We start from the raw sequence: 57,671 nt of genomic DNA on the forward strand, positions 1-57,671 counted from the left end.
TCCCCCAGTTCATCATTCATAACTCATAATTCATCATTGATTTTCCCCTAGCCCTGATAGTAATGGTTACCCCGCAGCACGCGCGGAGAGCCTTCGGCTTCGTTCAGGGTGAGAGCAAAGGCGTGAGGAGTATGAATGGATAGTAGGATTAAGCTCCTGAATATTGACTAAACTACTTTCTCATTACTCACAGATTATTAGATATATGAGCCCCTACTTAGTAAACTTTAAAATCAAAGATCAAAATTTTTATTTAAATTTCACTGGGTGTTGAAAAAATAGTATATTAGAAAAGCGTAATCCGAAAAGCTATAATAGAGTAGGAACTACCAAAACTAAATAACTATGAAAAATCTAGTAAAGATTTCAAGAGAGAGTTTAAAATCACTTAAAGGAAGCGGAGGCCCTGGTTGTCCAGACGATCCGGCATTTGGAATGTGCTATCCTCCGGGATGGCCTAATGGAATTTGTCTGAGCAAATATCAATGCTGTATGAGGCTGGGCGGCCCTATAGAATTTTGTAAGGAAGAATATGGAAATTAACATTCCTATCATTTAAAGGTATATATAAAAGCACGGCTATCTCAAACAGAAATAGCCGTGTTTATTTTTATAAATGTATTGATGATCAGACTTGAATTACCCCTAAATTGAATTTCTCAGTAATAGGAGCATGATTAGCCGCTTCAATTCCCATAGAAATCCATTTTCTTGTGTCTACAGGGTTGATGATGGCATCTGTCCATAATCTGGCTGCTGCATAAGTAGATTCCGTTTGTTTCTGGTATTTTTTTGAAATTGTATCCAGGATTTCGTTGTGTTCTTCTTCAGAAATTTCTTTTCCTTGTTTCTTTAACGTAGATTCCTGGATCTGAGCAAGTACTTTTGCCGCCTGCGCTCCTCCCATTACAGCCAGATCAGCCCAAGGCCATGCAACAATTAATCTAGGATCATAAGCTTTACCACACATAGCATAGTTTCCTGCTCCGTAAGAGTTCCCTGTAATGATGGTAAATTTAGGAACTACAGAATTGGAAACGGCATTTACCATTTTAGCTCCGTCTTTAATGATTCCTCCATGTTCAGATTTTGAGCCTACCATGAATCCGGTAACATCCTGTAAGAAGATTAAAGGTATTTTTCTTTGATTACAGTTGGCAATGAATCGGGTTGCTTTATCAGCAGAATCTGAGTAAATAACTCCACCAAACTGCATTTCTCCTTTACCGCTTTTTACCAATTTTCTCTGATTGGCTACAATACCTACAGACCAGCCATCCACTCTGGCTGTTGCGCAGATGATACTTTTACCGTAATCAGGTTTATATTCTTCGTATTCGGAATTGTCTACAATACATTTAATGATTTCGTAGGTATCATATTGCTCAGCTCTGGAAACCGGCATAATTCCGAAGATATTTTCAGGGTTTTCTTTTGGTGGAAAACTTTCAATTCTGTCAAAGCCGGCTTTTTCAGTACTTCCGATAGATTTCATTATGTTCTTGATTCTGTTCAAAGCATCTTTATCATCTTTAGCTTTATAATCTGTTACACCTGAAATAGAGCAGTGAGTAGTAGCGCCCCCCAATGTTTCATTATCAATACTTTCACCGATAGCTGCTTTTACAAGATAGCTTCCTGCAAGGAAAATAGAGCCTGTTTTATCTACAATCATGGCTTCGTCACTCATAATAGGCAGATAAGCTCCTCCAGCCACACAACTTCCCATAACAGCAGAAATCTGGATAATGCCCATGGAACTCATTTTAGCATTATTTCTGAAAATTCGTCCAAAATGCTCTTTATCCGGGAAAATCTCATCCTGCATAGGAAGATAAACACCTGCAGAGTCTACCAGATAGATGATTGGTAACTTGTTTTCCATGGCAATTTCCTGCGCTCTCAGGTTTTTCTTTCCTGTGATAGGAAACCATGCACCTGCTTTTACAGAAGCATCATTTGCAACGATGATACATTGTCTTCCGGAAACGTAGCCAATAACAACTACAACTCCTCCACTTGGACATCCTCCATGCTCTTTATACATTTCATAGCCTGCAAATGCTCCTACTTCTATGGAATCTGAATCTTTATCGAGAAGATAATCTATTCTTTCTCTTGCTGTCATTTTTCCTTCATCACGAAGCTTCTGAAGCCTCTTCTCACCACCTCCTTTTTTGATCTCAGTGAGTAAGCGATTTATTTCAGATAATTTTAATCTGTTCTGATCTTCTCGTTTATTGAATTCGATGTCCATAAAATTTTCAATTTTTTACGCTTAAAGATACTATTTTTATGAGGAATACAAACAGGAAGTAAAACAGGTGTTTAATAGTTTGGTTTCTAGTAAATTGTGAAATTTTTAACTAAAAAATATTTTTAAATAATTTATATTTTTTCTAACTTTACACTAGAGTAACAGAGGTGATATTCTCTGCAAAATACTCTAAGTTCCTAGTTTATTTTTTTAATAGTTTATTATTTGAAGGCCCTGAAAGTTTAACAAATTTTCAGGGTTTTTTTATTGCTGTTTGTGTGATAGCTAGTAATACTTTCTATATTCTACAATATTCAGGTCAATAAGATGATTCTTGGCTTTTTTATATTTTTTAGCAGGAATAAAACCTAATTTTTCCGGAATTTTTCTGCTGGCTATATTTTCTTCATCTACAGGATATAAAATATACTTAAAAGTGAAAGTCTTTTCCAGGAATTCTATGATAGCTGTTATGATTTCAGTTCCCAGTCCTTTTCCCTGAGAACTTTTTTTTAACCATAGGCCAAGCTCAACAGATTCTTCTGTTATATTATGAATACCACAACACCCAGTAAAACTACTATCGGAGTCCAAGGCAACCATTACCAGATCTGTGTTTTGTGCCAGAGTTCTTTTTGATTCATTAACAAAGGTGATTATATCCTGTCTGTTGCCTTGCGGGTCAAAAGGCATGTATCTGGTAACTTCAGTTGTAAAATGTTCTAAAATATCATCTATGTATAAGTCTTTAACAGGCTTTAAGGTTAGACGTTTTGTTTTGATTTCAATATTTGGGCTTAATATCATATTGTAATTTTGATTTTTTTATTAAATGAATAGAAAAGGTCTTGTATTAGGTGAAAAACTATTAAAAACTTTATTTATCATCTTTTTGTTAATGTAAATTTATATTTTTTTATAAGATTTATAAAAGCGTATTTGTAAATTTGCACGTTAAAAATTCTAAGGAGATAGGTTATGCATAAATTGGCGCTTTTCAGGTTGCACTTAATTGTATTTTTGTGGGGATTCACCGCAATTTTGGGAAAATTGATTCATGCCAATGCACAGATTCTTGTATTTTACAGGATGCTCTTTGCTTCCATTTTTCTTTTTGTATTCATCAGGGTTTTTAAAAAGGACAGTATAAAAGTTTCCAGAAAAATATTTTTTCAGCTGGCAGCAATAGGTTTTGCAATGGCGCTCCATTGGTATTGCTTTTTCTATTCTATTAAAGTTTCCAATGTTTCTATTGCATTAAGCTGTCTTTCCTTATCTACCCTTTTTGCCTCGATTCTGGAGCCTATTATTTTCAAAAGGAAGATTGATATATCAGAAGTGGTAATGGGAACAGTCATCGTTGCCTGTATATTGTTGATCTTTAAAACAGAGTTTCATTTTAAAGAAGGTATTATTTACGGAATCCTGTGTGCTGTATTCGGGACTATTTTTTCTGTTTTTAATGGTAAAATGTTTGGCAAAACGAGTTCAGGAAACATCATTTTTTATGAAATTTTCTGTGGTTGGTTTATTTTAATGATATTTTATTTGCTTTCGGGGCAAATTTTTCAGATGAATGAAATAAACTACCGGGATTTGGCGTTAATATGCTTGTTAGCTAGTGTTTTCACTGCTTTTCCTATGTTAGAATCAGTGAATTTAATGAAGTATATATCACCTTTCACTTTAATTTTAACAGTTAATTTAGAACCTGTCTACGGAATTATACTAGCTTTTTTTATCTTTGGGGAATCAGAACATATGAGCCCTATATTTTATATTGCTTCAGGAGTTATGATACTGGCAATCATAGTAAATGGATTAATTAAAGCCAGAAAAACTAAAAACTTAAACTAAGCATCAAATTTATATGATGAAAAAATATCTTTTACTTGCATTTTCACTGCTGTTTGGGCTTTCTCAATCTCAGATTATCAGGAAATATTCCAATGAATTTTTAAATATCGGAGCAGGAGCTAGAGGACTTGCGATGGGTGGGGCAGTAATCACTAATCAGGATGACGTCTACGCTCCAATGTGGAACCCAGCAGGTTTAATGTCTGTTGAAAGAGACTGGCAAGGTGCCGCGATGCACGCAGAATACTTTGAGTCTATCGCAAAATATGACTATCTGGCGTATGCAAAAGTACTTGAAGAAGGTGTTTTTGGGGTTTCAGTAGTAAGACTTGGTGTAGACAATATTTTGAATACAACCCAGATGATTGACTCTGAAGGGAACATTGATTATGATAAAATCACCAAATTCTCTCAATCCGATTACGCAGCCATTCTTTCTTATGCTTTCAGACCTGGAGGAAATCCAAAACTTGACGTTGGGGTAAATGCTAAAATTGTCTACAGAAATGTTGGTAAATTTGCAAATGGTTATGGTTTCGGTTTTGATGTGGGGGCTATTTATAAAGCGGATAACGGATGGAAATTTGGAGGTATGGTAAGAGATATCACAACTACCGTGAACTTTTGGAGTGTGAATCAGAAAGAGCTTTCAACGGTTGTTAACGGAGAAGAATTCAACCCGGCACCGAAAGACAAACTGGAACTTACAATGCCTAAGCTGAATGTAGGGGCCAGTAAATTATTTGAAATCAATAGTAGTGTTTATGTGCTGCCGGAAGCAGGTATTAACGTAGATTTTGCTAAAACCGCTTCATTAATTTCAACAGACTTTGCAAGTATAAGTCCTTATGCAGGAGCTGAATTGGGATATCAGAAAATGATTTTTGTGAGATTGGGGATCAACAGATTTCAATCAATTACAGATATAGAAGATCTTAAGAGAAAAGTTTCTTTCCAGCCGAGTGCGGGTCTTGGGATCAGGTACAGAGGGCTTACACTGGATTATGCAATTACGAATTCAGGGATAGGCGGATCTAATTTCTATTCCAATTTCTTCTCATTGAAACTGGATATGGGAGCATTCAGAAACGATTAAAATTATAGAAATGAAAAAGTTATCAACGTTGATGTTGGCGGTATGTTCAACAATTGTTTTTGCACAAAAAGTTTCAGACTACAAATATGTTTCAGTTCCTGAAAAATTTGAAACATTTAAGGAGGATTATGATTTAAAAAACTTTTTCACCAAAGCTTTAACAGGGAAAAAGTATGTAGTACTTCCTATTATTAAAGATAACTGGCCTGCTGATGCTAAAATGAACTATTGTAATGTGGTTACAGCAGATATTTTGAATGAAAAAAGTTTATTTAAAAATAAATTGATTATACAGTTTAAAGACTGTAATAATAACTTGATCCTGGAATCCAAAGGAAGCTCAAATATCAAAGAACTTGAAGAGGGGGCGCAGGATGCTTTGAAGCAGGCTGTAACAAAAATACCAATTTCCAATCCTGTAGCACTATTGCCCGCATCCACTAATGGTCAGAGTACATCTCCTGAACCTGTTGTAACTGTTGCCTCTACAGCAGCTCCGGAAGCGAATAGCTACACAAATGGGAAACTGGATGTTCAGAAAATACAGATTGATGCTAATCAGTTTATCTTAGCAAAGTCCGGCAGTTCCGTACCATTTGCCGTTTTCAAAACAACTTCTAAGAATTCAGTTTTTATTGTAAAACTGGCCGATGGAAATACTACCATAGGATATTTTGAAAATGGAAGCATTGTGATGGATATTCCACAGGCTGACGGAAGATATTCCAAAGAAGTTTTTACCGCAAAATAATTGAAAATAAATAGTAAACATAAAAGGCTCTTGAAAAAGAGCCTTTTATAATATATATGCTGATGTGTTTTTCATTTTTTGACTGGACTTTCTACAAGAAATGAATACTATACAGATATAAGAAGTAAGCCAACATCTGTAATGGTAAATGAAAATGTAGAAAGGTTTATAAAATGAGAAAAATTTGCATAACATTATCGTTATTAGTTGATAATACTAATTTATGAAAAAAATACAAATAATATTATTTTTTGATAAAATATTTATTTATTTGTGTTTTTTGTTAACAAATCGTCTTTACGATAAGGGAAGTGTTGATTTTTGTCACTTAGTGATGAAATAGTAAACGGATGTGAAATTTTATAAAAAATAATTATAAAACTACGTCAGATCATCAATTGGCATTAAAAAACTCCCAAATCACTTTAGCCTTACTTTTCCCTAAAATTTCTTCCAAAGTTTCCATATTGGCTTCTTTGATGCGTTTTACAGACTTTAGTTTAGACAGAAGCAGCTCAATAGTTTTTTCTCCAACACCGGGAATTTCTTCCAGTTCAGATTTTATAGTAGAATTTTTTCTTCTTGTTCTGTGATGCTTTACCCCAAATCGATGGGCCTCATCACGTACACGCTGTAAAATTTTTAAAGTTTCGGATTTTTTATCCAGATATAAAGGAATAGGATCTTCGGGGAAGAAAATCTCTTCCAGTCTTTTGGCGATACCTACAATGGTAATTTTTCCGTAAAGTCCCAATAATCTAAGGCTTTTTACTGCAGAAGACAGTTGCCCCTTCCCTCCGTCAATCAGAATCAGTTGGGGAAGATCTTCCCCTTCATCAACCATCCTTTTGTAACGTCGGTAGATCACTTCTTCCATAGTGGCAAAATCGTTAGGGCCTTCCACTGTTTTAGGATGGAAAATTCTGTAATCTGCTTTACTCGGTCTGCCATCTTTGAAAACAACACATGCTGAAACAGGATTAGTTCCCTGGATGTTTGAGTTATCAAAACCTTCAATATGTCTTGGTTCTACAGGCATTCTCAGAAGTTTCTGCATTTCGGCCATGATTCTGTTGGTATGCCTTTCAGGATCTACAATCTGAACCTGTTTCAGTTTTTCCAGACGATATTCTTTAGCATTTTTTTCAGAAAGCTCTACGATTCTTTTCTTGTCACCCACTTTAGGAACAATCAGTTTTACATTAGGAATCTCTACAGATAAGTGGAAAGGTAACAGGACTTCTTTGGAATCCGAAGAAAACTTCTGACGGATCTCAATCAATGCCTCCTCCATAATATCTTCATCTGTTTCTTCAAGAATTTTTTTAATTTCAGTAGTAAAACTCTGGATGATATTTCCATTTCTGATTTTAAAGAAATTGACATAAGCTGCCGTTTCATCACTGGTCATTCCGAAGACATCCACATCATCAATATTAGGATTGACTACCGTGTTTTTAGCCTGATAATCCTCCAGAATATCCAGTCTTTCCTTAATGATCTGAGCTTGCTCAAACTGAAGATTGGAAGCCAGTTTCATCATCTGATTCACCAGGTAATCCTTAGCTTTCCGGAAATCTCCTTTGATAATTCCACGGATTGCATCTATCTTTTCATCATATTCTTCCTTGCTTTCAAGATCTTCACACGGGCCTTCACAGTTTTTGATATGATACTCCAGGCATACTTTATATTTTCCTTCGGCAATCTTAGCCGGAGAAAGATTCAGGTTACAGGTTCTGAGCTTGTAAATATGCTTGATAGTGTCCAGTAAAATCTTTGCGGGACGCACTTTTGCATAAGGACCATAATATTCGGATCCATCTTTAATTACATTTCTGGTCAGAAAGATTCTTGGGAAATCTTCATTCTTGATGCAGATCCACGGATAGGTTTTATCATCCTTTAGCATGACATTATAGAACGGCTGATGTTCCTTAATCAGATTATTTTCTAATAAAAGTGCATCATATTCACTGTTTACAATTGTCGTTTCCAATCGCTGGATTTTACCGACCATTATTTTGATCCTGTATCCGGAAAGGTTTTTGTTGAAATAGGAGAGAACCCTTTTTTTGAGATTTTTAGCTTTCCCAACATACAAAAGCTGTTCGTTTTTATCATAATAACGATAAACGCCGGGTTCGGATGGTAAGGTTTTGAGCTGTAGTTCTAAAGAAGGATTCATATAACAAAATTAAGGAAACTTTCCCTATTTAAAAAAGAAAAACCTGCAGATGAGTCCGCAGGTTTTATTTTATTGTTGCAAATATTTTATCCGTTTGCCATTGCTGTGTATTCACTTACAAGAAAACTGAAGTAATCCCATTCCACAGAGTTTTTAGGATATTTTTTCATAAACTCGGAATTGTCACCAAATAGAAAATCGTAGTTCTCTTCAAAATCATCTTTATGAAGCCACATCACTTTGTCGCCTTTCTTTACATAATAAGATTTGATAACCCCGCCTCCAAGTTGTGGGGAGCCCATTACAGAAAAACCTGTTGTTTCTTTAGCTCTAGGATCGTGATATACTGAAATAATATCATCAAAACCAGGATTGATAACCTGCATTAGAAATTCCTTATCATCTTTTTTGTTCTTTAAGGAAACAGTCTGGTTTACAAAATAAATTCTGTCGTTATTCGTATTTTTAGTCAGCTTCTTAGTTCCAAAGTTTCTGATATTCCCCATGTATCTGGCCACTTTAGCAATTTTTTCAGCATTGCTTGGGTATACATACATTTCATTGATCTGATCAGCATTGAAAGTAGCATTCTTTTTTGTTATACTGTCTTTGATCGCTACTTCATAGATCTGTCCTTTTTTGGTTTCAATCTTATTGCAGAAACCTTTGTAAGTAGTTCCGTCTTTTAGGATGATTGTAGATGTTTTCTTAGGAGATGGCGTATTAAAACCTTCATTGAAAAGGTAAGTCTCCATTTTTTTGATGTCCTCTTTAGAATATTTTACTTTCTGGGCGAAAGTTGTTGTGCTTGCTACACATAAAGCAAGGAGTAGAGTTTTCAGTCTCATGTATTATTGTTTTTAATTTCGGGGCTAAAAATAGTAAAATAATTTCCTTGTTGATATAAAAATATAGAAGATTGAAATTTAGCTTTTCCAATTATTGTTAAATGCGTAATTTTAAGAAAATTTTTTAGAAATGATATACGGGGTAGATGTTTTTACTTTCCATGATGTTCTGGAAATCTGTAAAAAGCCAAATAAAGCCAAGCTTAATAAAGCCGCAAAAGAACAAATCTTAAAATCTCAGAAAAACGTACAGAAAATAGTAGAGTCTGACAGATGTGTGTATGGAATCAATACAGGGTTCGGACCTTTATGTGATACTAAAATATCGGCAGACGAAACAGCTCAGTTACAATATAATCTGATCATCTCTCACGCAGTAGGAGTAGGAAAGCCAATTGATAAAGAACTTTCCAAAATTATGATGATTGCTAAAGTTCATGCGCTTTCAAAAGGCTTTTCCGGAGTTTCTCTGGAAGTGATCGAAAGGATGATTTTGATGCTTGAAAAAGATATCATTCCGGTAGTTCCTGAACAGGGCTCTGTAGGAGCTTCAGGTGACCTTGCTCCTTTGGCCCATCTGGTTTTGCCTTTATTAGGTTTAGGACAGGTTTGGGAAGGAAATCAGATTTCTGATACCATGGAAGTTCTGAAGAAACATGACCTTGAAGCATTGGCTTTAGGCCCAAAAGAAGGATTAGGACTGATCAACGGAACACAGTTTATCCTTGCTCATGCGATCAAAGGACTTGAAAAATTCGAGTATTTATTAGATCTTGCAGATATGACGGCTGCAATGAGTATTGAAGCATACAGAGGTTCTGCGAGCCCATTCAAAAAAGAGCTGCATGAGATAAGACCTTTTGAAGGAAGTAAAAAAGTAGCGGCAAGAATGCTTAAATTCTTAAAAGGATCAGAAAATATGAAGGCTCACGAAGATTGTGAGAGAGTTCAGGATCCTTATTCCATGAGATGTGTACCACAGGTTCACGGAGCCAGCAGAAATGCTTTTGAGCATCTTAGAAGTATGGCGGAAACAGAACTGAATTCCGTAACGGACAACCCGATTGTATTAAGTGCTGAAGAATCTATTTCCGGGGGTAACTTCCACGGACAACTGATGGCTTTGCCTTTAGATTATGCTACATTGGCGGCTGCAGAATTGGGAAATATTTCTGACAGAAGAAGTTACTTATTATTAGAAGGAAAATACGGATTACCAAGATTATTGACGGAAAGCTCAGGTTTAAACTCAGGATTTATGATTCCTCAGTATACTTCAGCTGCTTTGGTTACAGAAAATAAAACATTATGTTTCCCGGCATCGGCAGATTCTATTCCTACAAGTTTAGGTCAGGAAGACCACGTTTCTATGGGAAGTATTTCCGGAAGAAAATTCAATCAGGTTCTTGGAAACCTTGTGAATATTCTATCTGTTGAGTTGATGTTTGCTGCTCAGGGATTGGAATTCAGAAGACCGTCAAAATGCGCTAAAGTAATTGAAGAGAACTTTACAATTCTTCGTTCTAAAGTTGCTAAACTTGAAGATGATAGACTGATTGGTAAAGATATGCTGGCGATAGCGGAATTAATTAACGAAAGAAAATTTGTTGTTAATTAATCTAAAATACAATAAAAGCTTCCGAAAGGGAGCTTTTTTGTTTTCACAAATCTTTAAATTCTTCAATCTTTTAATCAAACAAAATGCACATACTCAGAACAGATTCCACCAATACAGACTTTCAAAAATTAGTAAAATCTCTTGACGCTACTTTAGCAGAACATAATGGTGAGGAAGATGACTTTTTTGCTCAGTTTAATAAAATCGATACGATTAAAAACTGTATTGTAGTCTATATTGATACTATTCCGGCAGCTTGCGGAGCGTTCAAACCTTTTTCCGAAGATACAGTAGAAATAAAAAGGATGTTTACCAATCCGGAATTCAGAAAAAAAGGGCTGGGTTCAGCTATTGTAAAAGAACTCGAAAACTGGGCATCCGAATTGAATTTTAAAAAAGCAGTATTGGAGACTTCTCAAGACCTTAAAAGTGCAATCTCTGTGTATGAAAAAAGTGGTTTTTACAGAATACCCAACTATGGGCAATACGTTGGAATAGAGCAAAGTGTCTGCTACGAGAAAGTATTGTAATTTAATATTCATGTAATGGTAAATTCAAACTTTTTAAGTTTTTAATTCCCGTTAAAGTGTTATATTGTGGATCCAACCAAAATTATAACATATGAAAAAAACTGTATTCCTACTGGCAATATTTTTTGCCTTACACTCGTGTTCCAGAGAAGAACTTCAGAACGAAAACGTAAAAACAGAAATGGCTCAGAAAGATCCGTTGACGGCAAAGCAGATCAATGAACGGATCAATCAGTCCATCAAAACGGATGGTGCTTTCAATTGGAAAAATGAGTCAGATCACTTTGTGTGGAGTGCTATTTTCCGCGGAAACAGAATGGTATCTATCGGATTCGGCTCTTCTAAAGATGATTTCGACAGAAGTAAATCCCCAAACAACAGCGATATGGAAAAGGAGATACTTTCTGTCATCAAAAAATATGAAGGGAAAGATGAAAGAGGTTTTCTTCTTCTTTCAGACCAATATCTTAATCAGATGGATGTTGTGATTGAAAAAGAAGAAACAATCACCGCCCTTCGACAAATGAAAACAATTCGATATCTGGAGCCTGCAGACTATCATTATTTTGAATTCGAGGACCAATCTGCTGCAAAATCCTCTGGGAGCGGTTCATCAGGATGTGGTTTTTCATCATCAACATTAAGTACTGCAGATTACACCTCTACAGCACCAAGCGCAAAAATTCCATGGGCTTTCACTAAGCACAGCATTCCTGAAGCTTGGAGCTACAGTACAGGAGCAGGCGTTACCATCGGACTTATTGATACAGGGGTTTCTCCGGAACAGACTTTGTTGGGAGGAAGCTTTAACAATGGAGCTTCTTCAGGAAGAACAATCAGTAAACTCGGAGTTTATAATTCTGACGGATCCGGAGATCAGTGCGGGCACGGAACAAAAATGGCTTCCGTGATGACAGCTCCGAGAAATAATGCAGGATTGCCTGTAGGAGTTGCTTACAATGCAAATCTGATCGCTTACAGAGCTGCAGAAAATGTTGTGCTGGAAACTTCCAGTGAGCAGACTGCTGTAAAAACGGCTTTTACAGAATTGGGTAACAATACCAGTGTAAAAATCATTTCAATGTCAATGGGACATATTTTCTCTGTCGGGAAAATTGAGGATGGTGTTAAATATGCTTATTCTAAAGGAAAACTGATCTTCTGTGCAGGAGGTACTTCTACCAGCTTCACTAATTTTGTTGGAGTGATTTTCCCGGCTTCGATGTCAGAAACACAGGCGATAACAGGGGTGAAAGAAAATACTTCTAATCAGAAATGTGATGTTTGCCACTCCGGAAGTCAGATTGATTTTACCTTCCAGATGGAGAGACCTTCAGGAAATACGGTTCCGGTTTTGAGCTATTATAACGGACAGGCAGATTATGTAGGAGGTTCTTCAGTTGCTACAGCTGCTACGGCAGGAATTGCAGCCTTAGTTTGGGCTAAAAATCCATCATGGACAAGAGAGCAGGTTCTTAATAAAATGAGACAGTCTGCAACCTATTATCCAAATGTTAATTCAAACTACGGCTACGGAAACATCAATGTTTTAAAAGCAGTACAGTAAATTATACTACCATTATAAAAAGAAAAGGAAATATCTCATTTGAGGTATTTCCTTTTTATTTTTAATATCCGGTTATGATTATCCGATCCTTACACTCGTCATACTCAGTGAGCCTCCTATCAGTTCATCATTAAATAAAGTTAGCTCTTCAGACTGATCTTTTAATCCTAAAGTATACAATAAAGGAAGATAATGATCAGGTGTAGGAACTGCATATTGTAAGAAAGTTCCCTGTTTCTGATAATCGATAATATTCTGAAAATTTCCATCCAAAAGCCAGTTATTGGTTTTTTCTCTAGCTTCTATTGCCCAGTCCCAGCCGGCACCTACTGTATTAATATTTTTCCAGTCGATAAGCCTTAAGTTATGAACAATATTTCCGCTTCCTATGATCAGAATACCCTTTTCACGCAGCTTATTCAGTCTTTTGGAAAGATCATAATGATATTGCGGTGGTTTTGTATGGTCTATACTCAGCTGAATTACAGGAATATCTGCATCAGGATACATATGTTTTATTACAGACCATGCACCATGATCCAGCCCCCAGCTATGGTCTTCTTCCACATCAACCGGCAGAAGAAGTTCTGCTGCTTCTTTTGCTAATTCCGGACTTCCCGGAGCAGGATACTGTACATCAAAAAGCGCTTTTGGGAATCCATAAAAATCATGGATGGTTTTAGGCATATCCATAGCGGTTACAAAAGTTCCGTCGGTATACCAATGGGCAGAAATACAAAGAATTGCATTAGGTTTCGGAATCTCAGAAGCTGCTTTTCGGAAACCCTGTACAAATTGGTTTTCTTCAATGGCGTTCATAGGTGAACCATGTCCAAGAAATAAAACGGGCATTCTCTGTGTATTTTTAAAACTATTGCTTATGTTTTGAAGATCGTTGAGGTTCATAAATTAAATATTGAAGAGTCTAAAAAAATAAAAGGTTCAAGGCTTTTAGACAAATCCCTGAACCTTTTATATTATGTGTTATAAACTATGCTTGTTTTACAAACTGTAATTCACCAGCTATTTTTACATCATCACTTACCATTACACCTCCTGCTTCAAGAGCTGCATTCCAGTTTAATCCAAAATCTTTTCTGTTGATTTTTCCTTCAAAAGAGAAACCTGCTTTTGTATTTCCCCATGGGTCTACATTAATTCCTCCGAAGTCTACATCAAGAGTTACAGGTTTTGTAATTCCGTTGATTGTAAGATTTCCAACAATTGAATTATTTAATGCCTGAGATTCAAAAGTGATAGTAGGGTGTACTTCAGCATTGAAAAATTCTGCAGACTTTAAGTGATTGTCTCTGTCTGTATTGTTTGTGAATACAGAATCTGTTTGAATTGTAGCTGTAGTTTTTGCATTTGCAAAAAATTCATCATCAGAGTCAATTTCAGCAGTGAAAGTTCTGAAGCTTCCTTTTACGTTAGAGATCATCATGTGTTTTACTTTGAAAGTAATTTCACTATGCGTTGGGTCTAAGATCCATTTTGTTGCCATTGTATTTTGTATTTTTTGTTTGTTATTAATGATGCAAATTTAGGATAGGGAGCATATACAAGTCATTGATATAGGATAAGAAATGTATTTTTCTACTATCAATCGTCAATTTTGCTTCGCAAGTGAATGGTGAATTTATTCCAACATTAAATTGACAAGCAAGGCGGATTGACGATTCACTATTCACCTCTTAATCCCCTTTAAATTCTACTATTAAGTTAAGAAATAATTTCTTATTAGTGTATAAATTCCATTTTATGAATGTTTTAATTTAACATTTCTTAACGGTTGGTTTTTATTTCTTATTTTTGGTGGATTCAATTTTATACAATGAAATTACATAAATTTTCTTTATTGATGCTGGTTTTAGGCAGTTCAGCATTTGCCCAGACCCAGAAATTTACGATGGCTGAGGCTGTAAATGGGATGAGAACAAACCTTGCGGTGAAAAATATTTCCCAATTTTCATGGGCTGCAGACGGAAAGTCATACATTCAGGCTGTGAAAGGCGGTTATCTGATTACAGATTTAAAAACCAATAAACAGGATACCCTAATCTCGTTAAGTCAACTGAATAGAAACTTATCCGGTGAGAAGTTGAAAACTGTTCCGGCAATCAAATTTACAGGAAACTCCAACGGATACTTTACCACTGGCGGGAAAATGTCTTGGATTGAAAAATCCGGAAATGACTGGAAAGTAAAAAATACAGCTTCTGTAGATCAGGATGCCGCGAATGTGAAAATGTTTGGGGATGGCCAGACTTTTGCCTTCACAGCAAAGAACAATTTATTTGTAAACAGGAACGGAAAGACCATTGCGGTAACCAATGAGTCTAATGAAAATATCATCAGCGGACAGGCTGTTCACAGAAATGAATTCGGAATTGATACCGGAATTTTCCCTGCTCCAAACTCTGAGAGCGTGGCGTTCTATAAAATGGATCAGAGCATGGTGGCAGATTACCCAATCATTGACTGGTCTGTAACGCCTGCTGTTAATCATAATATCAAATACCCGATGGCTGGTCAGACTTCTCATCAGGTGACATTAGGGGTTTTCAATATTAAAACTCAATCTACGACTTTCTTAAAAGTTGAAGGAGAAAAAGATCAATATTTAACAGCTGTTACCTGGAGTCCGGATTCTAAGTACATTTTTGTAGGAGTTCTGAACAGAGGCCAGAATCATATGAAAATGAATCAATATGATGCGACTACAGGAGAGTTGGTAAAAACATTATTTGAAGAAACAGACAGTAAATATGTAGAACCGCAGCATCCGCTTACTTTCTTTCCGAACTCCAATACAGATTTTATCTGGCAGAGTCAGAGAACGGGATACAATCATCTGTTCCATTACAGTCTGGAAAAAGGACTGGTTGCACAAATCACAAAAGGTGACTGGCTGGTAACAGATATTTTAGGATTCAATGAAAAGAAAAAGGAAATCTATTTCACTTCTACGAAAGAGACTCCTTTAGAAAGACATTTATACAGAATCAACTGGACGAACTTCAAAATGCAGAGGCTGGACAGTGCGGAAGGGATGCATGCAGGAACTTTGAGCAGTGACGGAAACTACCTTTATGACGCTTACAGCAATGCCAGTTCACCGAGAGTTGCTAATATTATTAATACGGCCAATTTAAAATCTACTAATATCCTTACTTCTGAAAATCCATTAAAGAATTATCAGAGACCAGAAATTAAAAATGTAGAATTAAAGGCAGATGACGGAACTATTTTGTATGGAAAAATCATCCTTCCAACAAATTTTGATCCGAATAAAAAATATCCTACCATTGTTTATTTGTATAACGGACCGCACTTACAGCTGATCACAAACAGTTTCCCTGCTTCCGGAAACCTTTGGTATGAATATATGGCTCAGAACGGGTATATCATCTTCACAATGGACGGAAGAGGTTCTTCTAACCGTGGAATGAAATTTGAGCAGGCAGTATTCAGAAATCTGGGAACTACAGAAATGAATGATCAGATGAAAGGGGTAGAATACTTAAAGTCTCTTCCTTATGTAGATGGTGACAAAATGGGAATCCATGGATGGAGCTTCGGAGGATTTATGACGACAAGTTTTATGCTTCGTAAGCCGGATGTATTCAAAGTAGGAGTAGCAGGAGGACCGGTAATCGACTGGAGTATGTATGAAATCATGTATGGAGAAAGATATATGGATACCCCACAGGAAAATCCACAGGGATATGCCGCTGCTAATCTTTTGGATAAAGTTCAGAACCTGAAAGGGAAATTACTGATGATTCACGGGGCGCAGGATGATGTAGTAGTATGGCAGCATTCTATCAAATTCATCAAGTCTGCGGTTGATAACGGAGTTCAGCTAGACTACTTTACGTATCCGGGACATCCGCATAATGTGATAGGTAAAGACAGAGTTCACCTGATGCAGAAGATTACAGATTATTTTGATTTATATCTGAAGAAATAATAATACAAGTCCAGTCTAATTTTAGGCTGGATTTTTTTTGATAAATAGGGTAGTTGGAAAACGCAAAGGCGCAAAGAATTTTATTATCATGCTGTTTTAAGGCACAAGAAAATCAAAGATTTTCAGCAAGGATTTTTTATAGTATTAGGATTATGAAATTTTATTGCAAATAAAATCCTGGCGCCTTAAAGCATCTGTTTTTCAAAAATCGCGCCTTTGCGTTTTCCAACAAAAGGTATCTATTTGTTTAAGCCTCCGATCTTACCAAACATCAATGTTTTTGATTTTTCATAGCTGTAATTTTGTATTACTAAAATCAATAATATGGAATTAGGAATAGGAATGTTCGGGGATTTGGCTTTTGACCAATCCACCGGAAAATATAGAGATGCGGGAATTAAGATTCGTGAAATACTGGATCAGGTAAAATTGATGGATGAGGTGGGAATTGATGTGTTTGCTATGGGAGAACATCATCGTGCAGATTATGCCGTTTCCTCTCCGGAAATGGTATTGGCAGCGGCAGCAAGTGTTACAAAAAATATAAAACTGGCCAGCGGGGTTACGGTTTTAAGTTCTTCGGAGCCGGTAAAAGTATATGAAGACTTTTCAACATTGGATCTTATTTCAGATGGCAGAGCAGAGATATTTGTGGGACGTGGAAGTTTCATTGAATCATTTCCTTTATATGGATATTCTTTGGATGATTATGAACAGCTATTTGACGAAAAGTTAGAATTATTACTGAAAATCAATTCCGAGGAAAATGTAAGCTGGTCAGGAAAACTTCGTGCCCCAATGCATAATCAAACCGTGTATCCAAGAGCAAAAAATGAGGGAAAACTTTCAATCTGGAGAGCAGTTGGAGGAACTCCTCAATCTGTTTTAAGCGCGGCACAATTGGGAATGCCTTTAGTGGTAGCTATCATTGGAGGAATGCCAATTCAGTTTAGAAATCTGATCGAATTCTATAAGCAGGAATACCAAAAAGCAGGGCATGATGTTGCTAAGATGCAGATTGCTGTTCATTCCCATACTTTTGTGAGTGATGATCAAAAAGTAGCGGATGGGTATTTTCACAATTATAAATCCCAGATGGATAGGATTGGGGCTTCAAGAGGCTGGGCTCCTTATACAAAGGCGCAGTATGATGGTGGAAGAAGTAAAGATGGTGCCTTATTTATCGGAAGTCCGGCAGAAGTAGCAGACAAAATTGCTTATATGAAGGAAATTTTCGGAATTACCAGATTTATCGGACACATGGATGTGGGAGATCCTGCCCATGAAGTGATGATGAAGTCTATTGAATTGTTTGGAAATGAAGTGAAGCCAGTCATTAAAGACTTATAAAATAAAAGAGACTGTCTCAGAAGTGTCATTCTGACGAAGGAAGAATTTCATAGATAACCAAGTATATGAGATTCTTCACTACATTTCATTTCGTTCAGAATGACAAAAGCCAAATTATTTGACTTTTGAGATAGCCTCTTTCTATAGAAATCACAAAAATTATATTTTCTGATAATATGCTATTGCAATCTGTGGATGAAATGGAAGCATGAATGTTTCCCATCCATTATCCTGATTCACTTCCTGGCTGAGAAGATATTTGTTGTCTATGATATCAATTAGCAAAAGCTCAGATGAAAAAAAGGTAAGCCCTATTTTATGTTTTGAAGAATCTTCCAGATGAGAAGAAATCAGATCCAGCTTAAAATTGGCAAAAGGAAAAAACGTACTTCCTAATACATCAGGTAAGCTTCTGATCACTCCACCCAATTGTGAAACATAGTTGCTGGCGGCACCACTTAATAAAAAAGGAATTTGTTTGGCGCCCGGATTTTTCTGAAGCAGCTCCCAATAGTTCTTCACGGGATTTTCTTTGTCATCAAAAACCTGATGTTGAATTTTATATTCAAAATAGGTATCATCAAAAACATACCGATCCCAAATCATTTCAGAACTGTGATCAATAACAATACGAAAAGCAAGTTTTATTTTTTTCATTGGTTATCGTTTGATGTATAAAAGGTATTTTTAGTTTTAAACTTCCATAAAAAGGATCAAAGCATTTTCACTTAATGCTTCAAATTCCAATTCTTCCAGTTCCCAGAGAAGAATTGCATCCCGATTTTCCATCAGTCTGTTTTGAAACTCAAATGCTCCATTAATAACCATTCCGAAAATAGATTTATCTGATTCCTTCAATGCATAATATCCTTCAGCCCGGCTATTGTATAGACCAATGAAATTGGGGTGTCGTATTGTTTTTGAAATTTGAAAAGTATTGTTTTTAAGAGTGAAATCTAACTCGTTTTTGGAAAACTTCTGAGGGCATTCTTCTTTTTTAAATTCAAAAACTAAAAGGTCTGACCTGTCATGATGCACCAGATTTTTGATGACAATATCTTTTCCTGATTGAGTATTCACAGTAAGTGACATTCCTGCTGAAATCGGTTCATAAAAATCAGTAATAATAATCTCTCCATACAAAGGAAGGATAAGAAGTGTTCTTTCTCCATCAAAATTGAATCTCACTTCTCCTTCAATATCCAGTAGGATTTCCTTTAGACTAACCAAAGTATGGGTTTTCTCTTCATCTTTCAGAATTTCTGTAATTACACTTTTTTCATTTTCCTGCCAGATTCTGAAATCATTTTTGAAAATTTTTGAAGGGGTCTGAACTAACATATCTGTATGATTTAATATCTCCACTTTGCACAGACTGATCATTGCTTTTGAGGATAGGTAACACTAGAATAATTCACATCTTTACCAGACCTGTGCTTTGTGGAAATGGCTAATAACTAATATTAAAGAACTTCTCAGCGTTTATGCCGAAACTTTTATAGTATGAGTAAGCGCAAAACCTCCGCTTATATTTCCGGTAATACTAGACATTTCATTAGACGTTCCGTCACTGAATACGTTATCATTGGCATTGTATGTATATCCGTTCATTCCTTTGTAACCAGTGCTTGCCGCTACTTGTACTACCGCACTGTTACTTCCCTCAGGAAATGCAATCTGGGTGACCAATAAAGATTGTCCTGCAGAATTATAAACATGAACGTGAATATGAGTAGCTCTTCCGTTATACCAGCCCGGGAAAATAGAAGTAAAGTTTACCTGGCCATTGGCATCTGTAGTCTGTCTTCCTCTTAAAAAATGAACGGAAGTATAGTTGGCAGACTGCATTCCTGTTCCTCCATATTCGGAATAATTTCCGTCTTTATCACAATGCCAGATGTCTACAAAGGCACCCTGAAGAATGGCACAGCCAGTATTTACATTCTGAATGGTTATAGTAATGGTAAAAGGAATTCCTGTTCTGTCACTTACAATATTATTTTGAACCAAGCTTGATGGAGATTTTGTAGGAAACGGACCTTCTGTCTCTGTGTTTGTAACAGAACATCCTGTAGAACCAGATCCTGTAGAGGTATCGGAAGAGGAGTCTACTATATCATCGTCATTTCCGCAGTGGATTAAAAGGGGAGCGGCAACGGCTGTTACCCCTGCCAGGCCCAGACTTTTCAGAAAGCCTTTTCTGTTCATTGTTTTCATAATACAGGGTTTTAAGATTATTATACGTAAAGACGATCAGTCTAAATTATTCATCTTCATGAGTTTCTTATCCCAAAAGTATTTTCAAAAAACAATGCAGGAAAATTTATGAGGTAAACGAAGAAAATGTGTCGGTAAATGAGTGTTTTTTAAGAATCGTTAAGAATATTATCAACAACTGTGAGGATTAGATCTCACAATTCATTTAATGAGAAATTGTAATAATGGGAAAAATATTCTAGCCCCGATTGCAGTAGAAATCCTTTTTGAAAAAAAGATTGTAACGGAAAGCGGGTAACAGCTCCTAATCAGAATAAAGAAAGACGTCATTTATTTACAATTTTCATGACAATATCTTTATAGGTTTCTCCAATAGGGATAATGAATGCTCCGATATGGATGCTGCGATTGACGATTGTTTTAATGTTTTGTACGGGAACAATATAAGAACGATGAACTCTCACAAAATCTTTTTCAGACAGCTTTTCTAAAATGTTTTTCATGGAAGAGCGTGCAGTAATGGTAGAATGATCAATCAAATGAATCTGGATATAATCATCTAGTCCTTCAATCAAAAGAATATCATTAAAGTTGATCTTATGAAGTTTGTAATCCGCACGTATGGAAAGGTATTTTATCTCATCGGTATCAGGATTTGTTTTTACTTTTTCAACAGCTGCTCTGAATCTTTCAAAAGAAAATGGTTTTAACAGGTAATCTACAGCATTAATACTGAAAGCATCTACGGCGTATTCTGAATAAGCTGTGGTAAAAATAACTTTGGTGTTCTGGGAGATATTTTTATAAAAATCCATACCATTTTTGGGAGGCATTTCTATATCCAGAAAGATGAGGTCAACAGGGAATTTGTTGAGATACTTTTGCGCATCACTTTGAGTATTGAAGATCTTTTCCAGAGACAGATTTTCAATTTTGCCGGCATAATTTTCAATGATTTTCAAGGCGAGAATTTCATCGTCAAGGGCGATGGCTTTTATCATAGTTTACAGTAAATTAATCTTTAAATCAACTTCATAAGTCCTTCCGTTATTCATAGTATGTAACGAATATTTTCCCGGATAAACCTGTTGTAAATGCTCAAGAGTATTTTTCAATCCAACTTTTAAACTTTCTTCATCCGTAATATTGCGGGTCACAATATTATTAAAAACATTAAAATGTATAGATTCTTCCCGGATAATTATTTTGACGGATATTTTTGAATTTTCCTCTGCATTAAAACCATATTTGAAAGCATTCTCAATAAAATTAACCAAAATAAACGGAGCTATCTGCAGTTTTTTTGTTTCTCCTGTTTCAGTATAGGAAAAATCCAGGCTGCTGTCTGTTCTGAGCAGTTGAAGAGCTATATAATCTTTTACATATTCAATTTCTTTGCTAAGTTTTACCAGATCTTTACTGCTCTCCTGTACCACATAGCGCATGACATTGGAGAGTTTCAGGATTCCGTTGGGAGTATCCTCTGATTTGAGTAATGCCAGTGAGTATATAGAATTTAAAATATTGAATAAAAAATGAGGCTGCAGCTGGTATTTTAAGCTTAATAATTCTGCCTTGGCTTTGGAACGTTCCAGTTCTTTTTTCTCAATATTTTTAAAAATAAATAGAGAGGATAAAAACGAAAACAGGAATGGCAGAAGTGATGAGAAGATCATCTGGCCATAAAATGTATTATTTTTATGCTGGAAATCTTCCTGAGGAAACCTTTCTCCCAGTGGCTGAGGTGGCATGTCTCCGTTGGGATTTGCAGGTGTCTGCATCTGCATAGGAAAATGTCGGACAGGAATTCTGTTTTCAGCGGTAAGATAATTCGGAACAAAAACCATAATTCCAAAACATATCAAAAGACAGAGTGTAAATAGAAAATATTTCTTCCGACTATAAAGCTTAGGTAGAAACAGGTTGAGGTTGACGTAGAAAAAAATTACCACCAGCACAAAACGAATAAACTCTCTCTGGAATGGGGATACCTTAAACACAGATAACGTTCCGTCAAAATCTGGGGAAGAAACGATCGGAATTGTCAAAAGTAACAGGATTAGGATAATATGTTGGGCAATTTTTTTCATGCAGTATAATGAATTAAAATGCAGTTCTTTTCTGAATTCAAATGTAATAAAATGACATATATAAAATACACCTGAGACCAAAATGAAAATCTCAGGTGTACTTTTTAAAAATTGAAACTATGTTTATATAATCTCAATCAAGCTTCCCCTTTCCTCGTCTTTGATAATATTCAGAGCCGTAGGGATCTTCTCTTTCAGCTCTTCAACGTGCGAAATAATTCCTACAATCCTGTTTTCTTTCATCAGATTGGTGAGAGTTTCAAATACAATGTTCACAGATTCCGTATCCTGAGTTCCAAAACCTTCATCAATAAAGAAGAAATTTTTATCTGCTTGTGCATTGGCCTGAACACTTTCTGCCAGAGCCAGAGCCAGACTCAGCGATACCTGGAAGGCTTGCCCTCCCGAAAGTGTTTTTACACTTCTGCTTTTCCCTTCGTTGAGATAATCAATAATCTCGAAATCATTATTTTCATTAAGCTGCAGACTCAGCTGGTTTCTGGTCATTCTATGGAAACGAACATTGGCATGATCACAGAGTTGTCTCAGATAAATAGACGAAACATATTGTACAAAACCTGCACCTTTAAACAGGTTCATCATTACTTTTAAATTCTCGGAACGCTTCTGGAGCTTTGCCAACTCTTTCAGAAGATCACCTTTTTTTACGAATTCTTTTTCCAGTCGGTCTATTTCTGCAGCTTTTGTTACTACAGAATCACTAATTTTTTTCTGTTCACTTTGAGCTTCACTGAACTGTTGCTCAGCCAGAGAAAATTGTTCATTATCGAACGAAAGTCCCTTCAGTTTTAATTCCAGTTCTCCAATGAATTTTCTTAAAGCTTCAAAATCAACCCTGAAATTCTGAACTTTGACTCTCACAAGCTGAACATTGATTTCCTGAAGCAAAATATTTTCAACCTCCTTGAACTCAGTGAAATTCTGATCTGTCAAAGCTTTGGTTATAGCCTCTTTATTACCGGAAATTTCTTTTTCAAGTTCCGTGATCTGTTTTTCAGATTGGCTGACAATGGTTTTTTGCTCTGCAAGTTTTGGAGACAGAATTTTTTCCTGTTCTACGGCTTTTTGATAGTTTTCTTCAGTTTCTTTATTAGATTGTACCAGCTTTTGATAGGCTTCATCAACTTCTGTTATTTCCTTTTGGGCATACAGGTTCCAGTCCAGGATTTTGAGCCCGGAACGGCTGATATTGATCTGCTCCTGTTTTGAAACTTCTTCCATCCTGAAGGCTTCCAAGGCGCTCTTGTATTTTTCCAACGTTTTACTTTCTTTTTCTAAAGACTCTCTTTCCAGAGCAATGTTTCTCTCTGTTTCTTCAATCTTTTTTTCTAAAGCAAATGAATCTGAGCGTTTTTTCTCAAATTCTTCTTCCTGATCCGGAGAAAATGGTTTCCAGGTGAAACTCAGGATATGATTTTCAATATCCTTCTGAATCTGAAGAACAATCTTCTGCTCCGAAAGAAGCTGCTCCTCAAAGATTTTTTTGCGGTCCAGAATTTTGTCAATTTCAGCTTCCTTTTTTTGAATACCAGATGCTTCCTGTTCAACAGATATTATTGTCTCCTGAGTTTCCTTTAGTTCAGTATTAACATCTTGAATTTCTATAATATGTGGATGTTCCTTAGAACCGCAAAGAGGACAGTTTTCCCCATCATGAAGCTCACTGGCAAAACGGGAAAGCTCTTTCTGAATTTTAAGATGATCCAGTTTCTGAGAAAGCTCTTTTTTCTTTACTTCTAAAACTTCTGTCCTGTTTTTGAAATCTTCCTTATAATTTTCGTGATACGCAAAAGGTTTTAGTTCTTCAGCAATTTCTTCAATCTGTTTCTGATGTTTTCCGATCTTTTCAGTTTGTTCCTGCTGTAATTTTTTAAAATTCTTTTGCTGAATAAACCAGTTTCCCACCTCAGAAAGTAAAGAGGAATCCAGCTTTTGTTCTTTTAATATTTTAATCTGGGAAGAGAGTTCATCAATCTTCCTTTGGGTTTTCTCTTTATTGATCTCTACTTCCTTTACCTTTTCAGAACCTTTCTGAGTTCTTTCATTCAAGGTTTTAATCTCTTCGGAAAACTTCAGAATCTGAATAATAAGATTCATGTCATTTTCCTGAATTCTTAACTGATCCAGAACTTTAAATCGAGGTTCAAGAGTAGAAAGCTGTTCCTTTATGATAATAAAATCCTTCTCGGTTTCCTGCCATGCCTTAATTTGTTGTTCTCTCTCTTTCTGTTTCTCTACAATTTCTTTTGAAAGCTTATTTTTCTCAATAATCAACGGATTGAAAAGTCTGAAAACACGGTCATATAATTCCGTTTGGGCTTCCAGCGCATCTATCTGAGGCTTCTCTTCAGAAAGTTTGCTGAATTTTTCCTTATTCTGCTGTAAACTGTCAAAATCACTTTTTAAGTTTTTCAGCTGTTGATAAGTTTGGGAAATCTTTTCCAGCTTTTCATTGGATTCGGAGAGAATTTTCTGCTCCTCGACCAACTTTTCTTTCTGCATCTGGATTTTCTCTTCATTAACTTCTTCAAAACCTTTTAACTGTCCTTCAAGCTGATCCAGCTCAGATCTGTTTTTTACATTAAGTACTGAAACGTTGTTCTGAAGATCAAATTTCTGAAGATTAAAAATTTCCTTCATCATATTTGTTCTTTCTGCAGCGCCCAATTCAAGGAATTCTTTGAACTGACCCTGCGGAATGATGATGGTTCTTTTAAAATTGGAATAGCTTAAACCGATGATAATCTCTGCGTTAGAGTGATCCAGAGGAACCCATTTGCCATTGATATTTTCATAGAAAGTAACCGCATTGGGCTTTACCTCTTCAAATTTTTTTGAATTTCGTTTAAAATCACGGGTGGCACGGAAGAGTTTATTCTCATAATTTATAAAATCAAATTCTATATAAGAACTGTTTGATTTTAAATTCATCATGTTATAGGCCCTTTTGTCACGCATGTTCAAACGTTCCGTTTCTCCATACAGGGCAAACGAAATAGCTTCAAGAACGGATGATTTTCCAGATCCCACCGCACCGAAAATACCAAATAATCCCGCTTCAGTAAGGCTTCTGAAATCAATAGTCTGGCGTTCCTGGTAAGAATAGAGACCTTCGATAGATAATTGAACAGGGATCATGGCTTATGCATTTAAAATTTCGTTAAACAAATTCATCAGTTCTTCATTGGCTTCCTGTCCGCCATTTTTAGTTTTAAAATAATCTTTGAATAAGATATCAATATTCTGATTTAAATTAATTTCATGGCTTTGTTCTTCGGCAAGTTCCCTGTTTTTAACTTTTGGAATAAGATGAACAATTCCGTTGTGAGACTGATAAATTAGCCTTCTTTCATCAGCTGTTAAAAAAGTCTCGCTTTCCAGAGTCAGCTCAATAAAGGTGTTAGGATTTTCACCCATCCACTGAACTGTATCTTCTACGGATGAAAATGCTTTTCTCACTAAAGCTCGTCCCTTTTTCAATGCCTTTTTTTCGTAGGTAACTGCTTTTCCCGGCTCAGCATCAATAATAGAAACATATTTTGTCTGTCCAGCTTCACTGAAACTGTAGCAAAGGGGAGAAGATGAATAAATAACGGGTTTTTCCTTCGTTCCGATATTCTGAAAACCATGCAGGTGCCCCAGTGCCGTATATTGAATCTGCTCAGGAATACTATCTGAAAAAATCAGATCTGCATTTCCTATTTTAATAGGTTTTTCCCCTTCAGGCTCTTCCAGAATTTCCGCACCTCTTTTATTCATATACAAATGGGCCGTCAGGAGATTGATTCCGGAATCATCACAAAACTGATCTGCAAGATTTTTCCATGTTTCTGCAAGAACTTTATTGATTTCTTCTTCTTTATTTTCGCCAAAATATTCCTTTAAACGGATTTCATTCGCGAAAGGAGTATGAAGAATTCTTACAGGGAAATCTACCCCTTTTATTGTTAGTTCTATAAAACCTGCTTTTGAGTTTGTAATGTTGAAATATTCTGTCCCGAAAGGCGTGATCTCAGCTTTAGGATGGCCTATTAAAATAATCCCGCATTCCCGGGCCAGTGGATCAGGAGCATTGATTAAGCTGGGAGAATCATGATTGCCGGAAATAGCAATCACAGGACGTTTCCCATTCAGGGATAAACGTTTCAGGGTTTTATAAAAAAGCTCTACGGCTTCTACACCCGGATTAAAGTTATCAAAAAGATCACCGGCAACAAGAATAAGATCTGCGTGTTCCTCATCGGCAATGCCTATAATCTCTTCCATTACCAGAATCTGCTCTTCCATACGTGAAAAGCGGTCCAGTCTTTTTCCCAAATGCCAGTCGGCAGTATGCAGAATCTTCATAAAAAGTTTATTATTGTTTACAGTAAATACGTTGAGTGATGAACAATTTATAGTTGATTATCGCTTTCTTTTGCTTTGAAATCTTCCAGAATTTGCTTTAAACGCGCTTTCCTTTCTGTTTCCGCATTCTGTATTTTCCGTTTTTTCTGATCAATTTGCTTTTTATTTTTTTTTCTGTTTGCTTCGTTGTTTTTGCTCATATTTGTTTGTAACGAATAATTTTGTGGCTAAGAAATAGCTTCATCAAAAATAAGAAACAAAAAGGGAAGGCTGAAATATATATTGATCATTCAATCTATGACCAGAATAAATCTTTTTCATATAGACTTTTTTTATTAGTATTTTTGATGAAAATTAATACTCATGAAGCTTTTTTTAACATTTTTATTTGCTCTTGTAAGTGTGTGCATTAATGCTCAGGATCTTGAAAAATTGTCAGAGGAAGTCACAGAAGAAGGTATTGCATTATATCGCAGTGAAATGGCAAGCTGGTACGGGACAGATGTGGTAAAGGAAAATTATAAAAACATGGACAATATAGGAGGATACTTTTCGTATTTAGATGATGTTCCTAAGTGTATTTTCTTTTCCAAACAGAATAAAGTGGTTGCTACCATTTCTTTTCCCACCAATTATAATCCTGATAATGCAAAAATAGATTTGTCAGAAAGAGATTTTACTCCTGCTGAGATGGACTATTTTACAATCAGACAGAAAGCTCTTACCAGAATAAACAATGATACTATTTTTAAGAGGTATAATAACACCAACTTTAATTTGGTACCTATCATCAAGAAAAACTCTAAAAAGGTATACGTCTTAACTGGAGCGTCTGTAAATAATGTGGTGATTTTTGGGAATGATTATCTATTGACTTTTAATAATAAAAATGAGATAGAAAATGTTGAAAAATTGCATAAAGGAATAATTGTACATGATATAGGTAATAATAGTAAAGGTGCGGATGTAGGCGGAGTACATTCTCATGTTTTGGAGAACTGGCAGCAAATGACTCCAACTGATATTTGTACACTTATGTTGTATCAGAAACTTACCGGATGGGAAACATATACTACCATTTCTAAAAAATATGCGAGTATATGGAATAACAAATCTAATAAGGCATTTGTAATGAAAACTGAAAACTTCAGGAAAATAGCCAATTATCAATTGAAAGAAAATAAGAAATCAGAAAATAAAGATACCCAAGATTCAAATAAATAAAGATTAATGATGGAACAGCAGTCCAAAGATCCTTTACACGGAAAAAGACTTGATGCTATCCTTGAAGAATTGGTAGAATACTATCAGGGCTTTGAAAGGTTAGGCGAGCAGATCAATATAAAATGTTTTACAGATAATCCAAGCATCAGTTCTTCTCTGAAATTTTTGCGAAAAACACCCTGGGCAAGAACAAAAGTAGAAAGCTTGTATCTCTTTGTGCTGAGGCAGAAAAAAAGAGAGGAGGGCAGAAAAAAATAGGCAGAAAGTTATTGAAGTTATAGGGAATTAATATAAGGTAAAAGGAAGATGTATTTTTCTTTATGCTTTTCATAGCTTCCTTGTTCTATCTCCTAACTTTCAAGCTTATTGAATCATTTCAAAAATAGTATATTTGTATTATTAATCGTGAAACAAAATCACGAAAAAAAGAAAAAATATGACAATTGAAAACAATCACGTTGTAGCTGTACGTTACATCCTTCACACTATCGAAGCGGACGGAACTAAAGTTCTTGTAGAAGAAACAACAGCAGAAAATCCACTTACATTTTTGTACGGTGTAGGAATGATGATTCCAAAGTTTGAACAAAATATCTTAGGTTTAAAAGCTGGTGATAAAGCTGCTTTTGTAATTCAGCCTGAAGAAGCTTATGGTGAAAGACAGCCAGACGCTATCGCTCAATTGCCAATTGAGATGTTTAAAGAATCAGGAACTCCACCTATCGGAGCTATTTTACCTTTATCTGATAACCAAGGGAATAATTTCCAGGCATTTGTGGTAGAAGTAACACCAGAAGTTGTAGTTGCAGATCTTAACCACCCAATGGCAGGAAAAGTATTAGATTTCGACGTAGAAGTTTTAAGTACTCGTCCGGCAACTGAAGAGGAGCTGTCACACGGTCACGCTCATGGAATTGACGGAACTGATACTCACTAAAAAATATTAATCCAATCATTTTTTGGATAAAAGATAAAAAATCCCCCCAGAACTCTCTGTGGGGATTTTTATGTATCAATGATAATATTGATTGAGTGTTTTTGACGGGTGGTTAAGTTATAAATTTCTTTGTCGTTGTATTAATCTAAAAATTCTCCCGAAACATAATACCATCGTTCATGCATTTTCTGAAAAATTGAAAATTCATGATGAATTTGTGACTGCCCATCCTGATCTGTATAATAGGCCTTAAACTCTACCTGATTTAAAGCGGGAGTTCTGATAATTTCCAGTTTCGTCCATTGGTTGATTTCTCCCCATTCCTGAAGATCTTTCTTATTATGGTATTTTCTTTTTCCCGGAAGAGTAGTCTCCATCAGATATTCACCATTCGGGATGGCAAAAGCAGAGAATCTTGAACGCATCAGAGCTTCAGCAGTGGGAGCATGTTTTTCTCCGGTATGATAAGGCTTGCAGCATTCTTCGTATGATTTTCCTGAGCAGCAGGGACAGTTCATATAGTGTATTTTAAATGTTGAACAGCAAAAATAATGAATATCAATAGAAATGAATGATAAATAAAAAGAAGCACTCTGATTAAGAATGCTTCCCATTATCTTTTACTGATTGTCTTCGTCAATTTTGGTGTCAACAAAGCTATAATTATCAGTTGCCATATCCAGTGCCTGCTCTTTTGAATCAAATTTCACATGGGATGGGTCTAAGACTTTGTAAGTATATATGTCTGTTTTCCCTGAATTAAAATGAAGTTCATGAAATTCTCCCTTCTCAATCCACCATTGACCTCTTTCGATGACTTGATCAACATCGCAATTCTGGATAGTGGTGAAAATGAGCATAAAAGTACCGTCTGCTTTTCTTTCCATTACCCAACGTTTTTCCATACCTACGATCTGCTGATCTTTTTCACTTCCTTTCCATAAGCCTACAAGTTTATTGTCTATTTTGTTGACTTGTGGTTTTGTGTGGCCTTTTTGAGCATACATTGCCCCAAAGACTACTAATAATGTTGCCGTAATAATTTTTTTCATGGTTATTTAAAAAATAATGTGAGAGGAACCCTGCTGTTTACTGTTATTCCCATAGTTTTAGCCGGAACCCATTTTGTTTTTTTTATAAACTTTTTTGTTTCGTTGATAAAGTAGGATGAGTACTTATAATTTTTTTTATTCTGGAAAGTAAGGTCAATATCTATATCTGAGACTGTTCCGTCCTTGTGCAGGGTAAATTTTGCAGAAATAGAAGAATAAAAATCTTTGTCTTTCCGATATTCAAATTCATCGGGATAGTGTACGTTTTTCCAAAAGTCTTTTTCATAATCTTTAAAAAAGTCTCCGTAAGATTTGCTGCCCGGATACCTTGAAATGGTGTCACATTCTTCAAAGTCATAAATCCTGTTAATATTTTTTTTAACATATTGTAAGTCTGCGATATGTCTCAAAGAGTCAATGAACTTTGGGCCAAACTTTCTGTCAATTTCCTTTGACATTACATCTTCATAGCAATTTTGCAACTCCGCTGGAACAGTGCAATAATACAGTGCAGTCCCTATTTCGATATTCTTTTGTTTTAAAAGAACATCCATTTCAGCATTGCTTCTGTAGCTTTCTACCATTCCAAAGTAATGAAAATAAACAAGCTTTCCCTTTTTAATGTCTGCTTTAGCTCTTGCAGTTTCAGCAATACATTGGGAATCCAGATATTTTCTCTCTTCTTTAATGTATTCCTCTAATTCGTTAGAGATCGTTGTATCAGATTGTTTTTGAAATAAAGATTCTGACCTGCTTTCAAATCCTTTGTTTTTTAATGAGAAGCAAGTCAGAATGATTAATGAGGACAATACTTTTATACCTGTATTGAGCATCATAGATTATTTAATAAACCCTCTGTTTCTTAATAAAGGTTTGATATCCGGATCGTGTCCTGTAAAGTCTCTGAATGCCTGGTTCAGGTCTACAGAATTTCCTACGGAAAGAATATATTTTCTGAAACGGTCACCGTTCTCTCTGGTTAACCCGCCGTTTTTACTGATCCATTCCCAAGCATCATTATCCAACGTTTCAGACCATAAATAAGCATAGTATCCTGCAGAATATCCACCTCCCCAGATGTGTGCAAAATAAGGTGTGTGGTATCTTGGTGGTACCGTTGCCAAATTGAATCCATGGCTGGCCAGAGATTGTTTTTCAAAATCTAAAACAGGAATAAACTGGCTGTCATTGCTTACCGTATGCCAATCCATATCAAGCTCGGCAGCAGAAACCAATTCAGTAGTCATGTATCCCTGATTGAAAGTGGATGCTTTTTTGATCTTGTCTACCAAAGCCTGTGGAATAGGCTGTTTTGTTTCATAGTGTACAGCATAATTTTTCAGGACAACAGGATCTAATGCCCAGTGTTCATTGATCTGAGATGGGAATTCTACGAAATCTCTAGGTACATTCGTTCCTGAAAGAGAAGGATATTTCTGGCTTGCAAACATTCCGTGAATAGAGTGTCCAAATTCATGGAAAATAGTGGAAACATCATCATAGCTTATTAATGAAGGTTTTCCAGGAGCAGGTTTCTGATAGTTATAACAGTTAACGATTACTGGTTTTGTTCCTAATAAATAAGACTGTTCAACGAAATTACTCATCCATGCCCCTCCGTTTTTAGAATCTCTTGTATAGAAATCCAGATAGTAGATGGCGATAGATTTTCCATCATGATCAAAAACTTCGTAGGTTACTACATCAGGGTGGTAAACCGGAAGATCTGTTCTCTTTTTAAATGTAAGTCCGTAGAATTTTTCAGCAGCGAAGAAAACTCCTTTTTCAAGCACCGTTGTAATTTCAAAATAAGGTTTTATTTCACTTTCATCAAGATCAAACTTAGCTTTTCTTACCTGTTCAGCATAGAAGTTCCAGTCCCAAGGCTCTACTTTGAAACCTCCTTTTTGCTGATCAATAAGATCTTGGATATCTTTTGCTTCACGTCTTGCTGTCTCTACTGCCGGAGTAGCAATCTGGTTCATTAGCTTAGTGGCAGCTTCCGGTGTTTTTGCCATCTGATCCTGAAGTTTCCATTCAGCAAAGTTTTTCTTTCCTAAAATCTGAGCTTTTTTCAATCTCAGTTTAGCCAGTTTTTCAATGGTTGATCTCGTATCGTTAGCATCTCCTTTTTCAGCTCTTGTCCATGAAGCTTTGAATAGCTTTTCTCTGGTAGCTCTGTTTTTTAGATTTTGTAAAAGAGGCTGCTGTGTAGTATTTTGTAAAGCCAAAAGATATTTTCCTGGTTGTCCTGCCGTTTTAGCATCAGCCGCTGCCGCTGCAATTTCATCAGCAGAAAGTCCGTCAAGTTCTTTTGCATCAGAGAAAAATACGCCTCCCTGCTTTCTTGCTTCAAGTAATTTATTAGAATATTGCGTAGAAAGAGAAGCCAATTCCTGATTGATCTGCTTTAGTTTTTCTTTATCAGCTGCAGAAAGATTTGCTCCTGCAATTTCAAAATTCTGTTTATAATACTGTACCAGTCTTTTGCTTTCAGGATCAAGACCGTCTTCTTTGATGGACTGTATTCTTTTATAAAGATTTTCATTCAGGTATAGCTTATCAGAATGAGCCGCAAAAATAGGTGCATATTCTTCGTCTAAAGCCTGCAACGTAGGATTCGTATTTGCGCTTGTAAGATTAGAGAATACAATTTGTGCCCTTCTTAAGACTTCACCACTCTTTTCCAATGCAACGATTGTATTTTCAAAAGTAGGGGCAGCCGGATTGTTGGCAATTTTTATAATTTCAGCTTCATGCTGCTTCAAACCATAGTCAAAAGCAGGTTTGAAATGCTCATTTTTGATTTTGTCAAACTCCGGAGCTTCGTATTGAAGCTTGCTCTTCTTCATAAAAGGATTTGAAGATAAAGAGGGATCAGGTGCAGGTAGCTCCTGTTGAATATCGGTCTGTTTCATTGTAGTACAAGATTGATTGAACGCCAAGGCAGAAATTAATAATACCGATGAAATATTCTTCATAAATATAGTTGTTATTAAACCATAAAGATATTAAAAACTTGTATCATAGAATCTATTTTGGAACACGTATTTACCCGAACAGTTTTGTGAGTGATTTTAAAATGAATACGTTAGGCATTGCAGGACAAATCAATTTCATTCTGAAAAATCTGTATTGCAGACAATTGCAGTATTTTTATAGGTAATGTAATATTTTTTATAAATTAGTTGTTATTTAAATATAAAGAAATCAAAAAAATAATCGACAAAAGAAATAAGCATGAAAACAAAGACTTTATTTATTTTTTCAGCCTTAGCGGCATTAGCCTCATGTAATGATAAACATGAGAACAGAAACAGAGATAGAGACGGAGACAAAAGTAACTGGGTAGAGAAAGTGGTAAGCAAAGAAAGCGGCCCGATACAGCATAAAGTATTTAACGGAGACTTTGATGAAATTCAGGTTTCCCAGGCAATAGAAGCTGAAATCATAAAATCTGAAACAGAAAAAGTAGAAATCTCAGCCCCTCAGAATATTATCGATGAAATTCTTGTAGATAATGATGGAGGAAAACTGCATATTCATTATAAACCAGGTATAAGAGTAATGAATATCAGCAAAGTGACTGCTAAAATTTATACAAAAGACTTTAATAAACTTCTTGCAGATTCAGCCGCCAGAATTATCATAAAAGATAAATTTACTCAGGAGAAAACAGATATAGAAGCATCAAGTGCAGGCAGTATTTCCGGAGATCTGGAAGCAAATGATATGGATATTAATATAAGCAGCAGCAGCAGCTATGATGGTAAAATATGGGCTGTTAACCTTGATATTGAAGCTTCATCAGGATCTACTCTTGACATTTCCGGAAAAGCGAAAAAAGCAGATATCAGTGCATCTTCAGGCAGTAGTGTTTCAGCCAAAGGAGTTATCGCTGATAATGTAGAAGCTGATGCTTCCAGTGGTGCAAGTGTTCACATCAGTGCTGTTTCCAGTGTGAAAGCAGGTGCTTCATCCGGTGGAAGTGTGGATATTTCTAAAAAAGGAGAACTTAAAAATGTGATCAAGGATGAAAGCAGCGGCGGAAGCGTAAACATCCAATAAACTAATCCTGGGATTCATCCTCATCTTCTTCATCGGCGGATGAGGAACCTTCCCAATTTTTATTATCAAAATTAAGATTGTCATACGCTAATAATTCCTCCTCTCGCTGGAGGATTTCTTTTGTGGTAAACAGCGTAATATCATCATCATTTTCCTTCATTTTTGCCAGCTTCCTGATGGAGGCTTTATCAATAGCCATAAATCTTTGTCCCATACGTCTTGCTGCATACTTTCTCATTCCCGTTTCATGAAGGACATCCACAGCCATATCTACAGCTGTTCCTAATGTCTCACGGTAAATATGATTGACGCCGCTGTTAAGATATTCATAAGCATCAATTCTGTTTTTTGCTCTTACAAAAATTTTCACCTCAGGATAATGTTCACGCACAAGTTCTGCAATAAATTTATTATCATCCGGATCATCCAGACATAAAACCAAAATCTCAGCATCTTCTATTCCGGCAGCCCTTAAAATAGGAATTCGGGTCGCATCTCCATAATATACTTTAAAACCATAGCTTCTGAGTAGTTTTACCCGGTCAGAATCTCTATCCAAAACGGTGGCGGATATTTTGTTGGCTTTTAGAAGACGTCCTACTGTACTTCCGAAATGTCCAAAACCTACAATGATAATTTTCTTTTGGATTACATCACTTCCAAGAATATTAAAATCATGCTCTTCCTCAGGAACTTCTTTAATGAATTTCGGAGTGATAAATTTATCGTTCACGATAAGAAGAATAGGAGTGATGCACATCGTAATTGCTGTCACAGCCATCATCTGTGCGTTCATTTCAGGACCTAACAGATAAAGATCCGATGCATAATTGAGCAGTACAAATGCAAATTCTCCCACCTGGGAAAGCGCAAATGCATAAAAAAGGCTTTGAGGAGTATCTATCCTGAAAAACTTTCCGATAGTATATAAAACGACAAATTTTACAGTCAGTACAGCAAATACGGTACTGAAAATAAATAGAGGGTCTTTCTGGATTATATTAAAATTAATGGTTGATCCTACACTAACGAAAAAAACAGCCAATAAAAGCCCTTTGAAAGGATTGATCTGTGCCTCCAGTTCATGACGGAACTCACTGTTGGCAAGCATTACCCCAGCAAGGAAAGCACCCAATGCGGGAGAAAGGCCAATTACAACCATCAATTCGGAAACTCCGATAACCAGGAATAGGGAAGAGGCTGTCAGCAGTTCCGTCATTCCTGATTTTGAAACATAGCGTAGAAAAGGAACAAATACATATCTGCCCAATAAAATAAGTAGGACCACTCCGAAAATTACAGTACTGGCCTGCAGCCACTCCGGTAGCTTTTGGATGAGAATCTGAATGTCATTATCATGATGCTTGGCTTTATAGTTGGCTACAATAGGAAGTATGGCCAAAATAGGAATCACAGAAATATCCTGAAACAATAAGGTAGAGAACGAGGCTTCCCCGGCTGTGGTTTTGAGATTATTCTTTTCCTGTAATGTCTGCAGAACAATTGCCGTAGAAGATAATGCAAAGCACATGGCAACAGCAATTGCTTTGTCTACTCTCCAGCCTACACTTATAAATACTAAAAAAAGCAGCAAAATGGTAAGCGCCATCTGAGAAAGCCCCAAACCCATTATTTTCTTTCGCATTTCCCAGAATTTCCGGGGCTCCAGTTCCAACCCTACAAGAAATAACAGCATGATGACTCCAAACTCACTGGCATGCATGATGTCATCCACATTTTTCCCTGTCAATCTGAGTACATATGGACCTATAATGATTCCTCCTAAAATATAACCGATTACAGAACTCAACCCTAATTTCCTGGCCAATGGAACCATAATAATGGCTACACCCAGGAAAATTAATGTGTTCATCGCTAAGCTGGATTCCATAAATTATTGATTGAGGAGTTCTGTAAATTCTTTTTTATGCAGGATAATTTCTTTTTTAGACAGCTTATTGGCTTCGTATACGATCTTGATGTGTTTGATATCTGCTTTGAAAACCTTTAAAGAAACAATGAGCCCGCTGATCAGCTCTTCTACTGTATATTGATAAGTACCGGTTTTGCTGAAAGATCTTTCTTTCCCGCCAGTTGTTATCAGAATATAGACTTCTTTTCCTTCCAGTGGATTATATTCACCTTCTTTAAGCCAGTCCCTGTCGAAAACTTCATCAATCCATAATCTGAGAAGTGGAGGCATTCCAAACCATATTAAAGGAAACTGGAAGATAAAGCGTTCATAGTTTTTAAGACGTTTTCTTTCTCTGAAGGCTGCAATATGAAAATCAGGATATTCTTCGTAAAGATCTCTTAAGGTATAATGCTGGTGGCGAACGTAGAAATTGATGAGCTCTACATTTGAATTGGAGTGTTCCAGATAAGGGTGTGCAAATACTACCAGCGTCTTCTTCATAATCCTGTTTTCAGTAAATATAAGAAAAAAATAATGAATAAAAGACGGTTTTTATGAGGTTTTATTAATTTTTTAATATGTAAAAATCAATTTAACATTAAGAAAAGCTAAAGAATTCATGTTATTTTAGATTTTTAAATAAAAAATCAGGTCGTGATGACCTGATCTGTTTATATATTCTAAAAATGATTGACTTATTTACCATCCGCCAGATGCGCCTCCGCCTCCAAAGCTTCCGCCACCGCCAAAGCCTCCGAATCCGCCGCCACCTCCGCCGGAACTTCCTCCACCAAAGCCGCCTCCACCGAAGCTGCCCGGGAATGGGAAGAAACCACCAGGATAATTTCTGCGTCCTTTTCTGGTAATGATCACATCATCATCGTCGTCATTATTTCCACCGCGTCCGCCTCCTCTGTTACCAAAAAGGATAGCAATGATAATGAAAATAACAAAAGCAATAATAAGCACTTTAAAAGCACTTCCATTGCCGGAAGGAGCTGTGGTTGCCACGGGTTTGAATTTCCCCTGAACAGCCTCCATAATCGCTGAGGTTCCACCGTTGATTCCATCATACCAAAGCCCTTTCTTGAAGTTGGGGGTTACGATATAATCCAGGATTTGTCCTGCTACCGAAGCGGTAAGGTATTGTTCTACGGCACGTCCCTGCTGAATAGACATTGTTCTGTCTTCTGTTGCGATAAGGAAAACTACACCGTTATCTACTCCTTTTTTTCCGATTTTCCATTTCTGTCCGAACATGGTTGCCAGAAAGTTGACATCCTCTCCTTTGGTAGAGCGGATAATCACTACTTCAATCTCCGTTGAGGTAGTATCTGCAAACTTGATCAGCTTATTATTCAGGGCATCTTTTTCCTGTTGAGAAAGCAGATTGGCTTCATCAAAAACAGGATAAAGAACGGCCGGTTTTTCAGGAATAGTATATTGTGCTGATACAAAAGTGTAAAAGCAAAGCAATAAAAATGAAAATACTATTTTAAGAGAACGTAATTTCATTTGGGAGTTGGTTTGGATTTTCTCCTTCTACAGGAAAATGTTTTTTGAGTTCAAGTCCTGTTTCCAGGATGGCACTTTTCAGAGCCTGGTAGTAATGTCCCTTGGCAAATTCTGCAGTGATATAGTCGTGGAGATGATCCCAGTAAGATTGTTTTACCTTTTCATGGATTCCGATATCTCCAATGATGGTCAGATATTTCTGTTCAAAATTGACATGGAAAAGCACTGCATTTCTTTCAGCTGTTTTGTCCATATCGAGTTTTTTGAAAACTTCAAAAGCTGTCTTGGCATCACGGTTATCCGTATTGGAATCAATATGTACCCTGATCTCTCCCGTAGAATGATCTTCCGCAGACTGAATCGCTTCCACGAGGGAAGCGATCTGTTGATTTGTTAGGAAATTACCCATTATTTATTTAAATACTTCAGGGGCTTTTTGAGCGCCTGCATCAGCTTTGAAATAAGGTTTTTCTTTAAAGTTGGTGAAATTCGCCAAAATATTATTTGGGAAAGTCTTGATAGAAGTGTTGTAATCCTGTGCAGCTTCGTTATAATAAACAGTTTCTGTTCTGATACTGTTTTCGATAGCGGTATATTCTCTTTGGAAGTTGATATACTGCTGGTCTGCTTTTAAGTTAGGATAAGACTCCACTACAGCCATCAATCGGCTTAATGCTCCGGATAATTCACCCTGCGCTGCCTGAAATTTAGCAATATCAGCTTCAGTCATGTTTGTAGGGTCAATGTTGATAGAAGTAGCTTTAGAACGTGCTTCTACAACCTGCGTTAAAGTTTCCTGCTCAAATTTTGAATACGATTTTACAGTTCTTTCCAGGTTAGGAATAAGGTTCGCTCTTTTCTGATAAACAGTTTCTACGTTTGACCATTTTGTGTTAACCGTCTGTTCTTTGGTTACGAAATTATTATATCCGCTTTTTCCCCAGAAGAATAGAACAGCAACAATGATAAGGAGGGCAATACCAATTGTTCCGGCGCCCAGACATCCTTTATTTTTCATAGTTTATTTTTTTAAATTTTTTGTGCTAACCAAATATACAAATTATGTGCTAATTTTGTAAAAAATTATTTGAATGACAACAATAGTGGTGGCAATGGGAGAGAAAAATGAAATTGGTTTTGATAATCAGTTGCTTTGGCATCTTCCTAAAGATTTAAAACATTTTAAAGATATTACTTCAGGGCATCCTATTATCATGGGAAGAAAAACATATGAAAGTATTGGAAAACCTCTTCCGAACCGTACCAATATTGTTGTGTCTAGAAAGAAAGATTGGTTTGAGGAAGGAATCCTTATTGTAGGAAGCATAAAGGAAGCATTGAAGTTTGCTAAAAAGATTGACGAAGAAGTTTTCGTTATAGGCGGAGGTAATATCTATGAACAGACTATGGAGGTTGTAGATAAACTTGAAGTTACTTTGGTGAAAGCAGATCTTGAGGCTGATACATTCTTTCCGAAAATAGACCCGAAAATCTGGAAAAAAACAAACGAAATCTGTCACGAGAAAGATGAAAAGAACGGTTATGATTTCTGTTTCCAAACGTTTGAAAAAATTAAAAAAGAAGCATAAATGTCAATAGTGAAGTTTTGCTTCGCACAGTGAATTGTGAATCTTCACATTTACAAAAATTAACAAGCGCAGTGAATTGACCATTCACAATTGACTTTTTGAACTTTAAGCCTTAAATTTATTATCTTTGCACTTCTAAAATTTAATAATGAATAAATACATAAAAATTGCAATAGCAGCAGTTCTTATCCTGGCAGGACTTTATCTGATGATTTTCACAAGAAATCTTGGATGGGGTATTGTTGTTTTTCTTTTAGCTTCATCCCCAATATTACTATTCTTTAAAAATGAATATATTCTGTTGGCATTCTGGCAACTGAGAAAACAGAATATGGAAAAAGCCGGCGAGTGGTTGTCAAAAATAACCGATTATAAAGGGCAGCTTCATAAGACTCAATATGGATATTTTCACTATTTATTAGGATTGACACAAGCTCAGGATCACCCTGCAAAAGTGGAACCTTTCATGAAAAAAGCTTTGGAATATGGTCTGAATATGAAACATGACAGAGCGATGGCTACTTTAAATCTAGCAGCAGCAGCTATTTCTAAAGGAAGAAAGCAGGAAGGGCAGAAGCTACTGGAAGAAGCCAAAAGATTAGACAGTGCCGGAATGATGACGGATCAGATCAAAATGATGAAAGATCAGCTGAAAATGCCAACTATGCAGAAGCATATGCACAACCCTAATATGAGAAACAGAGGAAAATTCTTCTAGTCAGAAAAAATAAAAATAAAAAAAGCACTTGTTTCAGGTGCTTTTTTTATGCGTGAAAATATCTTTTACATTTCCGAATTATTGTGATCATAACCATAAAATTTTGGCATCTGCCAATGGTATTTTACAGCAAAAGTTCGGATCGCAACAATAAGGAGAATGGTGAAAACCTGTATAAAAGTATAGGAAAGTGGAGTATATTTGGTCATCAGTAGAAATGCAGCTCCTCCAACGATACATGCTGTAGCATAAATTTCCTTTCTGAAAATCAAAGGAATTCTGTTGAGCAATATATCCCGGATTATACCACCGAAACAGCCCGTTATAGTTCCTAATGCAATACAGATCATAGGATGTATACCAGCATTTAAGCCTTTCTGAACTCCGATAATAGTAAATAATCCAAGCCCGAAACTGTCGAAGATAAATAAAGTTACCTTAAAGTTTTTTTCAAGAGATTTGAATACCATGGAGAAAATACTGGTCACCAGAATCAGGGTACACATCAGAATATCATGCATCCAGAAGACAGGAATATCAAGCAGCAGGTCTCTTACAGTTCCGCCTCCCACAGAAGTTACAAATGCAATAATCAATACACCGAACGGATCAAGCCGTTTCTGCATGGCTGCAAAACTTCCCGACATGGAAAAGGCAATGGTCCCCAGGACTTCTATGGCAAAATTGAACTGTTCGTGCATATCTATTATAAATGGTAAATGATAATTGATGAATGATTTTTTGCTTAAGCAAATTCTTGGCCATTGTATCAATTATCATTTATCGCTTATCAAATATTGTTTTGTTTATCTTTCCACCCTTACTGAATCCGGAACCATCAGTTCATATTCGCCGCCGTGGGTGATAATTTCCCTTACGATGCTGCTGCTGATGAAAGACTTTCCTGAAGAAGTCAGTAAGAATACAGTTTCCAGTTTTTTGTGGGCTAAAGTTCTGTTGGTATGGGCAATTGCTTTTTCAAATTCAAAATCGGCAGGGTTTCTTAATCCTCTGATAATGTATTGAGCATTTTTTTCAAAACAGTAGTCTACTGTTAAGCCTTCAAACGAGTCAACTTCCACGTTGGGAAATTCTGCTACGGAATTTTGGATAAACTCCATCCTTTTCTCAAGAGGGAACATATATTTCTTCTGAGAATTCTGTCCGATAGCGATGATTAATTTATCAAATAGCGGTGCCGCTCTTTCTATAATGTCGTAATGTCCTAGTGTAATCGGGTCAAATGACCCTGGGAAAACAGCAATTTTCATGTTGTACGAGTTATGATTTTCGTTAGTGAATAATCTGTTATCAACTTTGATTAGCTTCTAACTTCTATTTTATTTATTTAAAGCTTTTTCAACTTCATTTCCACAAAGATCCATAATGGAAATTCCATAGTGTCTTGCCTGCTGAGGAAGGATACTTGCAGGAGAGAATCCCGGGTTGGTATTCATTTCCAGCATATAAGGAATTCCGTTCATAAGAATGAACTCACTTCTTGAAAAACCGCTCATTCCTAATGAGTTGTATGCTCTTTTAGCAATTTCTTCCACTCTTTTTGTGGTTTCTTCATCAATTCTTGCCGGCGTAATTTCTTCAGAAGCACCTTCGTATTTGGCTTCATAATCGAAAAACTCATTGGTAGGAACAATTTCTGTAATTCCTAAAACGATGGTTTCTCCTTTGAAATCTATAACACCTACAGAAACTTCCATTCCATCTAAGAAACTTTCAATCAGGATTTCATTATCTTCTTTGAAGGCAATTTCAGTAGCGGCAATCAGTTCAGATTTTTCTTTTACTTTAGAGATTCCCAGAGAAGATCCGGACTGGTTAGGTTTTACAAATAGCGGAAGATTTAATTCTGATACGATCTCATCTACATTAATTTCTTCGCCTTTTCTTAAATAAATGCTTTTCGCAGAAGGAATACCATATTTTGATAATACGGCAAGAGTATCTTTTTTATTGAATGTAAGAGCGCTCTGGTAAAAATCACATCCTGTATATTTTTGACCTATTGCATCCCAGTATGCCTGAAGAATTCCGTTTTCTCCCGGAGTTCCATGAATGATATTGAAGCAGGCATCAAATTTTAAGGTTTCACCATTATCTAAAGTTACAGAAAAATCACCTCTGTTGATCTCATATTTTTTATCATTTTCTCCTAAAAAATACCATTCATCTTTAAGGACTACTACTTTATATACATCATAGAGATTTCTGTCTAAAGAATCATAAATCAATTGTCCGCTTTTTAAAGAAACGACATATTCATCAGAATAGCCTCCCATTACTACGGCAACACTTTTTTTGTTCATAACCATATAGTATCAATTAAGGCAAATTTAAACATTTTATGCAATGCAATATGGGAAATCGGCAAATTTTAAGATCAAAAATGAATTGTGTTAAATAAAAAGTCCATTCTAAAATTATTAGCTATATTTGCGGTTATAATTAAAGTATTTTTAAGTATGCTTAAATCACTTTTCAATTGGAAAGTTTTACTGAATTTAGTAATAGCCATCGGTGTTTTTGCAGGGTTGGTATGGCTCACATTTCGCTGGTTGGAACACCATACAAATCATGGTCAGGAAATACCTGTTCCTAATATTGTTAATAAATCTATACATGACGCTGTTAAAATTTTAGATGATACAGGATTGGAATATGAAGTAGACAGTGCCAACTATAATCCTAAATTCAGACCATTTCAGGTTCTTCAGGTTTATCCTGCACCGGGTTCCCGTGTAAAGGACGGAAGAACTGTACACCTTACAGTAAACCCGAGAACATGGGCTCCCATTGCCGTTCCGGATGTTATCAATAAATATTCAGGGCTGGCATTCCAGAGACTGGATCAGGTGGGTCTTAAAATTGGAGATACCATTTATGAACCAAGTATTCAGAAGGATGCCCTTTTAAGAATTTTATATAAAGGAAATGCGGTAAATCCGGGCGCACGTTTACCTAGATTCTCCGTTATCGACGTAGTGGTAGGATCAGGTCCTATGAGAAATATTTCCATTCCAAATGTAGTAGGGCTTACGGTAAAAGAAGCGAGAGCTGTTATTACCAAAAGCATGTTTGAAGTTGGATTGGTAGAGCATGAAGATGGAAGCAAAGACGAATCTGATATTATTTATTATCAGGATCCTGCTTCAGGAGATGTTCGTGACCAGGGAATGCAGATTGACCTTTGGGCCAGTAAGAAAACTCCGGCAGAATTAAGAGCGAAAATAGAGCAGCTGAATTCTATTTACCGTATGAAGGTCGATACTTCACTTCCTCCGGTACGATATGAAGAAGTACATAATGAACCAAGTTATGATGCTCCCGTAGTACCTGCACCGGTACCTAGAAGAGAAACTCAGAAACCTGAAGTGCCAAAAACTGAAACCCCAAAAACTCAGACTACAACTTCTAAACCTGCAGTTACAGGAACTGAGAAGCCTAAAACCTCTACTGTTGCTCCTGCTACAGGACATACAGCTAAACCGGCTGCTTCAACAACGACCCAACAGCCTGCTCAAAAGCCGAAAGCTAAGAAGGTAGTCGTAGAATAAGATCAGATTAATATCAAAAATACAGGCTTCAACTGCAAAATGTTGAGGCCTTTTGTGTAAAAAATATAAAACAATGTCAGAAGATAACGAAGATTTTTTAGATGAAGAATTATTAGATTCCAACAGTATTGAAAACATCGATATTGACGAGGAAAATAAAGGATTGTATGAACATCTTAATATCACTGTTGACAGTAAACAGGAACCATTAAGAATTGATAAGTTCCTTTTGATCTACAGACAGAACTCTTCAAGAAATAAAATTTCACAGACCTGCAGAGCCGGAAACGTTGTAGTGAACGGAACTCCTGTAAAACAGAATTACCGTGTAAAACCGGGAGATCAGATTTCGGTACTGCTTACCCATCCTCCAAGAGAGAATGTCATTATCCCGCAGGATATCCCTGTAAATATCATTTATGAAGATGATGACCTTGTAGTAGTGGATAAGGAAGCGGGAATGGTGGTACACCCGGGATTTGGAAACTGGGACGGTACATTGGTAAATGCGCTGGCTTTCCATTTTGAAAAGAACGGAGCAAAGTCTGATCTGGACAGAGTAGGACTTGTTCACAGGATTGATAAAGATACCTCCGGACTGCTGGTGATCGCCAAGAATGAGTATGCATTAAGCTTTCTGGCAAAACAATTCTTCAACAGAACTACTAAAAGACTGTACTGGGCTTTTGTATGGGGAAATCCTCAGGATGATGAAGGAACAATCAGAGGTCATATCGGAAGACATCCTAAAAACAGAATGCAGATGTCTGTCTATGAAGACGGCAGCCAGGGGAAACATGCAGTAACCCATTATAAAGTTCTGGAAAGATTCAAATATATGACATGGGTAGAATGTAAACTTGAGACAGGAAGAACCCATCAGATCAGGGCGCATTTCAGACATATAGGTCATACTTTATTTAATGATGAAAGATATGAGGGACATACTCCTTTAAGAGGGGTAAATCTTCCGAAATACAAGCAATTTATTAAAAATGTTTTTGAAATTTTACCAAGACATGCCCTTCATGCTCATACCCTCGGATTTATACACCCAACGACTAAAAAGGAATTATATTTTGAGAGCCCAATGCCCAAAGATATGGCGGATGCTGTAAAAAAATGGAGAAATTATTTGGAAAACTAAAAATATATTGAGAATTTTTTTATATTTGTTGAATTGAAATCAAGATTTGTTATGAGAAAACTATATGCTATCGTATGTTTAGCTCTTTTGTCAAATGCATACAAAGCACAAGAATCACTACCATACTATCAGCAATATCTTTTGGATGGTGAGTTCCTGTTCAACCCAGCTCAATACGGAAAAACAGATTACGTACAGCTCAACGCCAATTATCAACAACAATTTTCAAAGTTCAACAATTCTCCGAATGTTCAGTCAATCGGGATTAATGCGAATATCTTTGATAGAGTAGGTGCTGGTATTTCCGTATTTAGAGACAGTAACGGACCTATCTCTGCGGGTGGTATCACGGCTGGTGCTTCATATTTTATTCCTCTAAGTAGTGAAGGAGACAGAAAAGACCAATTCTCTTTTGGTACAAGTGTTAACTTCTATAACATGAACTTTGATTATTCTAAAATTAATACTGAAGAAGGAGGTGACCCGTTATTGAGAGGTGAAGAAAGTAATATCTTCATGGTGTATGCAAACTTCGGTTTGGCTGCTACCTATAGAGGATTATTCGGGGGTGTTTCCGTAAATGATATCGCATTAAGTAATGATGCTTCTATCGTAAACAACTACGAGCCTTCTCCAATTAAATTCTTCTTAAACTTAGGATATAACTGGAATATTGCTGATAATATTACAATTGCACCTTCAGCATTAATCAACCTTAATACAAACTCAACGAGAATGATAGACTGGAACCTTATGGCTACATTCTCTAATGATATCAACGCATTCTCTTTCGGGGTAAGCTACAGAACGGTTCAGAACAGATTTGATAATCAGAACCTGAGTATCTCTCCAATTGTAAAAGTGAGATTCAACAAATTCATGATCGGAGCAACTTATAACCTTGGAATATCTGATATCCAAAGCTATGGAGGAAACAGCTTCATGATTGGTCTGGGTTATAACTTTGACAACTTTATTAATGCTAGAGGATTTAGATACTAATTAATTTAATTTAAATAAATTTGAGCTCTGAAAAATTTCAGAGCTTTTTTTATGATATATATTCACATTCCGTTCTGTAAACAAAAATGCAGTTATTGTAACTTTCATTTTTCAACTTCCCTGAATTTCAAGGATGAGATGCTTCGTGCAATGAAGACAGAACTGTTACTCAGAAAAGATGAATTACAGAACAGAACGCTGAAATCCCTGTATTTTGGTGGGGGAACACCTTCTATTCTTTCCGTAGATGAAATCAATTCCTTAATTGATGAAGCATTGCGGTATTTCAGTTTTGAAAAAGATATTGAAATCACGCTGGAAGCCAATCCGGATGATCTGGATAAAAGTTTTTTAAAGCAATTAGCCGGAACACCGGTAAACAGATTGTCTATTGGTACCCAAAGTTTTTTTGAAGAGGATCTAAAGTTAATGAACAGAGCCCATACTGCTTCAGAGGCAGAAGGTTCCATTAAAAGGGCACAGGATTTTGGTTTTGAAAATCTGAGTATCGATCTGATCTATGGCTCACCCACCTCCAATCTTGAAATCTGGAAGGAAAACCTGAATAAAACAATAGCACTGGAAGTTCCTCATATTTCGTCCTATGCTCTGACAGTAGAACCCAAAACAGCTTTAGAAAACTGGATATCAAAAGGAAAAGTAAAAAGTCCGAAAGAAGAAGAACAAAACAGAGAATTTTATTACCTGTCTGACTTTTTAAAAGATAAGGGCTTTGAACATTATGAAGTTTCCAATTTTGCCAAACAGGGATTCTACTCCCGTCATAATTCTTCCTATTGGAAATACCAGGAATATCTGGGAATAGGACCTTCGGCACATTCTTATAACGGATTTGATGTCAGAAGCTGGAATGTGGCTAATAACCAGCAATACATTAAAAAGCTTAATGATAAACTGTTGGCCAAAGAAGAAGAAATTCTTTCTAAGGAAGATCAGTTCAATGAAATGATCATGATTGGCCTACGTACCATCTGGGGCGTGGATCTTACGAGCTTAAAAAATAAATTTTCAGATAGATTACTTGAACATTTTCAGACAGAAATCAAAACGAAAATAGAAGAAGGTATTTTAATCATTGAAAACGACCATTTAAAAATCCCTGAGAAACATTGGTTTATGGCAGACGGAATTGCTTCAGATTTGTTTATTGTATAATATTTGTATGTATACGGATATGCCATAAATTCACTATTTTTGTATAAAATTTCAGTTCATTTGAAAACTAAAAAACAAGATTATTCACATCTTTCACCAAGCCAGCCTATCGGAATTTTCGACAGTGGGGTGGGAGGCCTTACCGTTGCCAAAGAAATCAAAAGACTTCTGCCTAATGAAGATCTGATTTACTTTGGAGATACAAAGCACCTTCCATACGGAGAAAAATCCAAGGAAGCTATCATTGAATATTCTACAAAGATCACCAATTTTCTCTTGGAGCAGAACTGTAAAGCGATTGTGATTGCCTGCAATACGGCAACTGCTAATGCTTTGAATGAAGTGATGCAGTCTGTTGCTGGAAAAGTTCCTGTCATAGACGTTATCAACCCAGTTGCTGAAAAGGTCTCTTACGAAATCCACAATAATGTAGGCGTTATTGCGACCAAAGCTACCGTAAATTCCGGACTCTATAAAAAGAGTATCCGAAAGCATAATAAATGGATTAAAGTGGATGAATTGGCAACACCATTGCTGGTTCCTGCTATTGAAGAGGGATTTAAAAACCATCCGATTACCCATGCTATTATCTATAATTATTTAAGTAATAGTAAATTAAAGAATATTGAAACATTGATTCTAGGCTGTACCCATTATCCTCTTTTAATTGATGAAATCAAACAGTATTACGGAAACAGAGTTCGTGTTATTGACTCTCCGAATATTGTAGCCAATCATCTGAAGATTATTCTGGATAAGTACAATCTTCTAAATGATAATAATCCCAAACCGAATTATCACTTCTATCTTTCAGACCTAACCAAGAATTTTGAAAAGATCTCTAAGAAGTTCTTTGGGAAAACAATAGATTTAGAATTAAAAGTATTATAAATAAAAAAGTCTGCTTCACTATGAGGCAGACTTTTTTATTTGTTATATGTTGTCATTACAAAATCATGTTTTTAAGGCGCAAAGATTTATTTTCGATAAAGCTTTATGCTTCATTTAATTCCCACGGATTCCACAAATCCCACAGATGATAACGCTTTTAGAATTAAAGGGTATCTAAAAATCTGTGTCCTCTGTGAAATTCGTGGGAAATAATATTCAATTTTATTCGTATTTCTTGTGAAAAAGATCATGAAAATCATGCTTCCACAATCACTTTTTCAGCATTCAGTCTTTTCTTTGGATTAAATTGGGGCTGGTTGGCATCTGCTTCATCTCTTTCTCCGATGGCTACGGCAAATAATGTCTCATATTTTTCATTCTTCAAAATAACATCATATTCTTCAGGTTCAATTCCCTCCATCGGCGTAGAATCTATTCCCATTGCCGCACAGGCAGACAAAAGTACTCCTAAAGATAAATAGACCTGATGCCCCAACCATGATTTTATAGCTTCTTCTCCCTTAGGTTTTACCATCGTTCGGTAATAGTTAACAGACCCTTCCGGAAGATTTTCTTCAATTTGCTTTTCAAAGTTTTCTATGTTTTTGATCACCTGAAAAACAATGACATGGCTGCTATCCAAAACTTTTTCTTTATTAAAATAAGATTTATCACCCAATTGCTTTTTCAGTTCCGGATCATTCACAAAAATAAAATTCCATGGCTGACTGTTAATTGATGATGGACTTAAATTTAAAATCTCCTGAAGTAATGCAATTTGTTCTTCACTGATTTTTCCCTGTGGGTTATACTTTTTTACAGTATACCTGTTTTTCATTTTGTCTAAAAAGTTCATAATTTTATACTATCATTTTTATAGTTACAAAATTAATTTAAGTTTATTAACTTTGCAATAACGGTAAAAAAGGATAGTATAAAAATGTATACAATAGATGATAAAGCGTACCCATGCTGTACCAGTGTTACCATGAGGTTTATAGGCGGAAAATGGAAGGCTGTGATTTTATTTCACCTGATAGACGGTGCCAAAAGATATAATGAACTAAGAAAAATAATTCCTACCATTACAGAAAGAACATTGAGCCTTCAGCTTAAACAGCTGGAGGAAGATGATATTATTGACAGGAAAGTGTTTACAGAAAAACCTCCGTTAATGGTGGAATATACCTTAACGGACTTTGGAAAGACCCTTCTTCCCGTATTGGAAGCAATTACAGATTGGGGAAAAACAGCTCCGGAAAGATCAAAAAAAATAATCAGGAATTAAAGTTCCTGATTATCTTCTTTATTGGGTTCAAAAAAACTGAAACTCACGTTTCCGTATTTTCGGGTATCTATTAGGTTGGGATGTTCAAGCTTCATACGGCTTTGATGCTCCACGATAAGAACTCCGTTTTCTTTCAGGTATTTATTATTTAACACCAGAGAAATAAGCTCATAATACTTTTTTTCTTCCATTTCAAAAGGAGCATCAGAGAAAACAATCTCAAATGACTTTTTATTCCTGAATTTTTTAAGCCAGTCAAATACGTCACCTCTCTGCACATTGATCTGAAGTGCCATATCAAGCTCAGAAGCTGTAGAATTGATAAATGCCGTATGTTTTGGGTTCATTTCTACTGAGGTAACATTCTGACATCCTCTGGAAGCAAATTCAAAGGTAATAGAGCCAATTCCTGCAAAAAGATCAAGCACGGAGATCGACTGCATATCGTATTTGTTTTCCAGAATACTGAATAAAGCCTCTTTCGCAAAATCGGTGGTAGGCCTTACATCAAAGTTCTTCGGGGCGGCAATTTTCTTGGCTTTCCATTTGCCTGATATTATTCTGAACATATTTTTCTTAGGGTTTAGGTAATAGATTATAGGTGGCGGGTAATTATCCGGAATTTAATCGCTATTACCTGCGGCCTGTAACCTAGTTAAGTATAAAATTTTTGTTTGGAATATTGTCAAAAACAATTTTCAGGTTTTTAACAAATTTCTGAAGCTCGGAAATGAATGTCTCATTTTCCGTAGTTTCTCCGTAAGCATAAAAGCTGGTTTCGTTAATTCCAAATCCTATCTTACTCAATGTAAACATAATGAAGTAAAGAAAATCTACTTCTGAGTTGACATCAAGGTTATTATAAAGGATAATTTTTTTATTGTCAATGGCAAAAAACTCACATTGATTGTGATAAAGATTGATGTGAATTTCCTTACTGGTTTTATTATTAATTGAACTTAGAAACTTTTCTCCAGAGAAATTAAAATGAACCGGTATTGACAGTTCCTTTATTTTTTTATAATAATTTTTCGGGAAAGTATAATAAAACTGAATATTGAATTTTTTGTTGATAGAAAGCATCAGTTCTTCCTTTTCTCTATCGGTAGGTGCATTGAAGGCAATCAGATCAAATCCTGTATCATGCTCAGAAAAACCTTCAGGCATCAGGGTAAAATGATTAAATGCTGAAATCACATGAATTTCGTCATAGCGCTGCTTAATAAGAACTTCGTCCAGTTTTTGCTCAATAAGATTGGCCGGGGTCTCTTCAGTAACGAAATAAGATTTTTCCTCCAGAATGTTTTTGTTTTTAACAATCTGGCAGATCAATCCGTCTTTGGTAAAAAGTAAATTAAGTACGTTCATATTTCAATTGCTGCAAATTTAGTGAAATTCTACCATTACCGCACCCGATTGATGGTGAAGTATTTCCTTATTATAAAAATCAATATTGACCTGGCTTTCCAATACATCCCGAACCATCCTCTGTAAAGTCCCGTCACCAATGCCGTGAACAATTTCCAGCCTTTTCAGATTATTTTTTCTGCAAAACTCAATTACTTCAATGAGCTTCTCCTTTTGAATAAACAATCTTTCAAAACTATCATAGTCATTTGGATTCTTCACCAAATTATGAAAATGCAGGTCTAAAACCAAATGATTTTTCTGGTGTTTCTTAGAAATTATTTTTTTAGGCTCCGCTTTTCTTACCACCCTGATATTTTCATAAAGATCGGCATCTTTAGGAACCAGTTTTTCTTTTGGATATTGGTGAGTAAAGCCATATTCATCTTTAAAAACGACAATATTTCCCTTCACGGAGGTGATTACTCCGCTTAAATCTTCATCTACTACCGAAACCTTATCGCCAATTTTCATAATTTTTTAGGACTTGCCTGAACCCATTATTTGTACAAAGGTAGAAAGTAAAATGTATGAAGACAAACTCTCAAATCCTCTTACTTATTAAACTCTTGGTCCCAGTTCTATAACTTCCAGATCTTTGATTTCTTCACCATCTACAACAAAACGCATCATTGTTCTCACTTTATGCCAGCCTTGTTTTCCACAGGCTCCCGGATTAAGGTGCAGAAGGCTGTTTTTTTCATCATACATTGCTTTCAAAATATGAGAATGTCCTGAGATAAATAATTTTGGAGCTTTTTCTGCTATTTCTTTTTTAGTGAGTGGAGTATATTTTCCAGGATAACCTCCGATATGAATCATCAAAACTTCAAGCTTTTCACAAAAGAAACGATTAACTTCCGGAAACTCAGCCTGAATTTTAGCATCATCAATGTTCCCGTAAACTCCCTTCAGAGGTTTTATCTGTTCCAGCTGTTCAATGACATCCATATTTCCAAAATCTCCACAATGCCATATCTCGTCGGCCTGAGAAGCATATTCCAGGATCCGGTCATCAATATAAGAATGAGAATCGGAAAGGAGAAGAATCTTTGTCATTATCTAAGGGTTCTTTCTGTAATATTTTCGTTGTATTTATCTTTGAATACCGCTACACGATCAGGATTCAGTTCTCCGTCATGATTGATCACTCTTTCTTTTAATAACCATTTTACCAGTTTTTCCATTCCTTTTTTAGAATTCATAAAATTGGCAATTTTGGCTATATCTGTTGATTCTACTTTTGTTTTTTCAGGCAGAAAATTCAGGATAAAATAATCATCACTCACATAGCTTGGTGTTTCATTATCCATATATCGGTAAAGAAGAATCTCTTCATCATCCTTCATGGAAAAAAATGAGTATTGAGCTGCATTGATTTTTTCAGCCTTCAGGATCTGCTTTCCATCCAGTAAAACTTTATTATCTTTGATGGTGACGTCCTGAGAGAAATATAAATTACAGCTTGTCATCAGTAAGAAGAAAGCCAATAACCTGTTTACTGCCATTTTTGATTTTTTAAGACTGCAAATATAAGAAGCTTTAACAAACTTATCAGATCTGATTACTTTCAAAGGATAATTTAAGAGTATCAGTCCATAATATTTTTTGTTCTTCGGATAGAATCCAGTTTCTTTTCTATATCCGCACTGAAAACCTTTTTTAGTTTCAGTTGATTCTCCGTAAGCTTTGAAATAACAAAAGTCCCTGTCATATTCGTATTGGAAGGAAAAACCATAGTCACTGTAGAATCTGAGGCTTTTTTCCAGCTCCCGATGTAGCGGTCCGGCTTTTCATTTTTAGTAACCGGTTCTTCCAAAGCATCATATCTTAATGTAGATTTAATCAGGTTTCCTGTGATCTTTCCATTTTTCTGAAACCTGATACCCTCTCTTCTAGCTTCAAAACCGTCCTGTTTTTCATACGTATAAATATAAGTATCCATTTTACTCAAATTCCAGGTTTGTAAAAGTAAAGGGTTGGAAGTTCTGTCCTGGGCTTTGATACCAATGACTGCGAATAGTGAGAAAATACAGATACAAATAGTCTTTTTCATGAATACAACGGGTTTATCAGTAAAATAAGTAAACTTTTAATGGTGCTAAAATGAGCATCACTTAATATTTAGTAAATTTGGGAAAATTAAAATAAACAATGAAACAGAAACTTTCTTTTTTCATTTTTCTTTTGACCGTAGGATTAGCCAATGCACAGGTTGAAGAAAAAAAACTGGACGAGCTGATCCAAAATACCCTTAAAACTTTTGATGTGCCGGGAATGTCCGTAGGGATTGTAAAAGATGGAAAAATGATTTATTCCAAAGGTTTTGGAGTACGTTCTCTTACCACCAAACAGTCTATGGATGATAACACATTGGTGGGGATTGCTTCCAATTCTAAGGGGTTTACGTGTACAGCATTAGCAATCTTGGCAGATGAAGGAAAACTGAACTGGGATGATAAAGTTTCAAAATATATTCCTGAGTTTCAAATGTACGATCCGTATGTTTCTCAAAATGTAACGATAAAAGATCTTATCACCCACAGAGCCGGACTAGGCCTTGGGCAGGGAGATCTTATGTTTTTCCCGGAAGGGGGGAACTTAACGGTGAATGATATTGTCCACAATGTGAGATATCTGAAACCGGAAAATCCTTTCAGAACAAAATTAGATTACAATAATATCATGTTTATTGTTGCCGGAGAAGTAATTCACAGAGTTTCAGGATTAAGCTGGGCAGAGTTTATTGAACAGAGAATTATGAAACCAGTTGGGATGACTTCAAGCTTTGGAAGCTACAACAGAGCAAAGGCAACAGCCAACAAAATTGATGCACATGCTCCTGTAGACGGAAAAGCAATTGCTGTTCCTCACGACTGGAATGAAACTGGCAATGCTGCTGGGGGAATTATGAGTAATATTAAAGATATGACGACCTGGGCAGAATGTCTGCTAAATAATTTCACCACTAAAGACGGGAAAAAATTAGTTTCAGATAAAAATGTTCAACAACTGTGGAATCTTCAGATCCCTGATAGAGTTGCCGCAAAAAATCCATACGATACAAGCTTCTATGGATATGGTTTAGGTTGGTTTCTAAGCGATGTTAAAGGGCATAAGCAGATACAGCATACTGGTGGGTTAATTGGAACAGTTACTCAGTTTACTTTAATTCCTGATATGAAACTGGGAATTGTTGTATTGACGAACCAACAATCCGGAGCGGCTTTCAATACGATTACCAATACGGTAAAGGATTCTTATCTTGGTATAGCAGACAGAAACTGGCTGAAAACATATGGCGACAGAATGTCTAAAATGGAAGCAGATTTTAATAAACAAAAGAAAGATGCCTTTGCAAAATCAGAAGCATTTAAAAAAGAAAAATCACTTCAGCCAAAAGCAGAGCAGTTTACAGGAACTTATAATGATGTATGGTTTGGTGATGTGGAAATTGCACAACAGGGAAATATTTACAGAATTTCATGTAAAAACTCTCCAAGATTAAAAGGAGAACTACTCCCTTATTCCAATAATTCTTTCATTATCAAATGGGACGACAGAAGCTATGATGCAGATGCTTATATTATTTTCAGTTATGACGAAAACGGAAAAGCAGAATCTGCAAAATTGAAGGCGATTTCTGATGTGACAGATTTCAGTTTTGATTTTGATGATCTGGATTTGAAGAAGAAATAGAAGACGAAAGCATAAATACTCTATGAAGAACGGACCAATGTCCGTTCTTTTTTTATGGCTTAGCCGAAGTTAACCACCCCGTCAAAAAATAGATTTTTTGCCACCCCTCCGTGTAGTTGGTAAAAGAAATGTTGGTTTACTTTATAAGATTTAGATCTTGTTGTACTAAGGAAAGTTCAGTATTCAAATGTTGTTTTTCAAAGAACCCTTTTAATTCAATAAGTCTTTTCTTATTCTCATAATGTATACTGGAATTTAATTTTCTCTGACATAATGAACATGCTCTTGCCAGGTGGTAATCTGTTTCCGTAAGTGAATTAGTTCCATTCATTACACAGTTGGCATTGAGGCAATGACTGATTCCGAACATATGTCCGATCTCGTGGGAGCTGATCTTTATTAACCTTAAAAGGCTTTCATTGAAATTGGAATCTGTTAAATGACCATTTGCAAATCTGTACATAGAGGTTACCCCTACACCTTGTTCATAAGATGCAAGTCCGAAAACGTAGTTCCACTCCGGTTTGGGGAAAAGATCTTTCTCTGTAATTCCCATCAGTACTACAGCATCTTTAGGTTTTCTTTTGATCAGAATGCTATCCAAGACATAACCTGCGAGAATTTGTTCGTTTCCTTCCTTTGAAATTCTTTTGATCTTTTCTGGAAAGATCGTATTAGGTAAAACGGGAAGAATTTTTATTTCCAGCTGAAAATAAATTTTTAAATATTCTTTAGTGAGTGCTATTTCTTTTTTTTGAAGTTCATCAAAGGTTCCGATGGGTTGAAGATAAATAGTGCTTTTTCCAGGTTCAGGTTTTATTTTTTTTAATTTTTGAAAATCTTCAAATGTCTGGAAATGCTCATCATGGTTATACCGCCAGCTTCCGGGTTTGGGAGAAGCCGAAAGTTTTATATCATTCAGTGCAATCGATTCAAGATATGATTTCTTCTGTTTCTGACATGAAAAAAGAAGGATGAATAGAGCTGCATAAAAAAAGAGAGATGTAACGTTATATTTTCCCTGGTTCATAAAAGAAAAGAAGTTTCTTTTTAGCACCATCAAATTCTGACCACGACTCACAGTCTACTTCAAAACCGGCAACCCCACAGGTTGGGAAATGAAAAATATCTTCAGAAATGGAATTGGCAAAATTGGAAATTCCATTATTATGAGAGAAAAAAGCAACTGAATTCAAGTTGTCATCCAGGTCATAAATTACAGATTCAAAGCTTCTTTCCGAAGGATTATATAATTTTTCATCTGTAGCACAGTTAAGCTGATAAGCCTGATTAAAAATTTTACAGGTATTCAGCGCACGTACCGCAGGGCTGGACACAAAGTGATCGATGGAAATATTATTGCTTTTAAGGAATCTTGACATGTGCATAGCGTCAGTCAAACCCTTGTCTGCCAAAGGTCTGTCAAAGTCCTCCGTTTCCTCCGGCCAGTCGCTTTTTGCATGTCTTACGAGGATGAGTTTCTTCATATAATTGTTTTTTGGAAGATTAAAATTATAAAAAAAATAATGGAATAAAACATGATTTATATAAAAAAACTGCGTTATGAATAAAATCAGTAAATTTTACTAAATTTGCAGACTTATGGGACAAATCCTTGCAATAGACTACGGAAAGGCTCGTTGTGGTATTGCTGCAACAGATGATATGCAGATTATAGCCAGTGGACTGGAGACTGTAGAGAACCGTTTTTTAATGGAATTTTTAAAAAAATATTTCAATGAAAATAAGGTAGATGAAGTCGTAATTGGGCTTCCCATAGATTTGAAAGGAAACGTTTCGGAAGTGGAAACCGATATTTTGAAATTCATTGAAGCATTTAAAAAAGAATTTTCGGATATTGCAGTTCATCGTTTTGATGAAAGATTTACTTCCAAAATGGCCTCATTTTTTATTTCCCAGAGTGGAAAAAACAAAAAAAAGAGGCAGGAAAAAGGATTAATAGATAAAGTAAGTGCAACCATCATATTGCAGAATTTTTTAGAACAAAGATTAAGATGATTTTACCGATAAGAGCTTTTGGGGATCCTGTTTTGAGAAAAGTGGGAAAAGATATAGACAAAGACTATCCCGAATTACAGGAACTGATAGATAACATGTTTGAAACGATGTACAGCGCAAATGGCATAGGTCTTGCAGCGCCTCAAATCGGTTTGGATATCCGTGTATTTATAATAGATGTGACACCTCTTGCCGAAGATGAGGATTATGAAGATATTAAAGATGAATTGGCAGAGTTTAAAAAAGTATTCATCAATGCCAGAATTCTTGAAGAATCAGGTGAAGAATGGAAGTTCAATGAAGGCTGTCTTTCTATTCCGGATGTAAGAGAAGATGTAAAAAGAAAAGGCACAATCGTCATTGAATATTATGACGAAAATTTTGTGAAACATACAGAAACTTTTTCCGATATTAGAGCCCGCGTAATTCAGCATGAATATGACCACATTGAAGGGGTACTGTTTACTGATCACCTGAGTGCTTTGAAAAAGAAACTGGTAAAAGGTAAACTGACAAAAATCTCTCAGGGTGACGTAAACATCGGTTACAAAATGAGATTTCCAAAATAATTTAAACAAGGATAAAAGAAATAATATAAAGCAAAAAGCTTAAAGCTGATTGCAGAATTTACAAAAAATAAAATTATGCTGTTAGAAAAAATAATTTCAATTTCTGGAAAACCAGGACTTTACAAATTAGTTTCTCAATTAAGAAACGGATTCATCATTGAAGATGTTACCAGTAAGAAAAAAGTAAGCATCGGAAACTCAAGCCAGGTAAGTTTGTTGGATAATATTGCCATGTTTACATTTGAAAAAGAAGTTCCTTTGTTTGAAGTTTTTGAAAATATTGCTAAAAACAACGATTACAAAGAAACAATCTCTCACAAATCTTCTGATGCAGATTTGAAAGAATTTATGTTGGCATCTCTTCCTAACTATGATACAGAGAGAGTATATTCTTCTGACATCAAGAAATTGGCTCAGTGGTACAATGTTCTTCATAAGGCGGGATATATTACTCCTGACAGTTTTGTGAAAGCAGAATCTGAAACTTTAGATGGAGAACCTGCAGAAGAACTGAACATTGAAAAAGAAGCTAAAAAAGCTCCAAAAGCAGAAAAACCTGCTGCTCCAAAAGTAAAAGCTACTTCAGCTGCAAAATCAGCTCCAAAAAGTACGCACAGAAAACAAGGATAATTCATTCAATTTGAATTAAAAATACAAAGCCTTGTCAGGAAATTTCTGACAAGGCTTTTTGTTTTAGGTGGGTGGCAGATGATAGGTAGCAGGGATTAGGGAAGTTTTCTGCGGAGTTCAAATTTCGTCTTTATCTTTAAACATTAAACATTAAACATTAAACATTAAACATTAAACATTAAACATTAAACATTAAACACGAAGACGAATCTCGCACCCCGTACCTCGTAACACATCTCAACTTTCAGCCCTAACCTTTGCCACAGACCCAAAATATCCCTTACATTTGTATAAGATTGAATTTCCCATTACTTATGAATACAAAACAGGAGAAACTAGAGGCCTTCGGAAGATTACTGGATATCATGGATGATTTGCGTGAAAAATGTCCGTGGGACCAGAAACAGACTTTAGAATCGCTTCGCCATCTTACCCTTGAAGAAACTTATGAGCTTTCAGATGCTATTTTACAGAATGATTTGCAGGAAATAAAAAAAGAACTGGGAGATGTTTTGCTTCACCTGGTTTTTTATGCTAAAATTG

Annotated in this window: 61 protein-coding genes (1 of these 61 running past the window's edge); 26 read left to right on the forward strand and 35 right to left on the reverse strand. The window is 35.9% G+C overall.

The genetic code is table 11. The features are described from left to right. Positions 1-345 precede the first annotated feature (345 nt). Positions 346-543: a hypothetical protein gene (locus FW780_RS17985; RefSeq protein WP_149835059.1), complete on the forward strand. Its 198-nt coding sequence runs from the start codon at positions 346-348 to the stop codon at positions 541-543. Positions 544-628: 85 nt separating this feature from the next. Here the strand turns inward: FW780_RS17985 and FW780_RS17990 are convergent, their stop codons facing one another. Further along, entirely contained in the window at positions 629-2,257 is a 1,629-nt protein-coding gene (locus tag FW780_RS17990) for an acyl-CoA carboxylase subunit beta (RefSeq protein WP_149835060.1), read from the reverse strand. Positions 2,258-2,542: 285 nt separating this feature from the next. Continuing rightward, a complete protein-coding gene (locus tag FW780_RS17995) occupies positions 2,543-3,064 on the reverse strand; it encodes a GNAT family N-acetyltransferase (protein ID WP_149835061.1) in 522 nt (173 codons plus the stop codon). A gap of 171 nt (positions 3,065-3,235) precedes the next feature. Between FW780_RS17995 and FW780_RS18000 the strand changes: the two genes are divergently transcribed. Genes FW780_RS18000 through FW780_RS18010 form a run of 3 tightly spaced genes read left to right on the forward strand, consistent with a single transcriptional unit; the run spans position 3,236 to position 5,961 of the window. After that, positions 3,236-4,114, forward strand: a complete 879-nt coding sequence (locus FW780_RS18000) for a DMT family transporter (RefSeq protein WP_149835062.1) — start codon at positions 3,236-3,238, stop codon at positions 4,112-4,114. Positions 4,115-4,130: 16 nt separating this feature from the next. Continuing rightward, positions 4,131-5,210 carry a putative type IX sorting system protein PorV2 gene (locus FW780_RS18005; protein WP_449386657.1) on the forward strand — a complete coding sequence of 360 codons (1,080 nt, stop codon included), beginning with the start codon at positions 4,131-4,133 and terminating at the stop codon, positions 5,208-5,210. 10 nt (positions 5,211-5,220) lie between these two features. Beyond that, positions 5,221-5,961: a hypothetical protein gene (locus FW780_RS18010; RefSeq protein WP_149835064.1), complete on the forward strand. Its 741-nt coding sequence runs from the start codon at positions 5,221-5,223 to the stop codon at positions 5,959-5,961. Positions 5,962-6,355: 394 nt separating this feature from the next. On the opposite strand, the gene uvrC is transcribed toward FW780_RS18010, so the two are convergent. Continuing rightward, positions 6,356-8,149 (reverse strand): excinuclease ABC subunit UvrC, encoded by a 1,794-nt coding sequence (gene uvrC / locus FW780_RS18015; protein ID WP_149835065.1) that lies wholly within the window; start codon positions 8,147-8,149, stop codon positions 6,356-6,358. Positions 8,150-8,235: 86 nt separating this feature from the next. Next, positions 8,236-8,997 carry a hypothetical protein gene (locus tag FW780_RS18020; protein ID WP_149835066.1) on the reverse strand — a complete coding sequence of 254 codons (762 nt, stop codon included), beginning with the start codon at positions 8,995-8,997 and terminating at the stop codon, positions 8,236-8,238. 130 nt (positions 8,998-9,127) lie between these two features. Between FW780_RS18020 and hutH the strand changes: the two genes are divergently transcribed. From hutH to FW780_RS18035, 3 genes are all read left to right on the forward strand, one after another. After that, entirely contained in the window at positions 9,128-10,615 is a 1,488-nt protein-coding gene (hutH, locus tag FW780_RS18025; protein ID WP_149835067.1) for a histidine ammonia-lyase, read from the forward strand. Positions 10,616-10,698: 83 nt separating this feature from the next. Continuing rightward, a complete protein-coding gene (locus FW780_RS18030) occupies positions 10,699-11,145 on the forward strand; it encodes a GNAT family N-acetyltransferase (protein ID WP_149835068.1) in 447 nt (148 codons plus the stop codon). 91 nt (positions 11,146-11,236) lie between these two features. Beyond that, complete coding sequence (locus FW780_RS18035; RefSeq protein WP_149835069.1) at positions 11,237-12,712, forward strand: S8 family peptidase; 1,476 nt, start codon at positions 11,237-11,239, stop codon at positions 12,710-12,712. A 78-nt stretch (positions 12,713-12,790) separates the two neighbouring features. On the opposite strand, the gene ygiD is transcribed toward FW780_RS18035, so the two are convergent. Both ygiD and FW780_RS18045 read right to left on the reverse strand, forming a co-directional pair. Then, a complete protein-coding gene (ygiD, locus tag FW780_RS18040) occupies positions 12,791-13,618 on the reverse strand; it encodes a 4,5-DOPA-extradiol-dioxygenase (RefSeq protein WP_149835070.1) in 828 nt (275 codons plus the stop codon). A gap of 85 nt (positions 13,619-13,703) precedes the next feature. After that, the gene (locus FW780_RS18045; protein WP_149835071.1) at positions 13,704-14,216 is read right to left on the reverse strand and encodes a YceI family protein; all 513 of its coding nucleotides are present in this window, start codon (positions 14,214-14,216) and stop codon (positions 13,704-13,706) included. A gap of 330 nt (positions 14,217-14,546) precedes the next feature. On the opposite strand from FW780_RS18045, the gene FW780_RS18050 reads away from it, so the two are divergent. Both FW780_RS18050 and FW780_RS18055 read left to right on the forward strand, forming a co-directional pair. Next, positions 14,547-16,685: a S9 family peptidase gene (locus FW780_RS18050; RefSeq protein WP_149835072.1), complete on the forward strand. Its 2,139-nt coding sequence runs from the start codon at positions 14,547-14,549 to the stop codon at positions 16,683-16,685. Positions 16,686-17,009: 324 nt separating this feature from the next. Then, entirely contained in the window at positions 17,010-18,035 is a 1,026-nt protein-coding gene (locus FW780_RS18055) for an LLM class flavin-dependent oxidoreductase (protein WP_149835073.1), read from the forward strand. A 159-nt stretch (positions 18,036-18,194) separates the two neighbouring features. On the opposite strand, the gene FW780_RS18060 is transcribed toward FW780_RS18055, so the two are convergent. From FW780_RS18060 to FW780_RS22495, 8 genes are all read right to left on the reverse strand, one after another. Continuing rightward, positions 18,195-18,692 carry a hypothetical protein gene (locus FW780_RS18060; protein ID WP_149835074.1) on the reverse strand — a complete coding sequence of 166 codons (498 nt, stop codon included), beginning with the start codon at positions 18,690-18,692 and terminating at the stop codon, positions 18,195-18,197. A gap of 36 nt (positions 18,693-18,728) precedes the next feature. Continuing rightward, complete coding sequence (locus FW780_RS18065; RefSeq protein ID WP_149835075.1) at positions 18,729-19,376, reverse strand: pirin family protein; 648 nt, start codon at positions 19,374-19,376, stop codon at positions 18,729-18,731. 141 nt (positions 19,377-19,517) lie between these two features. Further along, a complete protein-coding gene (locus FW780_RS18070) occupies positions 19,518-20,252 on the reverse strand; it encodes a dioxygenase family protein (RefSeq protein WP_241676941.1) in 735 nt (244 codons plus the stop codon). Positions 20,253-20,578: 326 nt separating this feature from the next. Next, a complete protein-coding gene (locus tag FW780_RS18075; RefSeq protein WP_149835076.1) occupies positions 20,579-21,253 on the reverse strand; it encodes a LytR/AlgR family response regulator transcription factor in 675 nt (224 codons plus the stop codon). A 3-nt stretch (positions 21,254-21,256) separates the two neighbouring features. Further along, a complete protein-coding gene (locus FW780_RS18080) occupies positions 21,257-22,342 on the reverse strand; it encodes a sensor histidine kinase (protein ID WP_149835077.1) in 1,086 nt (361 codons plus the stop codon). A 123-nt stretch (positions 22,343-22,465) separates the two neighbouring features. Then, on the reverse strand, positions 22,466-25,501 hold the full coding sequence (locus tag FW780_RS18085; protein WP_149835078.1) for an SbcC/MukB-like Walker B domain-containing protein: 3,036 nt from the start codon (positions 25,499-25,501) through the stop codon (positions 22,466-22,468). Between the two features lie 3 nt (positions 25,502-25,504). Beyond that, positions 25,505-26,710 (reverse strand): metallophosphoesterase family protein, encoded by a 1,206-nt coding sequence (locus FW780_RS18090; protein WP_149835079.1) that lies wholly within the window; start codon positions 26,708-26,710, stop codon positions 25,505-25,507. A 47-nt stretch (positions 26,711-26,757) separates the two neighbouring features. Beyond that, a complete protein-coding gene (locus tag FW780_RS22495) occupies positions 26,758-26,910 on the reverse strand; it encodes a hypothetical protein (protein ID WP_167510752.1) in 153 nt (50 codons plus the stop codon). A gap of 163 nt (positions 26,911-27,073) precedes the next feature. Between FW780_RS22495 and FW780_RS18095 the strand changes: the two genes are divergently transcribed. From FW780_RS18095 to FW780_RS18105, 3 genes are all read left to right on the forward strand, one after another. After that, the gene (locus FW780_RS18095) at positions 27,074-27,934 is read left to right on the forward strand and encodes a hypothetical protein (protein ID WP_149835080.1); all 861 of its coding nucleotides are present in this window, start codon (positions 27,074-27,076) and stop codon (positions 27,932-27,934) included. A gap of 9 nt (positions 27,935-27,943) precedes the next feature. Continuing rightward, positions 27,944-28,192: a VF530 family protein gene (locus FW780_RS18100; protein ID WP_149835350.1), complete on the forward strand. Its 249-nt coding sequence runs from the start codon at positions 27,944-27,946 to the stop codon at positions 28,190-28,192. 178 nt (positions 28,193-28,370) lie between these two features. Then, complete coding sequence (locus FW780_RS18105; protein ID WP_149835081.1) at positions 28,371-28,871, forward strand: FKBP-type peptidyl-prolyl cis-trans isomerase; 501 nt, start codon at positions 28,371-28,373, stop codon at positions 28,869-28,871. 140 nt (positions 28,872-29,011) lie between these two features. On the opposite strand, the gene FW780_RS18110 is transcribed toward FW780_RS18105, so the two are convergent. The 4 genes from FW780_RS18110 to FW780_RS18125 form a co-directional block, all read right to left on the reverse strand. Beyond that, positions 29,012-29,389 carry a YchJ family protein gene (locus FW780_RS18110; RefSeq protein ID WP_149835082.1) on the reverse strand — a complete coding sequence of 126 codons (378 nt, stop codon included), beginning with the start codon at positions 29,387-29,389 and terminating at the stop codon, positions 29,012-29,014. 102 nt (positions 29,390-29,491) lie between these two features. Then, positions 29,492-29,923, reverse strand: coding sequence for a hypothetical protein (locus FW780_RS18115; RefSeq protein ID WP_149835083.1), 432 nt, complete (start codon positions 29,921-29,923; stop codon positions 29,492-29,494). A 2-nt stretch (positions 29,924-29,925) separates the two neighbouring features. Beyond that, positions 29,926-30,759 (reverse strand): hypothetical protein, encoded by an 834-nt coding sequence (locus FW780_RS18120; RefSeq protein ID WP_149835084.1) that lies wholly within the window; start codon positions 30,757-30,759, stop codon positions 29,926-29,928. Between the two features lie 3 nt (positions 30,760-30,762). Then, positions 30,763-32,904: a M3 family metallopeptidase gene (locus FW780_RS18125; RefSeq protein ID WP_149835085.1), complete on the reverse strand. Its 2,142-nt coding sequence runs from the start codon at positions 32,902-32,904 to the stop codon at positions 30,763-30,765. 259 nt (positions 32,905-33,163) lie between these two features. Between FW780_RS18125 and FW780_RS18130 the strand changes: the two genes are divergently transcribed. Then, positions 33,164-33,991: a GIN domain-containing protein gene (locus FW780_RS18130; RefSeq protein WP_149835086.1), complete on the forward strand. Its 828-nt coding sequence runs from the start codon at positions 33,164-33,166 to the stop codon at positions 33,989-33,991. A gap of 1 nt (position 33,992) precedes the next feature. On the opposite strand, the gene FW780_RS18135 is transcribed toward FW780_RS18130, so the two are convergent. The 5 genes from FW780_RS18135 to FW780_RS18155 all read right to left on the reverse strand — a co-directional run bounded on the left by FW780_RS18135 (position 33,993) and on the right by FW780_RS18155 (position 38,439). Next, complete coding sequence (locus FW780_RS18135; RefSeq protein WP_149835087.1) at positions 33,993-35,882, reverse strand: monovalent cation:proton antiporter-2 (CPA2) family protein; 1,890 nt, start codon at positions 35,880-35,882, stop codon at positions 33,993-33,995. Between the two features lie 3 nt (positions 35,883-35,885). Continuing rightward, positions 35,886-36,407 (reverse strand): NAD(P)H-dependent oxidoreductase, encoded by a 522-nt coding sequence (locus FW780_RS18140; RefSeq protein ID WP_149835088.1) that lies wholly within the window; start codon positions 36,405-36,407, stop codon positions 35,886-35,888. A 198-nt stretch (positions 36,408-36,605) separates the two neighbouring features. Beyond that, complete coding sequence (locus FW780_RS18145) at positions 36,606-37,421, reverse strand: TPM domain-containing protein (protein ID WP_149835089.1); 816 nt, start codon at positions 37,419-37,421, stop codon at positions 36,606-36,608. Continuing rightward, entirely contained in the window at positions 37,402-37,830 is a 429-nt protein-coding gene (locus FW780_RS18150; protein WP_241676942.1) for a TPM domain-containing protein, read from the reverse strand. The genes FW780_RS18145 and FW780_RS18150 overlap by 20 nt, the downstream gene beginning before the upstream one ends. A gap of 3 nt (positions 37,831-37,833) precedes the next feature. Next, positions 37,834-38,439: a LemA family protein gene (locus FW780_RS18155; protein ID WP_047377718.1), complete on the reverse strand. Its 606-nt coding sequence runs from the start codon at positions 38,437-38,439 to the stop codon at positions 37,834-37,836. Between the two features lie 73 nt (positions 38,440-38,512). On the opposite strand from FW780_RS18155, the gene FW780_RS18160 reads away from it, so the two are divergent. Continuing rightward, positions 38,513-39,010: a dihydrofolate reductase gene (locus tag FW780_RS18160; protein ID WP_142719875.1), complete on the forward strand. Its 498-nt coding sequence runs from the start codon at positions 38,513-38,515 to the stop codon at positions 39,008-39,010. A gap of 148 nt (positions 39,011-39,158) precedes the next feature. Beyond that, positions 39,159-39,728: a DUF2892 domain-containing protein gene (locus FW780_RS18165; RefSeq protein WP_149835090.1), complete on the forward strand. Its 570-nt coding sequence runs from the start codon at positions 39,159-39,161 to the stop codon at positions 39,726-39,728. Positions 39,729-39,793: 65 nt separating this feature from the next. Here FW780_RS18165 and FW780_RS18170 read toward each other — a convergent pair whose 3' ends face one another. From FW780_RS18170 to FW780_RS18180, 3 genes are all read right to left on the reverse strand, one after another. Further along, complete coding sequence (locus FW780_RS18170) at positions 39,794-40,429, reverse strand: trimeric intracellular cation channel family protein (protein WP_149835091.1); 636 nt, start codon at positions 40,427-40,429, stop codon at positions 39,794-39,796. Between the two features lie 105 nt (positions 40,430-40,534). Further along, positions 40,535-40,999, reverse strand: coding sequence for a pantetheine-phosphate adenylyltransferase (gene coaD / locus FW780_RS18175; RefSeq protein WP_047098871.1), 465 nt, complete (start codon positions 40,997-40,999; stop codon positions 40,535-40,537). A gap of 69 nt (positions 41,000-41,068) precedes the next feature. After that, positions 41,069-42,052, reverse strand: a complete 984-nt coding sequence (locus FW780_RS18180) for a D-alanine--D-alanine ligase (RefSeq protein ID WP_149835092.1) — start codon at positions 42,050-42,052, stop codon at positions 41,069-41,071. Positions 42,053-42,208: 156 nt separating this feature from the next. Here FW780_RS18180 and FW780_RS18185 point away from each other — a divergent pair, with 156 nt between their 5' ends. The 5 genes from FW780_RS18185 (at position 42,209) to murI (ending at position 47,516) form a co-directional block, all read left to right on the forward strand. After that, entirely contained in the window at positions 42,209-43,300 is a 1,092-nt protein-coding gene (locus FW780_RS18185) for a PASTA domain-containing protein (protein WP_149835093.1), read from the forward strand. Positions 43,301-43,373: 73 nt separating this feature from the next. Further along, positions 43,374-44,447 carry an RluA family pseudouridine synthase gene (locus FW780_RS18190; RefSeq protein ID WP_174774475.1) on the forward strand — a complete coding sequence of 358 codons (1,074 nt, stop codon included), beginning with the start codon at positions 43,374-43,376 and terminating at the stop codon, positions 44,445-44,447. Between the two features lie 51 nt (positions 44,448-44,498). Next, complete coding sequence (locus FW780_RS18195) at positions 44,499-45,449, forward strand: PorP/SprF family type IX secretion system membrane protein (protein WP_047377725.1); 951 nt, start codon at positions 44,499-44,501, stop codon at positions 45,447-45,449. Between the two features lie 51 nt (positions 45,450-45,500). Next, entirely contained in the window at positions 45,501-46,625 is a 1,125-nt protein-coding gene (gene hemW / locus FW780_RS18200; protein WP_149835094.1) for a radical SAM family heme chaperone HemW, read from the forward strand. Between the two features lie 60 nt (positions 46,626-46,685). Next, entirely contained in the window at positions 46,686-47,516 is an 831-nt protein-coding gene (gene murI / locus FW780_RS18205) for a glutamate racemase (RefSeq protein WP_079240419.1), read from the forward strand. Positions 47,517-47,772: 256 nt separating this feature from the next. Here murI and FW780_RS18210 read toward each other — a convergent pair whose 3' ends face one another. Continuing rightward, entirely contained in the window at positions 47,773-48,372 is a 600-nt protein-coding gene (locus FW780_RS18210) for a nitroreductase family protein (RefSeq protein WP_149835095.1), read from the reverse strand. Positions 48,373-48,456: 84 nt separating this feature from the next. On the opposite strand from FW780_RS18210, the gene FW780_RS18215 reads away from it, so the two are divergent. Beyond that, positions 48,457-48,804 (forward strand): winged helix-turn-helix transcriptional regulator, encoded by a 348-nt coding sequence (locus FW780_RS18215; protein ID WP_149835096.1) that lies wholly within the window; start codon positions 48,457-48,459, stop codon positions 48,802-48,804. On the opposite strand, the gene FW780_RS18220 is transcribed toward FW780_RS18215, so the two are convergent. From FW780_RS18220 to FW780_RS18245, 6 genes are all read right to left on the reverse strand, one after another. Then, positions 48,801-49,373, reverse strand: a complete 573-nt coding sequence (locus FW780_RS18220; RefSeq protein WP_149388531.1) for an RsmD family RNA methyltransferase — start codon at positions 49,371-49,373, stop codon at positions 48,801-48,803. The two genes, FW780_RS18215 and FW780_RS18220, sit on opposite strands and share 4 nt — an antisense overlap. Positions 49,374-49,455: 82 nt before the next feature. Then, positions 49,456-50,172 carry a DUF3822 family protein gene (locus tag FW780_RS18225; RefSeq protein WP_149835097.1) on the reverse strand — a complete coding sequence of 239 codons (717 nt, stop codon included), beginning with the start codon at positions 50,170-50,172 and terminating at the stop codon, positions 49,456-49,458. A gap of 18 nt (positions 50,173-50,190) precedes the next feature. Further along, complete coding sequence (locus FW780_RS18230) at positions 50,191-50,685, reverse strand: Smr/MutS family protein (RefSeq protein WP_114820933.1); 495 nt, start codon at positions 50,683-50,685, stop codon at positions 50,191-50,193. A gap of 87 nt (positions 50,686-50,772) precedes the next feature. Continuing rightward, positions 50,773-51,270: a metallophosphoesterase family protein gene (locus FW780_RS18235; protein WP_149835098.1), complete on the reverse strand. Its 498-nt coding sequence runs from the start codon at positions 51,268-51,270 to the stop codon at positions 50,773-50,775. Then, positions 51,270-51,719: a hypothetical protein gene (locus FW780_RS18240; protein WP_149835099.1), complete on the reverse strand. Its 450-nt coding sequence runs from the start codon at positions 51,717-51,719 to the stop codon at positions 51,270-51,272. The genes FW780_RS18235 and FW780_RS18240 overlap by 1 nt, the downstream gene beginning before the upstream one ends. An 83-nt stretch (positions 51,720-51,802) precedes the next feature. Next, positions 51,803-52,267 (reverse strand): hypothetical protein, encoded by a 465-nt coding sequence (locus tag FW780_RS18245; RefSeq protein ID WP_149835100.1) that lies wholly within the window; start codon positions 52,265-52,267, stop codon positions 51,803-51,805. A gap of 98 nt (positions 52,268-52,365) precedes the next feature. Between FW780_RS18245 and FW780_RS18250 the strand changes: the two genes are divergently transcribed. Beyond that, complete coding sequence (locus tag FW780_RS18250; RefSeq protein ID WP_149835101.1) at positions 52,366-53,910, forward strand: serine hydrolase; 1,545 nt, start codon at positions 52,366-52,368, stop codon at positions 53,908-53,910. A 136-nt stretch (positions 53,911-54,046) separates the two neighbouring features. On the opposite strand, the gene FW780_RS18255 is transcribed toward FW780_RS18250, so the two are convergent. Both FW780_RS18255 and FW780_RS18260 read right to left on the reverse strand, forming a co-directional pair. Continuing rightward, positions 54,047-54,940 carry an archaemetzincin gene (locus FW780_RS18255; RefSeq protein ID WP_149835102.1) on the reverse strand — a complete coding sequence of 298 codons (894 nt, stop codon included), beginning with the start codon at positions 54,938-54,940 and terminating at the stop codon, positions 54,047-54,049. Next, complete coding sequence (locus FW780_RS18260) at positions 54,921-55,397, reverse strand: SixA phosphatase family protein (protein ID WP_149835103.1); 477 nt, start codon at positions 55,395-55,397, stop codon at positions 54,921-54,923. Before FW780_RS18260 ends, FW780_RS18255 begins: the two co-directional genes overlap by 20 nt. A 115-nt stretch (positions 55,398-55,512) precedes the next feature. Here FW780_RS18260 and ruvX point away from each other — a divergent pair, with 115 nt between their 5' ends. From ruvX to mazG, 4 genes are all read left to right on the forward strand, one after another. Next, complete coding sequence (ruvX, locus tag FW780_RS18265; RefSeq protein WP_149835104.1) at positions 55,513-55,929, forward strand: Holliday junction resolvase RuvX; 417 nt, start codon at positions 55,513-55,515, stop codon at positions 55,927-55,929. Beyond that, positions 55,926-56,498, forward strand: a complete 573-nt coding sequence (gene def, locus FW780_RS18270; protein ID WP_149835105.1) for a peptide deformylase — start codon at positions 55,926-55,928, stop codon at positions 56,496-56,498. The genes ruvX and def overlap by 4 nt, the downstream gene beginning before the upstream one ends. Before the next feature lie 75 nt (positions 56,499-56,573). Next, positions 56,574-57,128 carry a DUF5606 family protein gene (locus FW780_RS18275; protein ID WP_149835106.1) on the forward strand — a complete coding sequence of 185 codons (555 nt, stop codon included), beginning with the start codon at positions 56,574-56,576 and terminating at the stop codon, positions 57,126-57,128. A gap of 314 nt (positions 57,129-57,442) precedes the next feature. Beyond that, on the forward strand, positions 57,443-57,671 hold the start of the coding sequence (mazG, locus tag FW780_RS18280; RefSeq protein WP_149835107.1) for a nucleoside triphosphate pyrophosphohydrolase. It continues 539 nt past the right edge of the window; only the first 229 of its 768 coding nucleotides appear in the window; its start codon is at positions 57,443-57,445; the stop codon falls past the right edge of the window.

The organism is Chryseobacterium sediminis (assembly GCF_008386505.1).
Lineage (GTDB): Bacteria > Bacteroidota > Bacteroidia > Flavobacteriales > Weeksellaceae > Chryseobacterium > Chryseobacterium sediminis.

Coding starts and splice junctions, on each gene's coding strand:
- FW780_RS17985 (WP_149835059.1), top strand. CDS start 346: ATGAAAAATCTAGTAAAGATTTCAAGAGAGAGTTTAAAATCACTTAAA.
- FW780_RS17990 (WP_149835060.1), bottom strand. CDS start 2,257: ATGGACATCGAATTCAATAAACGAGAAGATCAGAACAGATTAAAATTA.
- FW780_RS17995 (WP_149835061.1), bottom strand. CDS start 3,064: ATGATATTAAGCCCAAATATTGAAATCAAAACAAAACGTCTAACCTTA.
- FW780_RS18000 (WP_149835062.1), top strand. CDS start 3,236: ATGCATAAATTGGCGCTTTTCAGGTTGCACTTAATTGTATTTTTGTGG.
- FW780_RS18005 (WP_449386657.1), top strand. CDS start 4,131: ATGAAAAAATATCTTTTACTTGCATTTTCACTGCTGTTTGGGCTTTCT.
- FW780_RS18010 (WP_149835064.1), top strand. CDS start 5,221: ATGAAAAAGTTATCAACGTTGATGTTGGCGGTATGTTCAACAATTGTT.
- uvrC (WP_149835065.1), bottom strand. CDS start 8,149: ATGAATCCTTCTTTAGAACTACAGCTCAAAACCTTACCATCCGAACCC.
- FW780_RS18020 (WP_149835066.1), bottom strand. CDS start 8,997: ATGAGACTGAAAACTCTACTCCTTGCTTTATGTGTAGCAAGCACAACA.
- hutH (WP_149835067.1), top strand. CDS start 9,128: ATGATATACGGGGTAGATGTTTTTACTTTCCATGATGTTCTGGAAATC.
- FW780_RS18030 (WP_149835068.1), top strand. CDS start 10,699: ATGCACATACTCAGAACAGATTCCACCAATACAGACTTTCAAAAATTA.
- FW780_RS18035 (WP_149835069.1), top strand. CDS start 11,237: ATGAAAAAAACTGTATTCCTACTGGCAATATTTTTTGCCTTACACTCG.
- ygiD (WP_149835070.1), bottom strand. CDS start 13,618: ATGAACCTCAACGATCTTCAAAACATAAGCAATAGTTTTAAAAATACA.
- FW780_RS18045 (WP_149835071.1), bottom strand. CDS start 14,216: ATGGCAACAAAATGGATCTTAGACCCAACGCATAGTGAAATTACTTTC.
- FW780_RS18050 (WP_149835072.1), top strand. CDS start 14,547: ATGAAATTACATAAATTTTCTTTATTGATGCTGGTTTTAGGCAGTTCA.
- FW780_RS18055 (WP_149835073.1), top strand. CDS start 17,010: ATGGAATTAGGAATAGGAATGTTCGGGGATTTGGCTTTTGACCAATCC.
- FW780_RS18060 (WP_149835074.1), bottom strand. CDS start 18,692: ATGAAAAAAATAAAACTTGCTTTTCGTATTGTTATTGATCACAGTTCT.
- FW780_RS18065 (WP_149835075.1), bottom strand. CDS start 19,376: ATGTTAGTTCAGACCCCTTCAAAAATTTTCAAAAATGATTTCAGAATC.
- FW780_RS18070 (WP_241676941.1), bottom strand. CDS start 20,252: ATGAAAACAATGAACAGAAAAGGCTTTCTGAAAAGTCTGGGCCTGGCA.
- FW780_RS18075 (WP_149835076.1), bottom strand. CDS start 21,253: ATGATAAAAGCCATCGCCCTTGACGATGAAATTCTCGCCTTGAAAATC.
- FW780_RS18080 (WP_149835077.1), bottom strand. CDS start 22,342: ATGAAAAAAATTGCCCAACATATTATCCTAATCCTGTTACTTTTGACA.
- FW780_RS18085 (WP_149835078.1), bottom strand. CDS start 25,501: ATGATCCCTGTTCAATTATCTATCGAAGGTCTCTATTCTTACCAGGAA.
- FW780_RS18090 (WP_149835079.1), bottom strand. CDS start 26,710: ATGAAGATTCTGCATACTGCCGACTGGCATTTGGGAAAAAGACTGGAC.
- FW780_RS22495 (WP_167510752.1), bottom strand. CDS start 26,910: ATGAGCAAAAACAACGAAGCAAACAGAAAAAAAAATAAAAAGCAAATT.
- FW780_RS18095 (WP_149835080.1), top strand. CDS start 27,074: ATGAAGCTTTTTTTAACATTTTTATTTGCTCTTGTAAGTGTGTGCATT.
- FW780_RS18100 (WP_149835350.1), top strand. CDS start 27,944: ATGGAACAGCAGTCCAAAGATCCTTTACACGGAAAAAGACTTGATGCT.
- FW780_RS18105 (WP_149835081.1), top strand. CDS start 28,371: ATGACAATTGAAAACAATCACGTTGTAGCTGTACGTTACATCCTTCAC.
- FW780_RS18110 (WP_149835082.1), bottom strand. CDS start 29,389: ATGAACTGTCCCTGCTGCTCAGGAAAATCATACGAAGAATGCTGCAAG.
- FW780_RS18115 (WP_149835083.1), bottom strand. CDS start 29,923: ATGAAAAAAATTATTACGGCAACATTATTAGTAGTCTTTGGGGCAATG.
- FW780_RS18120 (WP_149835084.1), bottom strand. CDS start 30,759: ATGATGCTCAATACAGGTATAAAAGTATTGTCCTCATTAATCATTCTG.
- FW780_RS18125 (WP_149835085.1), bottom strand. CDS start 32,904: ATGAAGAATATTTCATCGGTATTATTAATTTCTGCCTTGGCGTTCAAT.
- FW780_RS18130 (WP_149835086.1), top strand. CDS start 33,164: ATGAAAACAAAGACTTTATTTATTTTTTCAGCCTTAGCGGCATTAGCC.
- FW780_RS18135 (WP_149835087.1), bottom strand. CDS start 35,882: ATGGAATCCAGCTTAGCGATGAACACATTAATTTTCCTGGGTGTAGCC.
- FW780_RS18140 (WP_149835088.1), bottom strand. CDS start 36,407: ATGAAGAAGACGCTGGTAGTATTTGCACACCCTTATCTGGAACACTCC.
- FW780_RS18145 (WP_149835089.1), bottom strand. CDS start 37,421: ATGAAATTACGTTCTCTTAAAATAGTATTTTCATTTTTATTGCTTTGC.
- FW780_RS18150 (WP_241676942.1), bottom strand. CDS start 37,830: ATGGGTAATTTCCTAACAAATCAACAGATCGCTTCCCTCGTGGAAGCG.
- FW780_RS18155 (WP_047377718.1), bottom strand. CDS start 38,439: ATGAAAAATAAAGGATGTCTGGGCGCCGGAACAATTGGTATTGCCCTC.
- FW780_RS18160 (WP_142719875.1), top strand. CDS start 38,513: ATGACAACAATAGTGGTGGCAATGGGAGAGAAAAATGAAATTGGTTTT.
- FW780_RS18165 (WP_149835090.1), top strand. CDS start 39,159: ATGAATAAATACATAAAAATTGCAATAGCAGCAGTTCTTATCCTGGCA.
- FW780_RS18170 (WP_149835091.1), bottom strand. CDS start 40,429: ATGCACGAACAGTTCAATTTTGCCATAGAAGTCCTGGGGACCATTGCC.
- coaD (WP_047098871.1), bottom strand. CDS start 40,999: ATGAAAATTGCTGTTTTCCCAGGGTCATTTGACCCGATTACACTAGGA.
- FW780_RS18180 (WP_149835092.1), bottom strand. CDS start 42,052: ATGAACAAAAAAAGTGTTGCCGTAGTAATGGGAGGCTATTCTGATGAA.
- FW780_RS18185 (WP_149835093.1), top strand. CDS start 42,209: ATGCTTAAATCACTTTTCAATTGGAAAGTTTTACTGAATTTAGTAATA.
- FW780_RS18190 (WP_174774475.1), top strand. CDS start 43,374: ATGTCAGAAGATAACGAAGATTTTTTAGATGAAGAATTATTAGATTCC.
- FW780_RS18195 (WP_047377725.1), top strand. CDS start 44,499: ATGAGAAAACTATATGCTATCGTATGTTTAGCTCTTTTGTCAAATGCA.
- hemW (WP_149835094.1), top strand. CDS start 45,501: ATGATATATATTCACATTCCGTTCTGTAAACAAAAATGCAGTTATTGT.
- FW780_RS18210 (WP_149835095.1), bottom strand. CDS start 48,372: ATGAACTTTTTAGACAAAATGAAAAACAGGTATACTGTAAAAAAGTAT.
- FW780_RS18215 (WP_149835096.1), top strand. CDS start 48,457: ATGTATACAATAGATGATAAAGCGTACCCATGCTGTACCAGTGTTACC.
- FW780_RS18220 (WP_149388531.1), bottom strand. CDS start 49,373: ATGTTCAGAATAATATCAGGCAAATGGAAAGCCAAGAAAATTGCCGCC.
- FW780_RS18225 (WP_149835097.1), bottom strand. CDS start 50,172: ATGAACGTACTTAATTTACTTTTTACCAAAGACGGATTGATCTGCCAG.
- FW780_RS18230 (WP_114820933.1), bottom strand. CDS start 50,685: ATGAAAATTGGCGATAAGGTTTCGGTAGTAGATGAAGATTTAAGCGGA.
- FW780_RS18235 (WP_149835098.1), bottom strand. CDS start 51,270: ATGACAAAGATTCTTCTCCTTTCCGATTCTCATTCTTATATTGATGAC.
- FW780_RS18240 (WP_149835099.1), bottom strand. CDS start 51,719: ATGGCAGTAAACAGGTTATTGGCTTTCTTCTTACTGATGACAAGCTGT.
- FW780_RS18245 (WP_149835100.1), bottom strand. CDS start 52,267: ATGAAAAAGACTATTTGTATCTGTATTTTCTCACTATTCGCAGTCATT.
- FW780_RS18250 (WP_149835101.1), top strand. CDS start 52,366: ATGAAACAGAAACTTTCTTTTTTCATTTTTCTTTTGACCGTAGGATTA.
- FW780_RS18255 (WP_149835102.1), bottom strand. CDS start 54,940: ATGAACCAGGGAAAATATAACGTTACATCTCTCTTTTTTTATGCAGCT.
- FW780_RS18260 (WP_149835103.1), bottom strand. CDS start 55,397: ATGAAGAAACTCATCCTCGTAAGACATGCAAAAAGCGACTGGCCGGAG.
- ruvX (WP_149835104.1), top strand. CDS start 55,513: ATGGGACAAATCCTTGCAATAGACTACGGAAAGGCTCGTTGTGGTATT.
- def (WP_149835105.1), top strand. CDS start 55,926: ATGATTTTACCGATAAGAGCTTTTGGGGATCCTGTTTTGAGAAAAGTG.
- FW780_RS18275 (WP_149835106.1), top strand. CDS start 56,574: ATGCTGTTAGAAAAAATAATTTCAATTTCTGGAAAACCAGGACTTTAC.